Raw genomic sequence first — 56441 nt, 5'->3', positions numbered from 1 at the left:
GATTGACAGGCTTGCGGATCATTTGTGTAGACATCGAATGTGCAGACATAGGACCTCGCTACATCTCGTCCGATCGGCAAACATATCCCTTCGGCCTGTTTCGCAAGAAAACCGGAGACGATCATCGGCGGCTTTTTGCGACAGACTTGCGTCGAACTTGCCGCCACCCGAGGAGCGACAAGGTCTCCGACCGGAGGCCGCCTAACGTGAGACTTTCCTAATAAATTGGCAACAACAATTAAAGAGGGGTAGATTATTAGGGTAGACGCGTAGGGATTTCCACCTAGAGCACGCCGCGATCTTCCAGATTCGCTTGACCCGCTTCAGCTCCCTGTTTCCGCATATCGTTATCGCAAACTGCTGCACACTTTTGCGCGCGACATGCTCTGCGGCCCTGCTTGCGTCAAGCCGGCATCGAGAGGCTTTTGCCCATGGCCATCTCCTTATGGAGACGGCACCCGGGCGGGACGGCCGGTTTCTCCTGCAAGCACGATGAACCCGCGCCGTGCGGGGGGCCGGCGCGGGCCGCGACTATTCGGTGGCTTCGGTCTTCTGTCCTTCGGCCTGCTGGCGCTTCAGCACCGCAGCCTGTTCATTGTGCGCGCCCGTTGCCGGAATTGCGATGCTCGCCGTGGTAACCTCCCTGTCCACCTTCGCGGAGGCCGTCACATTATGGTTGGGGCATTCCGCAAGGGCTGCGGATGACGACAGACCAAGCACTGCGGCGATTACGAGAAATGTCTTCATGTCATTCTCCTTTCGCTGTGGTTGCGAGAGCAGGTTACCCCGCAATGCAATGAACCCGAAATCACGAATTTTCGTCTTCGAGTGCCATTATCCTGCCATTTTCCCTGCTCCGTCGCTCACGCCGGGCCAATTACATCAATTTCGAAAGAGTTTCGCGGTTCACGAATATATTCGTCTTTCCGGCTTCATAAGCCGGATGGCTGAATTCAAACGGTGGCTTTTCGGGCATCTCAAGGGCCTGCCTGATACTGACAAGCCCAACGGGAACAAACTCGTCCCCTTTGCGGACGACCGCCTCGACGATCTTGTGCATTTCCTCCCCTCCTCCAGGGCGGAGTCCATCACAACACGGACCCTGCCCGCATCTTCCATACAGAAGCGGCTTTTTTAAGGTGAGGGAAGTAAAACTCCGAACCTCCACCCGGAAACAACTCCCGGATGCCTCAATGCAGGTCCAGTGGAAGCTGGATACCTTTCGGAATATTCGGTTTACGCTGGCTGGCGACCTGAATCTTCTGGAATATCTCGCGCCGACGCTCCGCCTCCGCCTCGCGGATTGCCCGGGATGCCGCAACGGCGGCCATGGCGCGCTCAATCACCTGTTCGGCTCTGGTCATCCTTGATTTCCTTTGCGGCAACTCCTTTGTTCTCTTTTTGTTCTCATAAATCGGAACCGATGTCAAGCTTCTCATGGCTGGAGTGGTGAAAGAACCTTCCTTTACCCCTCCTTAAATCGCCGCATTTAGAGTCCAGCGAAGGCCCGGGCGATCGGACAATCGAGTAACGGCCTGTTTTGACAGGCGAGTAACGGGGGTACGCCGGCTCATCATGGCAGCCAGAGGCAGATCAGACAGGCGCGTTGAACCGTCCTTCGAGGGCCCGCGGGCGCGTGACGATATCCGTCTCGACGCGGACGAGCGCATGGTGGGCACGGGACGGCCTGTCAGACGTCCGCCGAAAGCGGAAAGAGAAGACGACCGCGCCGAGCGCCCGGAACGTCCTCGCCTCTCCCGCAGGAAGGCGTCTCAACGCCGGGGAGGCGGCGGCTTCTTCGGCCCACTGCGTTCCCTCGTCTACTGGTGCATCGTACTTGCGATCTGGGGCGGCATAGGCGTCGGCGGGCTTGTCCTTTATTATGGGGCACAGATGCCGGCCGCCAGCACATGGTCGATCCCGGACCGTCCACCGAACATGAAGATCACGGCGATCGACGGCTCCGTCATCGCCAACCGCGGTTCGACCGGCGGCGAGGCGCTAGCGCTCGAGGAAATGTCGCCCTACCTGCCGCAGGCGGTAATCGCCATCGAGGACAGGCGCTTTTATTCGCATTTCGGCGTCGATCCGTTCGGCCTTGCGCGCGCGCTTGTCAACAACCTGACGGGCCAGCCGATCCAGGGCGGTTCGACCATCACTCAGCAGCTCGCCAAAAACCTTTTCCTGTCGCCGGAGCGCACTTTCGAGCGCAAGATACAGGAAGTGCTGCTCTCGTTCTGGCTGGAGCACAAGTTCAGCAAGGACCAGATTCTTGCCATGTATCTGAACCGCGTCTTCTTCGGTTCGAATGCCTACGGCGTGGAAGCAGCCTCCCGGCGCTATTTCAACAAATCCGCCCGCGACGTGAATCTCGGCGAAGCCGCGACGCTCGCCGGCCTTCTCAAAGCGCCTTCCCGCCTGTCGCCTGCCCGCGATCCGCAGGCAGCGGAAGCCCGTGCCCAGGTCGTGCTCGGCGCCATGCGCGAAGAAGGGTATATCACCGACAGCGACCTCAAAACCGCCATGTCGCAACCGCCGGCCAAGGCGAAAAGCTACTGGTCCGGCGCGCAGCACTATGCAGCCGACATGGTCGTCGACGAAGTGAAGGGCCTGATCGGTGAACCGAAGGTCGACATTGTCGTGGAGACCACGGTCGACCTCAGGCTTGAAGAAGCCGCCGAGAAGGCATTGAACGATGTCCTGAAGAAGGAAGGCGGCAAGCTCAACGCATCGCAGGCGGCCCTCGTTTCCGTCGATGCGACGGGCGCGATCCGCGCGCTGGTCGGCGGCCGGGATTATGCGGAAAGCCAGTTCAACCGCGCGGTCAAGGCGAAGCGCCAGCCGGGCTCGGCCTTCAAGCCCTTTGTCTATGCCGCGGCACTGGAGGCAGGCGCCCGGCCGGACTCCATCCGCAACGACGCGCCGGTGAAGATCGGCAAATGGACGCCTGAGAACTTCGACGAGAAATATCGCGGTGATGTCACGCTGGCGTCGGCGCTTGCGCAGTCGCTCAATACGATTGCCGCGCAGCTCGTCATGGAAGTCGGACCGGAGAACGTGGTGAGCCTCGCACATCGGCTGGGGATCGATTCCGACCTGCAGGCCAATGCCTCAATCGCGCTCGGCACATCGGAAGTGTCGCTGGTCGAGCTCACCTCGGCTTACGCCTCCTTCATGAACGGCGGCTACAAGGCGACCCCGCATATCGTCAGACGCATTCTCGATACCGACGGAAAGGTTTTGTACGAGGCCGATTACACCAATCCGCCGCGCGTCTTGAGCGAACCCGTGGCGGCAACGATGAACAGCATGATGAATCGCGTCATCAACGAGGGCACCGGCAGAGCAGCGCGGCTGGACGGATGGCAGGCCGCCGCCAAGACCGGCACGACCCAATCGTTCCGTGACGCGCTTTTCGTCGGCTATACCAGCATCATGACGACGGGCGTTTGGTTCGGCAACGATGACGGCGCATACATGAAGAAGGTGACGGGCGGCGGCTTGCCGGCCAGGGCCTGGAAGGAATACATGACGGCGGCGATGAAGGGTTATACGCCGACGCCGCTCTTCGGCACCGGCCGCGGGCTTGTCCTGCCGCCTCCCGCAGCCCAGCCGGCGTCCGAGCCGACGACGATCGGAGACATTATTTCCGGCATCCTTCCCGGATCCGCCCGCCGTGCGCAGGAGGAACTTCCTCCCGATTATCCGCCGGCGCCAAGGCCTCCCGCCCAGGACTCCGCCTCCGTCGAGCGCACCCCCTACAACGACCCCACCTATGGCAATCTCGTGCCGCCTGCCGATGTGCCGGGGCGCGACTACCGTCAGTATCGCGGCCCCTATGACGCGCCCGCTGCCGTTCCACCCGGGGAAGTCGGCGGCGGCCCCGTTCCACCCGGTGAGGTCGGCGCCACAGGCTCCACCGGCCAGCCGCGACAGACGACGCTCTTCGACATCCTCATGGGCCAGTGAAGCGCGCTCGCAAAAGGATGGAGCAAAGTCTTATATTTGCTGAGATACAGGCGATTTCTCGCCTTGCAGTCGGAAAAACCCGTCCTTATATACGCGGCATGACCGCAGCTGGTGCTGCGAAATCTGAAAGACCATCCCAGTCGAGGAACTGTCAAGGGAATGCCTGAACGGGGTTCCGACGGTTCGCTTAAAGGAGAGAGAAGAAATGGCAAAAGTAATTGGCATCGACCTCGGCACCACCAATTCCTGCGTCGCCATCATGGACGGCAAGGATGCGAAGGTGATCGAAAACGCTGAAGGCGCACGCACCACGCCCTCCATGGTCGCATTCACCGATGATGGCGAGCGCCTCGTCGGCCAGCCGGCAAAGCGCCAGGCAGTCACCAACCCGACGAACACGCTTTTCGCTGTCAAGCGCCTGATCGGCCGCCGCTACGAAGACCCGACCGTCGAAAAGGACAAGGGCCTGGTTCCTTATCATATCGTCAAGGGCGACAATGGTGACGCCTGGGTCGAAGCCCAGAGCAAGAAGTATTCTCCGTCGCAGATTTCCGCGATGGTTCTTCAGAAGATGAAGGAAACCGCCGAATCCTATCTCGGCGAGAAGGTCGAAAAGGCCGTCATCACCGTTCCGGCCTACTTCAACGACGCCCAGCGCCAGGCCACCAAGGATGCCGGCAAGATCGCCGGTCTCGACGTTCTGCGCATCATCAACGAGCCGACCGCGGCTGCTCTCGCCTATGGCCTCGACAAGAAGGACGGCAAGACGATCGCCGTCTACGACCTTGGCGGCGGCACCTTCGATATTTCCGTGCTGGAAATCGGCGACGGCGTCTTCGAAGTGAAGTCCACCAACGGCGACACCTTCCTCGGTGGTGAAGACTTCGACATGCGCCTCGTCGAATATCTCGCAGCCGAGTTCAAGAAGGACAACGGCATCGATCTCAAGAACGACAAGCTTGCCCTGCAGCGCCTCAAGGAAGCTGCCGAAAAGGCCAAGATCGAGCTCTCGTCCTCGCAGCAGACCGAAATCAACCTGCCGTTCATCACGGCCGACGCTTCCGGTCCGAAGCACCTGACGATGAAGCTCACCCGCGCCAAGTTCGAAAGCCTGGTCGACGACCTCATCCAGCGGACCGTTGCTCCGTGCAAGGCAGCGCTCAAGGATGCCGGCGTCACCGCCGCCGAGATCGACGAAGTGGTTCTCGTCGGCGGCATGAGCCGCATGCCGAAGGTGCAGGAAGTCGTCAAGCAGCTGTTCGGCAAGGAGCCGCACAAGGGCGTCAACCCGGATGAAGTGGTCGCCATGGGCGCCGCGATCCAGGCCGGCGTTCTGCAGGGCGACGTCAAGGACGTTCTGCTCCTCGACGTGACCCCGCTGTCTCTCGGAATTGAAACGCTTGGAGGCGTCTTCACCCGCCTGATCGATCGCAATACGACGATCCCGACCAAGAAGTCCCAGGTCTTCTCGACCGCCGAGGACAACCAGCAGGCCGTGACGATCCGCGTGTCGCAGGGCGAGCGTGAGATGGCCGCCGACAACAAGCTGCTCGGCCAGTTCGACCTCGTCGGCCTCCCGCCGGCTCCGCGCGGCATGCCGCAGATCGAAGTCACCTTCGACATCGACGCCAACGGCATCGTGCAGGTTTCCGCCAAGGACAAGGGCACCGGGAAGGAGCAGCAGATCCGCATCCAGGCCTCCGGCGGTCTCTCCGACGCCGAGATCGAGAAGATGGTCAAGGACGCCGAAGCGAACGCCGAAGCCGACAAGAAGCGCCGCGCCGCGGTCGAAGCCAAGAATCAGGCCGAGAGCCTGATCCATTCGACCGAAAAGTCGCTTTCGGAATACGGCGACAAGGTTTCCGAGACCGACCGCAAGGCCATCGAGGACGCCATCGCTGCCCTGAAGACTGCCGTCGAGGCTTCCGAGCCGGATGCAGACGACATCCAGGCGAAGACGCAGACCCTGATGGAAGTGTCCATGAAACTTGGTCAGGCCATCTATGAGGCTCAGCAGGCGGAAGGCGCTTCCTCCGAAGGCGGCAAGGACGACGACGTCGTCGATGCCGACTACGAGGAAGTGAAGGACGACAAGAAGTCCGCCTGATAGCCGGTTGCCTGATGGCAAGACCTCGACCATAGTTGACAGTGTATCCGGCTGCCTTCGTGCAGCCGGAATCCTTTCCGGAGCCGGTTACCTCCATGGCAAAAGCAGACTTTTATGAAACGCTGGGTGTCGGCAGAACGGCTGACGAGAAGGAACTGAAGAGCGCCTTCCGTAAGCTTGCCATGAAGTATCACCCGGACAAGAACCCGGATGATGCCGAGGCCGAAAAGAAGTTCAAGGAGATCAACGAGGCCTACGAGACCTTGAAGGATCCCCAGAAGCGCGCGGCCTACGACCGATTCGGCCATGCCGCCTTCGAGCAGGGCGGAATGGGCGGCGGCTTCGGCGGCGGCGGGGCCGGCTTCTCCTCGGCCGGCGGCTTCTCCGATATCTTCGAAGACATCTTCGGCGAGATGATGGGCGGCGGGCGTGCCCGGCGCTCGGCCGGCGGTCGCGAGCGCGGCGCCGACCTTCGCTACAATATGGAAATTTCGCTGGAAGAAGCCTTTACCGGCAAGACGGCGCAGATCAGGGTTCCGACCTCGATCACCTGCGATGTCTGTTCCGGTTCGGGCGCCAAACCCGGCACGCAGCCGAAGACCTGCCCCACCTGCCAGGGCTCGGGCCGCGTGCGTGCAAGCCAGGGCTTCTTCTCGGTCGAACGCACCTGCCCGACCTGCCACGGCCGCGGCCAGACGATTACCGATCCCTGCACCAAGTGCCACGGCCAGGGCCGCGTGACCGAAGAGCGTTCTCTGTCGGTCAACATCCCGGCCGGCATCGAAGACGGCACCCGCATCCGCCTGCAGGGCGAAGGGGAAGCCGGCACGCGCGGCGGTCCCGCGGGGGACCTCTACATCTTCCTGTCGGTGAAGCCGCACCAGTTCTTCCAAAGGGACGGGGCGGACCTTTATTGCGCCGTGCCGATCTCCATGACGACGGCAGCCCTTGGCGGCACGTTCGACGTGGCGACGCTCGACGGAACGAAATCCCGCGTCACGGTGCCGGAAGGCACGCAGCCCGGCAAGCAGTTCCGCCTGAAGGGCAAGGGCATGCCGGTGTTGAGATCCAGCCAGACGGGCGATCTCTACATCCAGATCCAGATCGAGACGCCGCAAAAGCTCACCAAGCGGCAGCGCGAACTCCTGCAGGAATTCGAATCCCTCTCGTCGAAGGAGAACAATCCGGAATCCACCGGCTTCTTTGCCAGGATGAAGGAATTCTTCGACAACTGAGTTCGGGGCCCGAGCCGAAGAAAATACGCCGGTCCCCAAAGGGCCGGCGTTTTCCGTTCATGCCGGCGACTGGATGGACGAACTCGCGAGTACCATCGCGAACAGAAAGAGGCAGGCGGCCGCGCCTTGCCCAGCTGCAGGCATAACCACCGAGCGCCATCAGCGTGCTGGTGGCCCGTTCCAACGCGTTTTCGATCTCCAGATATCCAGGCGCTTCCTCGTTGGCATTGGTCAATCGTTTCGACTTTCACGGTTGCCCCTCCTGCGTCCGGACCAGCGCCCTATCTACCTCGGTTATCCAGCGCAGGGAGCTCGCATGACCGAGAGCGGACAACAATGGCTTCGGCAGGACGACCAGGAAGCCACCAGGGCGAGCTTTCCGGAGCTCTTCTTCGATCTGGTTTTCGTGTTCGCGCTGATCCAGCTCTCCGAGACGCTTGCCGCCGATTTCACGTTCGGCATCGCCGCCGAGACGTTTCTCTTCATCTTCGCGCTATGGTGGGTCTGGATTCACACGACATGGATCACCAACCTCCTGAACACGGAGATCACGCCGGTCCGGCTGCTGCTCTTTGCCATGATGTTCCTCGGCATCGTGCTGGCGATCACGCTTCCCCGCGCCTTTACCGATATGGGCCTTGCCTTCGCGCTCGCCTATTCGGCCATGCAGATCGGCCGCTCGCTGTTCGCGCTCTATGCCTTCCGGCAGGCGGGCGATACCGCCTCGTTCATGACCCTCCTCAGGATCACCGTCTGGCTCTTTCTGTCGAGCGTCCTTTGGATCGCCGGCGGTCTTTCGGAACCGCGCCTGCGCGTCATCCTGTGGATTGCAGCACTTGCCATCGAATATATCGGTCCGGTGCTGCGCTACTGGCTGCCGAGGCTCGGTCCCTCGCCTCAGGAAACGCTTGATATCAGCGGAGAACACCTCGCCGAACGTTGCGCGTTGTTCGTCATCATCGCGCTTGGCGAGACCATCATCACCACCGGCAAGAATGCCTCCGGCCATCTGGAGATCGAAGCCACGTCGCTGGTCCTGCTCTGCGCATTCCTGTCCACAGTGCTCATGTGGTGGATCTATTTCCACGACGGACAGGAGCGGGCCGCCGACAAGGCGGAAGAGACGGCCGAACCGCAGATCATCGCCCAGCAGCTCTTCACCTACGGCCATCTGCCAATCGTCGCAGGGATCATCCTGACGGCGGTCGGCGAGGATTTCAGCCTGTCGCATCCCGAAGAAACGGGATCGTATAGTCATGCTCTTGCACTGCTCGGCGGCCCTATCCTGTTTCTCGGCGGCACGACCTTGATGAAGACCATGGCCTCACGCTACGTCCCCTATTCGCACGTCACCGGCATCATCCTGCTTGCCGCCTGCTTCCTGCTCGTTCCCTTCATCGCGAATTTCCTCACGCAGGTACTCGCGAGCACGATCCTGCTTGTCGTCGCCCTATGGGAATATGTGGCGCTGAAACGGTTCCGCCGCGCGGCCGCCTGACCGCCTCAGTAATGCGGCGGCCTGGTGATCGGCGCCGCTTCCCGCGAGGCTTCCTCCAGCTCCAGGAACCGCTCCATCAACCGGTCGAGCTTGATGCGGGCCTGCTCGAGCGCCTTCCATTGGCCGGCGACCTGGTCGGACAGTTCCTCGATCACCTTGGCCTGATGGGCGGCAAGCTCCTCGAGCTTCACCAGCCTTTCCTCGTCACTCATCGCTGGCTTCCTTCGCCGCCTTCCAGGCGCGCACCGCATCGGGCATGCCGTCATGCCTCCCAAGCGGGCGTACCGGTGCATCATCCCACCAGTCGGAGCGGATCGGCTTCATGTCCAGGTTCTTCGGATAGAAAATACGATTCTCCGGCTTGCTGGCTTCCCCGACCACCAGCAGCCGCACTTCGGCTTCGGTGTTGTTGATGAAAGTATGAGCAACCCCCGTGCCCGCTGGAAAGCCGACGGAGTCGCCGGGTTTCAGCCGATGGATCTCGCCGTCCAGCCAGGCATCCGGCGTGCCCTCGATGACGTAGACGAATTCCTCCTCCAGGCTCTCTGCATGCGGGAAGGAGGAACGGCGGCCGGGCGGCAGGCGCTCGTGATGGATGCCGAGCCGGGTCAGGCCGAAATGCCGGGCAAGTGCCGCACCAAAGCCCATCAGTTCGTCATCGCCCCGATAATGCCCCTCGGTCGGCTTTTCGACTTCGGCCCAATGGGCGATGCAGGAAGGTCGGTCCTTGTCGGTCATGGCGCAATCTCCCCTTGGAAATTGGCCGACACTAACCGACCGGGACCGGGCGGTCCATGTGGATTTCGAAGATCAGGCTCGAAGGCGCGGCCGCTCCACGCGCATGTCCCGGGCGCCCTTCGTCTTGAAACGGGCGACAAGCGAAGCCAGGCGGTTGCTGATGCCGACCAGGCTCTGGGCCGTCGCATTGGTCTCTTCCATCAGCGCGGCATTCTGCTGGGTGATCTGATCCATGCTGCGGATTGCGGAATTGATCTCGTTGATGCCCGACGCCTGCTCCTGCGCCGACTGCGCGATGGAGTTGATATGTTCGTCGATGGACTTTACGCGCCCTCCAAGGCCTACAAGGGCCTGGCCCGTCTGGTTGACGAGATCGACGCCCCGGTGCACGTCGGCCGAGGACTGGTCGATCAGTTCCTTGATCTCCTTGGCGGCGGCTGCCGAGCGCTGGGCAAGCTCGCGCACTTCCTGGGCGACGACCGCAAAACCCTTGCCCTGTTCGCCTGCGCGGGCGGCCTCGACACCCGCATTCAAGGCGAGCAGATTGGTCTGGAAGGCGATTTCGTCGATCACGCCGATGATCTGCGTCATTTTCTGGGAAGATTGTTCGATGTCGCCCATGGCGGCAACGGCCTCTTCCACCACCTCGCCCGAGCGAACGGTCTCCGTTGCCGATTCCCGAACGATCGTCTGGACCTCCCGCGTGCGTTTGGCGGACTGTGTCGCAATCGTAGTGATCTCTTCGAGCGCCGCCGCGGTCTGTTCCAGGGCCGATGCCTGCTGTTCGGTGCGTTTGGCCATGTTATCGGCAGCAGATGAAATGCCGCCCACTTCGGCACGCACCTGCTCGACCGAGGTATTGACCTCCCGCATGGCGGTATCCAGTTCGGCGACGGAAGAGTTGAAATTCTGCCGCAGAGCGGAAAAATGCGGCGCCAGCTCCTGCCAGAGTTCCGCCGTGAGATCGCCGTCGGCAAGGCTCTTCAGCGCCCCGTCCAGCGCGGCCAGCGCTGTGTCCTGTTCGGCCTTCGCCTTTTCGCGCTCAGCCTCCGCCTTTTCACGTTCTTCATTCAGCGCCTGCAGGTAGACGGAGATGCTGTAATCCATGTCGATCAGCGCGGCCTTGATGATGGCCGTGAGGTTTTCGGAAAGGGCCTTTGCCTTCCTGTCCTGGAAAAATCCCTTCATTTCTTCCTTGATCACCGCGCGGACAAGGCCGTCCAGAACCATCGCATAGCCGCCGATATACCAGCGTGGTTCGAGGCCGAGGCGCGCGTGAACGCGGCCGATGGCAGAGACGGCGTTTACGTACTCGCCGTCGTACTTGCCGGACGCGATGACTGCCCAATGATTGGCCTGCCGGCTTTTCGCATGGGCGATGTGGCCATCGTTGGAGAAGAACTTCGCTGTATGAGGATTGGCTTTGACCTTGTGGTAAAAGGCATCAAGCGAACCTCCCACGGCCTGCTTGATGATCGGCTGGAGATTGGCAAGGTGACGTCGCTCTTCCTCACCAAGACCTGCAAATTCCAGGCGGTCTTTCAAGTCGGCGCTAAAGTTTGGATCGGTCATGGGGGCTCCGAGACGGCGAGATAAGGGGTGTTCCAAACAGGGTTGGCTGATTGCTACTTTTCGTCATCGAGTTTTAACGCGCTGTTAGCCATGCCCCCTGAATTTTCAGCATGCATAAATTAGCATTGCTTTTGAAAAGCACTGATTCTCCGGAAAACAGAACCTCTGATCACCGCGCAGGCATGCAGCCAGTCGGCGTACCTGAAATGTGCAAAGCAGGCGCGAAACGCTCCCTCCTCCAATGACATCAATGTCTTGAGCCCCTTCGCTTTCACGCTCTTCCAACCCGTGTCTACAATCTCCTCGCTTCCGTCGCCGGAGTGTTTCGCGAGACGTTCGCGTGCAGGCGGGAGCCGGCGCTTCCATCGGAACCGTAACGTGCGGGAAAGGTGGAAGAGGTGAAAGCCATGGAAGAGAGCGGGCCACAAACCCGATCGCTTCCTATCAAGCCTCCCCCGGGCAGCCATGTCCGGTTCGGTATAGCCGTGCAAGTGGTGAGCCTGTCCCGAAAAGACGAGCGTGAACGAGACCACGCAGCGAGGCGAGATGATCACCTGTAGGGGCCGGAAGCCCCGAAAGAACGCCGAAGGCCACGCGAATGCGGAGCCACTTTATACAATTCCAATGAGGTGCCGCATTCGTGTGGGCTCTCCGATCTTTGAAACCACGGCAGGAGACTGCGCGTGGACGGAAACGTTGGGAGGGCCCCTGGTCGGAGGGGTATCTACAGACGAAGCTTGCCTTCCTCGCTCCAAAACCTTAGCTCCTGTACAACGACACCCAAGATTCCCGATGGCGCAGAAAACCTCTCTTTCCCGGCTCAAGCTCACCGATTTCCGCAACTATGCGGAAGCGACGCTCGTCTTCGACGGGCGCCACGTGGTGCTGGCGGGCGAAAACGGCGCCGGCAAGACCAATCTCCTGGAGGCGGTCTCCTTTTTCTCGCCGGGCCGCGGCTTACGCCGTGCGGTCCTGACCGATGTCGCCCGCGTCGGCGCTGCCGGCAGCTTCACGATCTTCGCCGATGTCGACGGGATGGAAGGCGACGTCTCGATCGGCACAGGCATCGAACCTGCCGATGGCGAGAACGTCACCCGCAAGCTCAGGATCAACGGGACGCCTGCGAAATCAACGGAGGAACTGTCCGACCACCTGAGCGTCCTGTGGCTGACGCCGGCCATGGACGGACTTTTTACCGGCCCCGCCGCCGACCGGCGGCGCTTCCTGGACCGGCTCGTATTGTCTCTCGATCATGCTCATGGCCGCCGCGCCAGCGATTTCGAGCGCGCCATGCGAAGCCGCAACCGCCTGCTCTCCGAAGGCCGTTTCGATCCCGCCTGGCTTTCCGGGATCGAAGCGCAGATGGCGAGCCTCGGCATTGCCATGGCCGCTGCGCGACAGGAGATGCTCGGCCTCCTCAGGACATTGTCGGCCGGTTCGGGCGAGACGCCCTTTCCCACACCGGTGCTGGCGCTCGAAGGCTTCATGGATCACGCCACGGAGCGGCCCGCCGCCGAGCTGGAGGACGAATACCTGGAGATGCTGCGGAACAGCCGCGGGCGCGACGCTGCTGCGGGTCGTACGCTGGAAGGGCCGCATAGATCCGATCTGCTTGTCCGCCATCGCGAAAAGGACATGGAAGCCGAACGCTGCTCGACCGGCGAACAGAAAGCGCTGCTGATCGGCCTTGTGCTTGCCCATGCCCGTCTCACCGCCGACATGACCGGTCATACGCCGATCCTGCTGCTCGACGAGATCGCCGCACATCTCGACGAAGGCCGGCGCGCGGCGCTGTTCGATCTTGTCCACGGGCTCGGCGGCCAGTCCTTCATGACCGGCACGGACAAAAGCATGTTCTCCGCTCTCGCCGACCGGGCGCAGTTTTTTACCGTCGCACATGGCAGCGTCACATCCTGAGTTACACGCCTCGTCTCGCGATGATATGATACCTTCATGGAAACCTTGACACCTGACGAGATCGAACGTTACCGCCGCCACATCCTGCTGCCGGAAATCGGCGGCACCGGTCAGCAGAAGATGAAGGACGCGCGCGTTCTGGTAATCGGCGCCGGGGGGCTCGGCACACCGGTCCTCGAATATCTCGCCGCGGCCGGCATCGGCACGATCGGCATCGTCGACGATGATCTGGTCTCGCTCTCAAACCTGCAGCGGCAGGTGATCCACGATACCGGCACGATCGGCGAGATGAAGACGAGAAGTGCCCGCGAGGCGATCGCGCGGCTCAACCCGCATGTGCGCGTCGTGGATTTCGAGGAGCGCTTTTCGCTCGAATGGGCGTCGCGGAACCTGTCCCGCTTCGACCTCCTCATCGATGGCTCGGATAATTTCGATACACGCTATGCGGCGGCGGACGCGGCGGAACTTGCGAAAATCCCGCTGGTGACGGGCGCCGTCGGGCGTTTCGACGGGTCCCTGACCGTGCTGAAACCCTATGAGACCGGCCCGGACGGTGCGCCTAATCCCACCTATCGCGATCTTTTCCCGGAAAAGCCGCCGGAAGGACTGATCCCCTCCTGCGCCGAGACCGGCATCGTCGGGGCACTGACCGGTGTCATCGGCACGCTGATGGCCATGGAAGCGATCAAGCTTATCGTCGGGATCGGCGAACCGCTGGTCGGCCGGCTGATGCTCTACGATTCGCTTGTCGCCCGCTTCGACATCATCAAATACAAACGCCGCATCGCAAGGGCTGCCGCCGAATGACCGACATCATCCGCATTGGGGAAGACTTCGGCCGCTTCGACGAACTTCTGGCGCTCATCCTCTCCTCCTTCGCCTATATGGACGGCGTCATCGACCCGCCCTCCTCCGCGCATCGGCTGACATTGGCGTCATTGGCCGAAAAGGCGAAAGATGAAATCGCCTTCGCCGCCGTCGAGGATGGCAAGCTCGCGGGCTGCGTCTTCCTGAAACCGGAGCCCGGCTTCCTCTATCTCGGCAAGCTCGCTATCGCGCCGGAATGTCAGGGCAAGGGTCTCGGCCGCCGGCTGCTGGCAATTGCCGAAGATGTCGCCCGAAAAGAGGGACTGCCATCGCTCAGGCTCGAAACCCGCATCGAACTCGCCGGCAACCATGCGACGTTCGCCAGATGGGGCTTTTCGAGAACCGCCGAGAATTCCCATCCGGGCTTTGAGCGCGTCACCTCGATCGAGATGCAGAAGCGGCTTGCATGATCAGTTGCGGCCCGGCAGCACCCGGTTGGGCGGACGGTGGCCGTCGAAGAAGGTACGGATATTGATGATCACCTTGTCGCCCATGTCGATCCGTCCCTCGATCGTCGCCGAGCCCATATGCGGCAAGAGCACGACGCGGCCCTGATGGGCAAGCTTGATGAGCTTCGGGCTCACCGCCGGTTCGTTCTGGTAGACGTCGAGGCCGGCGCCGGCGATCTTGTTGTCGCGCAGAAGCTGGATCATCGCCGCCTCGTCGATGATGTCGCCGCGGGCGGTATTGACGATGATCGAGCTCGGCTGCATCAGCGCCAGCCGGCGAGCCGAAAGCAGGTGGAAGGTCGCCGGTGTCGAGGGGCAGTTGACCGAGACGACGTCGACGCGGGCAAGCATCTGGTCGAGGCTGTCCCAATAGGTCGCCTCCAGTTCCTCTTCCGTCGCGGGATTGGCGCGCTTCCTGTTGTGATAGTGGATCGACAGGCCGAAGGCCTTGGCCCGACGCGCGACGGCCGTGCCGATGCGACCCATGCCGACGATGCCGATGCGCTTTCCCCAGATGCGGCGGCCGAGCATCCAGGTGGGGCTCCAGCCCGCCCAGTCGCCCGGATGATCGGTGAGCACGCGCGAACCTTCGACCAGCCGCCGGTTGACCGCGAGAATCAACGCCATGGTCATGTCGGCAGTGTCCTCGGTCAGCACATTCGGCGTATTGGTGACGGTGATGCCCCGCTTTGCGGCCGCATCCACATCGATATGATCGAAGCCGTTGGAGAAGCTGGCGATCAGCTTGAGCTGCGGCCCGGCTTCGGCAATCAGCGCTTCGTCGATCCTGTCCGTGACTGTCGGCACCAGCACGTCCGCAAGCTTCATCGCGGCCGCCAGTTCGTCCCGCGTCCTTGGCGTATCGTCGATATTGAGCTCGGCATCGAACAGCTCTCGCATGCGGGTTTCCACCGCATCCGGCAGCTTGCGGGTGATATAGACCTTGGGTTTTTTCTTTGCGGTCATGAGTTTCGCTATCCGGCGCCCTTTAGGATGTCCTTAACCAAGTCGCGCGATATTCGGTTCATCCAGGGCGTTTTCTACCAGACCCGTCGGCGAAGACAAACAAAACCTCGCAGGGTCCGCGTGGCGCCCCACGGTCTTTCAGCCGGAACCAACCCATGCGCCGCGTTATCCTTCGTTCCTTCATTGCCCTGACTCTCGGTCTTGCCGCCTGCCTGTCCGTTTCCGCGCCAGCTTACGCTCAAGGCGCGAAGGGGCCTAGCGGCCTGCCGCTCCCCCGGTTCGTCAGCCTCAAATCGAAGAAGGTGAATATCCGTATCGGTCCGAGCACGGATTATGCCGTCTCATGGATGTATATGAAATCCGGCACGCCGATGGAGGTCATCCAGGAGTACGAGAACTGGCGGCGCGTCCGCGATGCCGACGGCACCGAGGGCTGGGTGAACCAGGCGCTGCTTTCCGGCGAGCGCACCGCACTCGCGGCACCCTGGATGCGCGGCAAGGGCAAGGACATCTACGTCAACATGCGCCGGGACCCGCAGAACAGCGCCGCCATCGTTGCCAAGCTGGAGCCAGGCGTCGTGCTCAAGATCAACGAATGCAATGGCGACTGGTGCCACGCGGAAGCGAGCGGCACCGAGGGCTGGATCGCACAGGGCGAGGTCTGGGGCGCCTATCCCGGCGAGGCCTTCAAATAAGGCTTTCCCGGCGAGGCCTTAAACAAGGCCTTCGCTTGCCGCCGCTTCCTTGAGCGATTCCATCGGACGCGGGCCTATCTGCTGAATGCAGATGGCGGCTGCCAGGCAACCGAGCTTGCCGCAATCTTCAAGCGAGCGTCCCTGGGTATAGCCGTAGAGGAAGCCGGCGGCGAAAAGGTCGCCTGCACCGGTCGTATCGACCAGTTCCCGGATCGGGTAGGCAGCGACCTTCACGCGCTCGGCGCCGCGGATGATGATCGCGCCCTCCTCGCTGAGCGTGACGGCAGCAAGCTTGCAGTCCTTGCCGATCTTTTCGAGAGCCAGCTCGAAATCATCCGTCTCGTAAAGCGAGAGCGCTTCCTGCCGGTTGGCGAAGACGATGTCGACCGTGCCGGAACGCATCAGGTCGAGGAATTCCGCACGGTAGCGGTCGACGCAGAAGGGGTCGGAGAGCGTCATCGAGACTTCGCGACCGTTCGCATGGGCGATGCGGGCGGATTCGCGGATCGCCTCCTTGGCGCGCGGCGGGTCCCAGAGGTAGCCTTCGAAATAGGTGACTTTGGATTCGGCCACCACATCCGCCTCGACATGCTCCGGACCGAGATCGACACAGGCGCCGAGGTAGGTGTTCATCGAGCGCTCGCCGTCCGGCGTGACGAAGATCATCGAACGGGCGGTCGGCGGATTGGTGCCTTCCGGCCTTGTATGGTAGTGCACGCCCTGGGCACGGATGTCGTGCTGGAAGATCTGGCCGAGCTGGTCTTCGGCGACCTTGCCGAAATAGGCAGCCCTGCCGCCGAAACCGGCAATCCCGGCCGCGGTGTTCCCGGCCGAACCGCCGGAGGCTTCCACCGCCGGCCCCATCTTCGAATAGAGAAGTTCGGCGCGCTCTGCATCGATCAGGTTCATCGCTCCCTTGATGATCGCATTCTCGCTCAGGAAACTGTCCTCACAGCGGGCAAGGATATCCACGATAGCATTACCGATGGTCAGCACGTCGAATTTGGGCATCCGGTCTTAATCCTCTTTAACAGGTTAGTCCGCGAAAACCGGTATTCGGGTTTTGACGTGATTGGAAGCGAAAATAACGACAATGCCCGTAAAACCAGGCCTTCCACCATCCGTCACGTCCCTGTCACGATCTACGTTTATGTGTTTGCCCATCCGGTTGCGTTGCCGACCACGGATGAACTGGCGGCAGACTTCCGGAATCCCGGCTGAGACCGGGAACGAAAGCGGGGATTGCCCCGCTTTTTTGTTTGGCACCCAGGCCGTCTCATTTCCTCCCTCGAAAGGCTCTTCTGCGGTAAACGCATTTGTCCTCACCCGCGACATGCGTTAGACGCATAAAACCTCCCTTTGCCGAAAGCCTCCTTCGTGTCCTCCGTCTTCGTGAATGTCGTGCCCGTCTTCGTCCTGATCCTCATCGGCTGGATGTCGGCGAAAACCGGAATATTGAAGGAGGAGACCGGCGACGCGCTCGGTGAATTCGTCTTCAAGATCGCCGTGCCCATGCTGATCTTCCGGACACTGGCGGACGCGCATTTTGAAGGCGCTTCGCCGTTCCGGCTCTGGACGGCCTATTTCCTGGCCGTCGCCGTCACCTGGACGGTCGGCCATCTCATCGCCACGCGCATCTTCCGGCGTGATGCGAAAGTCGGTGTCATTGCCGGGATGTCCGCCTCGTTCGCCAACAACGTCTTCATCGGCCTGCCGCTCGTCGCCCACATCGTCGGGAAAGATGGGTTGGTGGCGATCTCGATCCTGCTCGCCATTCATCTGCCGCTGATGATGGTGGCCGGCACCATCCTGATGGAGGGTGCCGCCTCGAAGGTCGATGGAGGGGAGAAACGCAGCATTCCAGCCATCCTGGTGCAGATAGGCTCGAATCTTGCCCGCAACCCGCTGGTGATAGGGCTTTTTGTCGGCGTGGCCTTCAATTTGCTCGGCCTGCACCTGCCGCAGGCGGTTGCCGTGGTCGTGGACCAGATTTCCGCAGCGGCAAGTCCTGTCGCACTGATATCGATCGGCATGGCGCTGACGAAATATCCGATCCGCGGCGATATCGGGCTTTCCGGGATGTCGGCCGTCCTGAAGCTCACCTTGCTGCCGGCCGTCGTCTTTCTCATGAGCCACCTTCTGGGTCTTCCACAGGATTGGACCGCAGCACTCGTGCTGACCTCCTCGGTGCCTACCGGTATCAATGCCTGGCTGATTGCCCAGCGCTTCCGTTCCGGCCACAGCCTTGCGGCATCGGTTATCAGCATCACGACGGCCTTCGGCGTGATTACCGTCAGCTTCTGGGCCTGGCTGCTGAGTTGAGCAGCCCCAAATCGGAGACCCTCAACCACAAACGCAAAATGCCCGGGCGAAGCCGGGCATTTTCATTGGAAAACATGCCTGAACCGATCAGTTCGTCGCAGGCGGAGCGGCCGGCGCTGCATTCGGGTCCGGAAGCGGAGCCGGGCTGTCAGATTGTTCGCGCAGATAAGCGAGCAGGTTGGCCCGTTCGGTATCGTTCTTGAGACCCGCAAAGCCCATGGCGGTGCCCTTGATGAAGCTCTTCGGAGCCGTAAGGAAATGGTTGAGGTTGTCGAAGGTCCAATGCTCCGAACCGCCCTTGGAGAAATCCTTCATGGCAGCCGAATAAGCGAAGCCTTCATGCGAAGCAACCGGACGGTCGACAACGCCCCAGAGATCGGGGCCGACCTTGTTCGGACCGCCCTTCTCGATCGAATGACAGCTCTGACACTTCTTGAAAACCGTCGCGCCGGCTGCTGCATCGGCACTTGCAAGAAGCTGTCCAACCGGAACTGCCGCCGGCGCCGCCTCAGCCGCTTCGCCCCCTGCAGGCTCCTCAGCCGCAACAATGGCAAAGCCTTCCTTTTCAGGGGTCGGTGAATGAAAAATGCCTTCCGAGGCAATCGACACCGACATCATGACGAAGACCGTAGCAAGCAGGGCGCCTGCCGCCATGTTTACGTAGGGGTTCATCCGCAACCGCTCCTTGCAACCGCCTGTCCTAAGGCGAGCCATCTTGAAATTGCGCGGAACCTATGTCTTTTGCATCATTGTTGCAACACGATATTCATCCCGCGCGTGAGACTTTTTGACACTTTTCCCGCCGGGACAGAAGGGTCCCCCATGAAGAATTCGGCTTTTGACCGAACGCTGGTGCTGATCCCGGCCCGAATGGCCTCGACGCGCCTGCCAGGAAAACCTCTGGCTGATATTGCCGGATTGCCGATGATCGTCCAGGTAGCAAAACGCGCCCAAGAAGCGGAAGCCGGCCGAATCATCGTCGCGGTCGACCATCAGGACGTCTACGACGCGGTGGCGGCCGCCGGTTTCGACGTGGTGATGACCCGCCAGGATCATCAATCCGGTTCCGACCGCATCTTCGAAGCCGTCCAGAAGGCCGATCCGGACGCGAAGATGGATTTCGTCATCAACGTCCAGGGTGACCTGCCGACGATCGAACCGGAGGCGGTCCGCGCCTCGCTCCGTCCTCTCGAAAATCCCTCGACCGATATCGCAACGCTGACGGTCGAGATCACCGACGAACACGAGAAAACCAATCCGAATGTCGTCAAGATCGTCGGCTCTCCGCTTTCCGCCACGCGGCTGAGGGCGCTTTATTTCACCCGCGCGACGGCCCCATACGGCAACGGCCCGCTCTATCACCATATCGGGCTCTATGCCTATCGCCGCGCCGCGCTCGAAAAATTCGTGTCGCTCGGGCCTTCGGTGCTCGAAAAGCGAGAATCGCTCGAACAGCTCCGGGCGCTCGAAGCGGGCATGCGCATCGACGCCGAAATCGTTGACTCCGTGCCTCTGGGTGTCGATACTCCCGCCGACCTTGAAAAGGCGCGCGCGATCCTTTCCGCCCGCGCTTCCTGACGGATGTTTCCCATGAACGCTCCCACCAATAGCATCGCCTTCCAGGGCGACTTCGGCGCCAATTCCGACATGGCCTGCCGCGACATGTTCCCGACCATGGAACCGCTGCCCTGCGCAACCTTCGAGGATGCCTTCCAGGCGCTCGAAAACGGCGACGCCGATCTGGCGATGATCCCGATCGAGAACACGATCGCGGGCCGCGTCGCCGACATCCACTATCTGCTGCCCGAATCGCGGCTGCATATCGTCGGCGAATATTTCATGCCGATCCGCTTCCAGCTCATGGTGCTGCCGGGTGTGAAACATGAGGAAGTCCGCACCGTCCACAGTCATATCCATGCGCTCGGCCAGTGCCGCAAGATCATCCGCGCCAATGGATGGAAGGCGGTCGTGGCGGGCGATACGGCCGGTGCTGCCAAGCTGATCGCGGAAAAGGGCGACCGCTCCATGGCCGCGCTCGCGCCCCGGCTTGCGGCGGAACTCTACGGCCTCGAAATCATGGCCGAGAATGTCGAGGACACGGAAGACAACATCACCCGTTTCGTGATCCTGTCGCGCGACGAAAAATGGGTGCAGCGCAACGATCCGACCGATGTGATCGTGACGACGTTCGTATTCAACGTCCGCAATATTCCGGCCGCGCTCTACAAGGCGCTCGGCGGGTTCGCGACGAACGGCATCAACATGACCAAGCTCGAAAGCTATCAGCTCGGCGGCAAGTTCGTGGCCACCCAGTTCTATGCGGATATCGAGGGCCATCCGGACGACGCTCCGGTGCGCCGGGCGCTGGAGGAACTCCGGTTCTTCTCTGAAAAGGTCCGCATCCTTGGGACCTACAAGGGCCATCCGATGCGCGGAGCACTGCAGAAGGGATGACGAACGGTCCGGCGTGAACTCGTGCATAACAAAGGACGGATTCCCCCCTTGGCGATGGTTGGAATTTCAAGTTCGGCCGGGACACGTCGGGTGCCTCGATTTAAGTTTTTATAAGTGACACGCGACGTGTCCCGTTCAGTGTTCTTGTGCTGCGCAACTCCGATCCCTCTGCGGCGATATGGTCTTACGTCCTTGCGGATGCCATACCGGGTTGTGTGCGACACACGCACGCCTCGCCTTGAGGCGAGAGGGGGACCATTTTCTGCGCAGCCCCTGACGACCCGCCTGCATCAACGGCAGACCGAAAGGGCACCGGTCCCATCTCGCCGGCGATGCTTGAACCGGTGTAGCCGAAACGGGACGCGAAGATTGTAGGCATGGGTTGAAAGGGCGGGGATGAACGGGAGTGATTTTTCCTGTCGATTTCTCGCAAGGTTTCGATTTGCCTCGCCATACCCCCTCTGCCCTGCCGGGCATCTCCCCCACGGGTAGGGAGATCACAAGTGGCGTGATCCTCGCTTCCAAACTGCCGTTGCAAACGCGGGACGCTCACTCGGGACACTCGATGAAAGGCTGTGAGCAGGCGTCCAGCCAATCTCCCCCCTTGTGGGGGAGATGCCCGGCAGGGCAGAGGGGGGTGCCACGCCCGCCGCTGCCGAGCGCCTTTCGCGCTTACTCCGCGCTCATCGAATAGACCCGCAGGCGATGGCCGTCCGGATCGGTCATGACGAAGGTGTAGCCGAAATCCATCTGCACCGGCGTTTGCAGCACCCGCATGCCGCGTTTCGCCCAATCCGCATAGATTCTGTCGACATCGGCCGCATTTTCGCGCCTGAAGCAGATCTCCATCCCGCCGCTGCCATCTTCGACGAGCGGCTCAGCCGTGTGCCGTGACCAGAGGCCGACCTTGAGGCCGGTCGGCAGGACGAAAAGGGCGAAAGTCGCCGAACGTTCGACGGGATCGACGACGAAGAGAGACTGATAGAATTCCGCGCTTGCGAACGGGTTGTCGACGAAGAGAATAACGAAATCGGGATGAACCATGTCAGTGCTCCTGTGCTTGAGACCGACGCAACGCTATCGCACTCTGCTGTCAGATAATGGCAGCAGCGATCACCGCTCTTCGGGAATCCCCTGCATCTCGCGCCACGCCTTCACCAACACCTGCCGGCGGCGGGGATAGCGCTGTTCCGTCGACGTGACGGAAATCATACGATCGGTGCGGAAATGCCGAAAATCCTGCCTGAGCTCACACCAGGCAACCAGAACCCGGACGCTGTCGAAGAAACCGAGCGCGAAGGGCCAGACTCTCCTCGCCGTCAGCGTTCCCTTGTCGTCTTCGTAAGCGAGTTCGAGAATGCGTTCAGCCCGTATCGCCTTGCGGATCAGGCCAAGATCGGCCCTGCCCTCCTGCCTTTTCGCCGGCCCGACGAGCAGGGTCGAGGTGTCGATCTCCTGTCTGAGGTCGGGCGGCAAGACAGTGGCGATCTTGGCAAGCGCATCGACGGCACCGGCGGCAAGTCGTGGATCGGCCGTCTTCGCCACCCAGCGGGAGCCGAGCACCAGCGCCTCGATCTCCTCTTCGGAAAACATCATCGGCGGCAGCATGAAGCCCGGTTTCAGCACATAGCCAAGCCCCGCCTCCCCCTCGATGAAGGCGCCCTGCGCCTGCAGGCTTGCGATATCCCGATAAAGCGTGCGCAGGCTGACGCCGGTTTCGGCAGCGAGTTTCGCACCGCTGACCGGCTGGCGATAGCGGCGGAGCACCTGAAGGAGAGCAAGCAGACGTTCCGAGCGGGCAATGGTCATGAAGTTGAAACCTCAACGAAGGCAAAGGGCTAGATTGCCACCCCCCTCACCAACAAAATCTAACACTTAGCTAAAGCTAAGATGTTGATTTTGTAACCTCTCCCACCAAGGGAGAGGTAGGCCCGCGGCGGCGCGGCATTTCTATCTCTCCCCCTGTGGGAGAGAAAGCAATTTCAGCACCTTAGCAAAGCTAAGTGCTAGAAATTGCAAGTGAGGGGGTAGAGAGCAGTCAGGCATAGCCTGACGCTCTGCCCTTCGGAATGATTCACCTGATCATTCCGTAGGCTGCGCCTGACCGCTCCAGCCCTTCGCTTGAGCTCAGGGCGTTCCTCGCTGCAATCGATTCACTGGATCGATTGCTCAGGCTGCGCCTGACCGCTCGTCACTCCACTCGATCCAGTCGCGCAGCAGGCGGTGGGCGATCGCGCCCCTCGCCGGCGCAAAATGAGGACTGTCCGGACCGGCATCCAGCATCGCGGCGACCTCCGCGCGCTCGAACCAGCGGACGTCCGCCATTTCCTGCGGATCGATCTTGATCTCGGTGGACGTCGCTTCGGCATAGCAGCCGATCATCAGCGAATGCGGCATCGGCCAGGGCTGGGAGGCGTGGTAACGCACCCTTCCCACCTCAATGCCGGATTCCTCAAAGGTCTCGCGACGTACCGCGTTCTCGATCGTTTCGCCCGGCTCAACGAAACCGGCAAGACAGGAATACATCCCTTCCTGGAAATGGTGACTACGACCGAGCAGGCAACGGTCCCGCTCGATATCCACCGTCAGCATGATCACCACCGGATCGGTACGTGGAAACGTCATATGCTGGCATTGGGTGCAGACGCGCTTGTAGCCGCCGATCTTCGGCTCAGTCGGAGAACCGCATTTGCCACAGAAGCGGTTGGCGCCGTTCCAGTTGAGGAGCGCTACGGCCTGCGCGATCTCGCCCTGCAGTTCGCCCTCGATCAGCGAATCACGGAAGAGCGCCCGCGCCTCCGTGGGTTTGTAATGGCTCGCCAAGCCCTCGACCGGGATCAATACCGGCACGGCAATCCTCGGCTCACCACTCTCCTTGTAGCCGAGCAGAACGGCGTTATCGAAATCAGGTCCGAGTTCAGCGAGTTCGTAAGGCGCGAACAATGGATCGAGGATCTGGCCGTCGTGCTTCAGGATCAGCCGGCTGCCGGTGAAGGCGAAGATATGCATGCCCTCGACCGCGAGCGCTTTCTCCAGGCAGTCGTCGTCACGATATTCGGCCTGCCGGTCCAGCTTGTTGCCGGAAAAGGCGGTGAGTTCGCTCGGTTCCGGATGCGGTGCGTCGGTTTGGAAAAGAGTTGCGGTCATGATCAGAGAGCTTCAATGAGTTTCTTGAGGAAATCCTGCTTCTGCGGTTCGTCATAAGGCACCGCCTGACCGAACCCCCAGACGGGACCGGGCCAATTGGGATCGCCCTCGAACCGAGCTATGACGTGGACATGCAGTTGGCGAACGATATTGCCAAGCGCGCCCACGTTGACCTTCGTCGCGCCGGTTGCCTCTTTCAGCGCCGCAGCCACCGTATTCGTCTCGAAGGCCAAAAGCGCCTGGTCGAGCGGAGTGAGATCGAATATCTCGACCATGCCGTTGCGTTGCGGCACCAGCATCAGCCAGGGCCAGCGGCTGTCTTTCAGGATACGGAGCTGGCAGAGACCCAGCACCGTCACGAGATCCGAATCCCGAGCGAGTCTCCCGTCCAATTCGAAATCGCTCAAGCTCTCCTCCCGTTTGTTTTTCATTCGATAGCAGTTTTTGCCGATCCGGCGGTCCGGTCCCAACATCTGCATATCCTTGGCGCACCTTCGCAAGCAAATGTTGGAATCACAAGGACCACAAGCAAGCATATGATTTCCAGTGGAATTTTCGGATCGATATCTGATCTGAAAAGGGCCGCGAACGAGATTCGAATGTCAAATTCATTCCACCAGCTTGCATTTGTAAGCGTTATTGCCGATATGTGCGACGGGAGGTTGGTGGTGGACGAGCCACTCGCCAACCGGGTCAGGTCCGGAAGGAAGCAGCCCTAACGAGCCCGGCACGGGTCGCCGTGCCAGCCTCCCACCTCAATTCGATACCATCTTGGTCAGCTTCCGGTCCGGTCAAGTGGCTGGAACGGCCCGCGCAGGCTGGCAGGACTTTATGAGCGATACCGGGCCCACACAGACGAGCACCCCCACCGGAAACGGATACCGGGTGCTCGCCCGCAAATACCGTCCCAAGGATTTTTCGGACCTCATGGTCGGCCAGGAGCCGATGGTCCGCACGCTGACCAACGCCTTCGAGACCGGCCGCATTGCGCAGGCCTATATGCTGACCGGCGTACGCGGCGTCGGCAAGACGACGACCGCCCGCATCCTCGCCCGCGCACTGAACTACAAGACCGCGGAAATCGACAAGCCGACGATAGACCTTCGCATTCCCGGCGAGCACTGCCAGGCGATCATGGAAGGCCGGCATGTCGACGTGATCGAGATGGACGCCGCCTCGCATACCGGCATCGACGACATCCGCGAGATCATCGAGCAGGTGCGCTACCGGCCCGTCTCGGCGCGCTACAAGGTCTATATCATCGACGAAGTGCACATGCTCTCGACGCAGGCCTTCAACGGCCTGTTGAAGACGCTCGAAGAGCCGCCGGAGCATGTGAAATTCATCTTCGCGACGACGGAAATCCGCAAGGTTCCGATCACGGTGCTTTCGCGCTGCCAGCGATTCGATCTTCGCCGCATCAGCGCCGCCGATCTCGTCGGCCTGTTTTCGACCATCCTGGAAAAGGAAGGCATCCCCGCCGAACCGGAAGCGCTCGCCATGGTCGCCCGTGCGGCGGAGGGCTCGGCGCGCGACGGGCTGTCGCTGCTCGACCAGGCGATCGCCCATGGCGGCGGCAGCGTGCAGGCCGAAACAGTGCGCGGCATGCTGGGCCTTGCGGACCGCGCCCGCATCGTCGATCTCTTCGAGCATATCGTGCGCGGTGACGTGACGGCGGCACTTTCCGAGTTCGGCGCGCAATACGAAGCCGGCGCCAATCCGGTGGTGGTGCTGACCGATCTCGCCGACTTCACCCATCTCGTCACCCGCTTCAAGTATATTCCCGATGCGGCAAACGACCCGTCGCTCAGCGAAATCGAGCGCGTACGCGGCCGGGAATTCGCCGACAGCATCGCGGTGAGCACGCTGTCGCGGATCTGGCAGATGCTGCTCAAAGGCATTCCGGAAGCGGAAAACTCTTCGCGTCCCGCCGGTGCGGCCGAAATGGTGCTGATCCGGCTTACTCATGCCGCCCATCTGCCTTCGCCGGAAGAGGCCGCACGCCGGCTGGGGGATTTCTCCGGCAGCGGTGAAGGCCAACGCCCTGCCCCATCCCCGAACGGCAATGGCGCCAATGGGGGCGGAAGCCGGCCAGTTTCGCCGCAGCACGCATCGGTCAATGCCCGCGGCACGGAGATGTCGGCGCCACGCGTGCCGGCCGAAGTCTCAGGACGTGGGCCTACCGCCATGCTGCAATCGGTTCCGACGCCGGAGCGGCAGGAAATGCCGGTCGGCCGGATCGAGGAACAGCCCGCGGAGAAACCGCAGCCGAAAGTGCCGGTCAATTCGCTGCAGGACATCGTCGAGCTTTGCACCCAGAACCGCGATCCGAAGCTGAAGGCGCTGGTGCGCAATTTCGTGCGGTTGGTGAAGCTGGAGCCGGGGCGGCTCGATATGCGGTTGGCCGATGGCGGTCCGAATACGCTGCCCGGCGAGCTTGGCGTCAAGCTCAAGGAATGGACCGGCATTCACTGGGTCGTCAGCATCAGCAAGGAGGAGGGCGCGCCGACGCTGGTCGAGGCGGATAACAATGCCCGCGAAGCCCGCCTTACGGATGCCCGCGCCGACCCGGACGTGGCGGCGATCCTCGCCCAGTTTCCGGGGGCCAAGATCACCGACGTGCGTATCCGCGCCGCAGAAGAAGAGAACGAAACCGAGGAAGCGCCGGCACCGGCGACCGCGGAATCCGAAGAGGGCGACATCCTGCCCGGCGACGACATCGAGCTATAGAAGAAGAGGACAGAGAGATGCGCGACATCATGGGCATGATGGGCAAGGTCAAGGAAATGCAGGTCAAGATGGAGAAGATGCAGGCGGAGATCGCCGCTCTCGACGTCGAAGGCACATCCGGCGGCGGCCTCGTCACCGTCAGGCTCAACGGCAAGGGCGAAATGCTCGGCCTCAAGATCGACCCGTCGCTCTTCAAGGAAGACGATGTCGAAATCCTCGAAGACCTGATCGTCGCAGCCCACAAGGCCGCCAAGGAACGCGCCGAGCAGCTTGCCGCCGAAAAGACCAAGGAACTGACTGCCGGCCTGCCGATCCCGCCCGGCATGAAACTGCCGTTCTGATCATTCCATCTGAAGGATAGGAGGCTCCAGTGACACTGACATCGCTTCTGGTCTTCGCGGCGGCGCTGTTCGTCGCCGCGGGTTCGCCAGGCCCGAGCATTGCTGCGCTCGTCGCCCGCGTGCTTTCCAAGGGCTACCGCGACGTGCTGCCCTTCCTGGCGGCAATGTGGGTGGGCGAAGCCGTGTGGCTCTCCTTCGCGGTGGCCGGCCTTGCTGCGATTGCCGAAAGCTTCCACGTCGTCTTCGTGGCGATCAAGTGGATCGGCGTCTGTTACCTGCTCTATCTTGCCTGGAAAATGTGGTTTGCCGAACCTGCCGCCCCCGGTGAGGACCTCCCCGAAAGCCGCTCGGCGCTGAAGATGTTCTTTGCCGGGCTGACCGTGACGCTCGGCAATCCGAAGATCATGATGTTTTACGTGGCGCTCCTGCCTTCGATCATCGACCTCGGCGGCGTGACGCTGACCGGCTGGCTGGAACTGGTTGCCGCGATGTTCATCGTCCTGGTCGTCGTCGATCTCGCCTGGGTGCTGCTCGCCGCCAAGGCTCGGCAGTTCCTGAAAAGCCCGCGCGCCGTCAGGATCGCCAACCGTTTCTCGGCCGGAACGATGGCGGGTGCGGCAGCGGCCATCGCGGCGCGCTGAAATACAGCTTCCGGTTCGGTCACAGGTTTTATGGAACGCCGGTTCCTGCGCGATTCCGTTTTACCGGCATTTGAGGTACAAGCGCCGCATGGCAAAGCGAGTCACCGGCCCCGAAATCGAAAAACTCATCCAGCTTCTGGCGAAGGTCCCGGGCCTCGGGCCCCGCTCCGCACGCCGGGCGGCGCTGCATCTCATCAAGAAGAAGGAGCAGCTTCTCGGCCCCCTGTCGCATGCCATGGGCGAGGCCTATGACAAGGTGAAAATCTGCTCGCGCTGCGGCAATGTCGATACCGTCGATCCCTGTAGCGTGTGCACCGACGAGCGGCGCGACCAGTCGGTCCTGATCGTCGTGGAGGACGTGTCCGACCTCTGGGCGCTGGAACGCGCCGGCGCGATGAACGCCGCCTATCACGTGCTCGGCGGCACGCTTTCGCCGCTCGACGGCATCGGCCCGGACGATCTCAACATCCGCGGGCTGATCGACCGGGTGAACGAGGGCAACATCCGTGAGGTCATCATCGCCGTCAACGCGACCGTCGAGGGGCAGACGACGGCGCATTACATCACCGACCAGCTTTCCGGCATCGACGTGAAGATCACACGGCTTGCGCATGGCGTGCCGGTCGGCGGCGAGCTCGACTATCTCGACGAGGGCACGCTGACGGCGGCGCTCAGGGCACGGACGGCAATATAGAGTTTCGGAAGGAGACCGATGAGCAAGCTCGCCCCCCTCTGGCCTGCCGGCCATCTCCCCCACAGGTGGGGAGATCAGCAAGATGCTCCCACACCGCTCCAATCGCGAGGTTTGAGGTGGGCGAGACGTAGCACCAAATCGATCTCCCCCCTTGAGGGGGAGATGGCCGGCAGGCCAGAGGGGGGTGTTTTCAGACGCATGGCCGCGTTGCTTTTCGCGGCAATGGCGATGCTTTTTCCCCTCCCCTCCCTCGCGCAGAACCGGCCGGACATCGAAAAGCAATTCCAGCGGTGGATTGTCAGCGACCTTGGTCCTGACGCGAAGAGGGCGGGGATTTCCGAGAGGACGCTGAAGGCCGCATTCCGGGGCATCGCTCTGAACTGGACCCTGCCCGATCTCCTGCCGCCAGGCACGAAGCCTCCGAAACAGCAGGACCAGAGCCAGGCGGAGTTCTCATCGCCGGGTGCCTATTTTTCGGAGAAGCGGCTGCAGGGTCTGACGGCGACCGGGCGCGGGCTTTTTTCCACCCATGCAGCAACGCTGAAGAAGATCGAGGCGGCTTATGGCGTGCCGGGCGAGATCGTCGTGGCCATCTGGGGCCGCGAGTCAGGCTTCGGGCGCGCAAAACTGCCCTATTCCGCCGTGCAGGTGCTCGCAACCAAAGCCTTCATGTCAACTCGCAAGCAGATGTTCCGCGAGGAACTGATCGCCGCGCTGACGATGATCGAACGCGGCGATGTCGATGCGGCGACCATGAAAGGATCGTGGGCGGGCGCGCTCGGCCAGCCGCAGTTCATGCCGTCGAGCTACCTGAAATATGCCGTCGACTTCGATCGCGACGGGCATGCCGATATCTGGAATTCGGTGCCGGACGCGCTCGCCTCGATTGCCCATTACCTGCAGAAGGAAGGCTGGCAACGCGGCCGCGACTGGGGGTTCGAGGTCACCATTCCGGCCAATGTCTCATGTGCGCAGGAAGGGCCTGACCTTGCAAAGCCGGTCTCGACCTGGGTGGCGGCCGGCATCACCCGCATTTCCGGGAAGGCATTCCCTTCCGCCGATCTCAAGGCTGCCGGAATGATGCTGGTTCCCGCCGGGCGGCACGGGCCGGAATTCATCGTCACACCGAATTTCTATGTGCTCAAGCAATACAACAATTCCGACCTCTACGCGCTCTTCATCGGCAACCTGGCCGACCGCATCGCCAATGGTGGCGGACCGTTCCGGGCAAGCTGGGGCGATGTCGGAAAAATGCTGCGTTCGGACGTGCTCGCCATGCAGAAGGCGCTGGTCGCCAGGGGATATGATGTCGGCAATGTCGACGGTCTGCCAGGCTACAAGACCCGTCGCTCGCTCGGCGACTGGCAGGCGAAGAACGGGCTTCAGCCCACCTGCTTCCCCGACCCTTCCCTCAAAGGAAAGATCAGGTAGTCAGAGGCTGCGTTTCAGCCCTTCATGGCTCGCCGTGAAACCGAGCTTTTCATAAAACCGGATAGCGTCGGGCCGCGCCTTGTCGGAGGTCAGCTGCACCAGCTTGCAGCGGCGCTCCGCCGCCTGTTGTACCGCCCATTCGATGAACTGCGATCCAAGCCCGCTGCCACGCTGATTAGCTGCGATACGCACGCTCTCGATCTGACCCCGCCACATGCCGGAGCGCGAGAGGCCGGGAATGAAGGAGAGCTGCAGGCAGCCGACCACCCTGTCCCCATCATCCACCGCAACGGCGAGAAGCTGGTTTTCATCCATTTCGATCGCCGCGAAAGCCTGTTCATAACAGGGATCGACCGGATCGGAGACAATTTCGCGCGACCGGCCGAGAGGATCGTCAGCCAGAAGGCCAACGATGGAGGACAGATCGGAATGGCTCGCTTTTCGAAAGGAAAACATACGCCCGTGCCTCAGTGATGCAGATCAGGTGGTGATTTGTGGAACACGTCATTTCGCGGCGGGATGGTCTGGCGTTCGATCATGCGGTGGGCGCGCGGGCCCCCCTCGCCGCGATGGAGACGGCGGATCGCATCCCATACCTCGGCATCCGCCTGGGTCCTGCGCTGGTTATGCCTGACGTAATCGGCCCAGGTCGCCGTGTGATACGTTTCGGTCCAGATCTCCGGATGTTCGAGATCCCGCATCAGCGCCCATTGCCGCGCGCCATCACGAATGCGAATGCGCCGCCGACGCGACATGAGGGTCAGGAATTCCGGCACGTCCTCGTCGGCGATGGTGTAGTCCACCAATGATACGATCGGCCCGCTGCGCATCTGCAGATCGAGCCTCAGCGATGGGGCGCTGAACCGGTTCACCGGATCGAGGTTGAGATCAACGAACTGCGGCAGAGCAAGACGAAGCCCGATCACCACCCCCACCAGCATGGCAAGGCTGGACAGTGTCAATGCGATCGAAACTCCTAATGTCTCGGACAGGACACCCCATAGCCAGCTCCCCCCGGCAATACCTCCGAAGGCCGCGGTTTGATAAAACGAGAGCGCCCGTCCGACCACCCAGCGCGGCGTGGAAAGCTGCACGGTCGTATTGAAAAGCGAGAGCGCCAGGACCCAGCAAGCCCCCGGAACGAGAAGGGCAAGCGTGGTGATCCAGGCGCTCGAGCTCAGGCCGATGACGGCGGCGCTCGCCGCGAAGCCGAGGAAGGACAGCCGGACGATCATTTCGCTCGACATCTTCTCGCGCAGGCGTGAATTGGCCATGGCGCCGGCGATCGCGCCGACCCCGAAAGCGCCGAGCATGATGCCGTAGGTGAGCGGGCCGCCGGAGACGAGGTCGCGTGCGACGATCGGCAAAAGCGCTAGGATGGCGCTTGCCGAGATGCCGAAGACCAAGGCGCGAAACAGAACGTTCAGGATGTTCGGCGACATAACCACATAGCCGAAACCGGCCGAAAGCGCGCGTAAAAGCGTTTCCCGCGGCAGCACGTCGTCGCGCTTTTCAGGTTTCCACCGTAAAAGCGCATAGATCAGTGTGAAATAGCTGCAGGAGTTGACGGCAAATGCCGCAGCAGCCCCCCCTGCAGCGACGATCGCACCGCCGATCGCCGGGCCGAGGCTGCGGGTGATGTTGAAGCCGACGCTGTTGATCGTCACCGCGGCCGGAAGGACTTCGCGCGGCACCATATCGCCGACGGATGCCTGCCAGGAAGGATTGTTGAGCGCTACGCCACAGCCGAGCAAGAAAGTGAAGGCAAGCAACAGCCAGGGGGTGAGCAGGTCGAGATAGGCGAAGACCGTGAGCGTTATCGAAACGACGAGCATGAAGACCTGCGCCGTCAACATCAGGCTGCGCCGGTTGAAATTGTCGGCGAGCGCGCCGGCGATCATCGAGAAGAGCATGATCGGCAAGGCGGTCGAGGCCTGGACCAGCGCAACCATGTCTTGCGATTCGGATATGGACGTCATCATCCAGGCGGCGCCGACGGCCTGGATGAGGCTGCCGAAATTGGATGCGAGGCTGGCGATCCAGATCGTCCTGAATGTTTGGTGCCGGAAGGGAGCGAGAGTCGATATCCGATCGGGCACTTTGCATCCTCGTTCTTTCGTGCGTCGTTACAAACGGTTATAGACCGAGCTTATGCAAATTCCAGCGGTTCGGACCAACGAAAGAGGCAACTCTTGCAATCCGGGGCCTGAGAGCGTATATGCAAGCCATATTCTTGATCGTCCGATGAAGAGTGGGCCCGGCCGGACCCGCTCTTTTTTGTTAGGCGATCGCTCCAACCTCGGCCGGAACGCTGGACGAGGGCAATGAACCGGAGAGCTTATGCCACAAACCGAAACCGAGCCGCGTCTCATCATCGAGACCGGGCTCGACCTCAGGATCGCCGAAATCATCGAGCCGGTGCTGACCGCCATGGATTACCGGCTGGTTCGCGTGCGTATGCTGAACCAGAACGGCCTGACGCTGCAGATCATGGCCGAGCGCAACGACGGAACCATGGATGTCGAGGGTTGCGAAGCCGTATCCACGGCCATTTCGCCCGTTCTGGATGTGGAAGATCCGATCGATAAGGCGTATCATCTCGAAGTATCCTCGCCGGGCATCGATCGCCCGATGGTCCGCAAGTCGGATTTCACCCGCTGGAAGGGCCATCTCGTCAAATGCGAAACGTCGATCATGATCGACAATCGCAAGCGGTTCCGCGGCAGGATCACGGAAACGGATGCGGAAGGTTTCACACTCGAGCGGGACCAGGTCGCCTATGGTGAGGAACCACGAGTGACAATCCCCTTTTCGGCGCTGGCCGAGGCAAAGCTCATTCTGACCGACGATCTGATCCGCGAAGCGCTGCGAGCCGACAAGCTCGCCAAGACGCAGGCCGCGAACCAGAACGACGAAGACGACGAATAACCGAACAAGACACAATGGCCCTTCAAGAAGAGGCCATAACAAGCGACCTACGGAGACCAACGACAATGGCAGTGAGTGCGAACCGGCTTGAACTTCTGCAGATCGCGGATGCAGTGGCGCGCGAAAAGGTCATCGACCGCGAAATCGTGCTGGCCGCGATGGCCGACGCCATCCAGAAGGCTGCCCGCTCCCGCTACGGTTCGGAAACCAATATCCGTGCCGACATCAATTCCAAGACCGGCGAAATCCGACTGCAGCGCCTCCTGGAAGTGGTGGACCACGCCGAGGACTATTCGACCCAGATTCCGCTGGCGCTTGCCCGCGACCGCAACCCCGACGCCAAGATCGGCGACTTCATCGCCGATCCGCTGCCGCCGATGGATTTCGGCCGCATCGCCGCGCAGTCTGCCAAACAGGTGATCGTACAGAAGGTCCGGGAAGCCGAGCGTGACCGTCAGTTCGACGAGTTCAAGGACCGTGTCGGCGAGATCGTCAACGGTACCGTCAAGCGCGTCGAATACGGCAACGTCATCGTCGACCTCGGACGTGGCGAAGGCATCATTCGCCGCGACGAGATGATCCCGCGCGAGAACATGCGCTACGGCGACCGTGTGCGTGCTTATGTCTACGACGTCCGCCGTGAGCAGCGCGGCCCGCAGATCTTCCTGTCGCGCACGCATCCGCAGTTCATGGTCAAGCTCTTCACCATGGAAGTGCCGGAAATCTACGACGGTATCATCCAGATCAAGTCGGTCGCTCGCGATCCGGGCTCGCGCGCCAAGATCGCCGTCATCTCGAACGATAGCTCGATCGATCCGGTCGGTGCCTGCGTCGGTATGCGCGGCTCCAGAGTCCAGGCCGTCGTCGGCGAACTGCAAGGCGAGAAGATCGACATCATTCCGTGGTCCGCAGATCCGGCGTCCTTCATCGTCAACGCGCTGCAGCCGGCCGAAGTCTCCAAGGTGGTTCTCGACGAAGATGCCGAGCGCATCGAAGTCGTGGTTCCGGACGAACAGCTCTCGCTTGCCATCGGCCGCCGCGGCCAGAACGTCCGTCTTGCCTCCCAGCTTACCGGTTGGGACATCGACATCATGACGGAACAGGAAGAGTCCGAACGTCGCCAGAAGGAATTCAACGAGCGCACCGCCCTCTTCATGGAAGCGCTCGACGTCGACGAGATGATCGGCCAGGTACTGGCCTCGGAAGGCTTTGCGCAGGTCGAGGAACTGGCCTATGTCGATCTCGACGAAATCTCCTCGATCGAAGGTTTCGACGAGGACACGGCGACGGAAATTCAGACGCGCGCCCGCGACTATCTGGAGCGGATCGAGGCGGAAAACGATGCGAAGCGCAAGGAACTCGGTGTGTCCGACGAGCTTCGCCAGATCAACGGCATGACCGCGCAGATGATGGTCGCGCTCGGTGAGGACGGCATCAAGACGATCGAGGACTTTGCCGGCTGTGCGGCCGACGACCTCGTCGGCTGGACCGAACGCAAGGACGGCGAGACGAAGAAATTCGAAGGCCTGTTCTCGAAGTTCGACGTTTCCCGCACCGAGGCCGAGAACATGATCGTGCAGGCCCGTCTGCTCGCGGGCTGGATCACCGAAGAGGATATTGCCCAGCCGGAGCCGGAACCGGAGACCGAGGAGGCGGACGCCGCAGAACAGGAATGATGCCGCTACGGGAGACGCCGGACGCCGACGGCGATGGCGAGCAGGACGAGATCATCGTGAACGACCGGACCTGCATCGTCACACGCGAGACTGCACCGCCGGAAACCCTGATCCGCTTCGTGGCCTCTCCAGACGGGCGCGTCGTGCCCGACCTGAAGCGGCAGCTTCCCGGCCGCGGTTGCTGGATCAAGGCGGAACGGACACTTGTCGACCGGGCGGTGAATAAAAAACTCTTCGCCCGGGCGCTGAAGACCGAGGCGAAGGCCGACGCCGATCTCGGTGCACTCGTCGACCGGCTGCTCGCGGCCGATCTGGTGGGGATGATGAACTTGGCCCGCAAGGCCGGTCAGTTCATCTCGGGCGCCACGAAAGTGGATGCCGCCGTGCGTTCGGGCGCGGCAATCGCCGTTTTCCATGCCGCCGATGCGGCACCGGACGGCGTCAGAAAAATAGACCAGGCCCGCAAGGCCTGGAAGCTCGGCTCCGATGCCGAGGAGGACATTCCGTCCTTTTCGTTCTTTACCGGAGCCGAATTGGACGAAGTGATGGGCCAGAATGCTTTTATCCATGCTTGCGCGCTTGCAGGGCAGGCGGGTGAGGGTGTAGTGAAGCGCGCAACCATGCTCGAAAAGTACCGCGATGTCGGTCAATCCGGAGCAAATGGCGGCGCTGGCCGGCGAGAACAATGACGCGGTCACCGGCGAAGGCCGGCCGCCATTTTGGAATGTACGGATTAAACGACAGGTTCTGATGGCTTCCATCCGTTCCTGTCCGAAGGAACAGGAACGGAATGACCGATAATAAAGACGACAAGACACTCGGCGTAAAGAAGACCCTCACCCTGAAGCCATCGGGGATGAGCCAGGGTACCGTGCGCCAGGACATGGGTCGCGGTCGCACGAAGGCGGTCGTCGTCGAGACGGTGAAGCGGCGGCCAACCCGGCCGATGGACGAAAAGCCAGCCTTTACTGCGCCCGCCCCCGCCCAGCAGCGTCCGGCCGAGACCGCGCAGCCGGTGCAGCAACGCCCTCAGGCGGCCGCGCCGCAACCCCGGATCCACCAGCCGGCGCCACAGAGCCAGCGCCCGCTTCCGCAGCAGGGCCAGCGCCCGTCCGGCGGTCCGTCCGGTCAGCCGCAGCGCCAGCAGCCCCAACGCCCACAGGTCCTGCACGATCTCTCCGCCGGAGAGATGGAGGCACGCCGTCGCGCACTGATGGAAGCCCAGGCCCGCGAGGTCGAAGAAGCCAAGCGTCGCGCCGAGGAAGAAGCGCTCCGCAAGGTGGAGGAAGAACGCCGCAAGGCGGAAGAAGCGGAAGAAGCCGCCCGTCGTGCGGAAGAGGCCAAGCTGCAGCCGCCGGCCGCCGAAGAACCCGCCCCGGCCGGAGCCCCTGCTCTGGCACCTGCGGCTGCCGAGAGGCCGGCCGAACGTGCTGCCGCTCCGGCTGCCCGGCCCCAGGAAGCCCGCCCGCAGGCCCCGCGTCCCGCAGGTGCTCCGGCGCCCGCGGGCGTTCAGCCGGCCGCCGGTCGTGGTCGCCGTGCCAATGAGGAGGAGGAGGAGGATCGCGGTCCGCCGCGGGGCGTCCCCAATCGTGGCCGCGTGGCGGCTCCGGCACCTGCCAAGGTTCCGGCACGACCGAAGACAGAGGAAGAGCGCCGCCGCGGCAAGCTCACCATCACCACGGTGAGCGGTGAAGACGACGAGGGCAGCTCGCGCGGCCGTTCGCTCGCCGCCATCCGTCGCCGGCAGGAGAAATTCCGCCGCAGCCAGATGCAGGAGCCGCGTGAAAAGGTCGTCCGTGAGGTCATCCTTCCGGAGACCATCACCATTCAGGAACTGTCGCAACGCATGTCCGAGCGCGCCGTTGACGTCATCAAGTTCCTGATGAAGGAAGGCCAGATGATGAAGCCGGGCGACGTCATCGACGCCGACCTTGCCGAACTCATCGCCGGCGAATTCGGCCATACCGTGAAGCGCGTCTCCGAATCGGACGTCGAAGAAGGCATCTTCGACGTTGCCGACAACGAAGGCGAACTGGTATCGCGTCCGCCGGTCGTCACCATCATGGGCCATGTCGATCACGGCAAGACCTCGCTGCTCGACGCGATCCGCCATGCCAACGTCGTCGCCGGCGAAGCAGGCGGCATCACCCAGCATATCGGCGCCTATCAGGTGGAGCAGAACGGCCAGAAGATCACCTTCATCGATACGCCCGGCCACGCCGCTTTCACGGCGATGCGCGCCCGTGGTGCCCAGGCGACGGACATCGCCATCCTGGTGGTCGCGGCTGACGACAGCGTGATGCCGCAGACGATCGAATCGATCAACCACGCCAAGGCGGCGGGTGTTCCAATCATCGTTGCGATCAACAAGATCGACAAGCCGAGCGCCAATGCGCAGAAGGTCCGCACGGAACTGCTGCAGCACGAAGTCTTCGTGGAAAGCATGGGCGGCGAGACCCTGGATGTCGAGGTTTCGGCCAAAAACGGAACCAATCTCGACAAACTGCTCGAAGCGATCCTGCTGCAGGCGGAAATTCTCGACCTCAAGGCCAATCCGAACCGGACGGCCGAAGGCACGGTGATCGAAGCCCAGCTCGACCGTGGTCGTGGCTCGGTCGCAACCATGCTGGTGCAGAAGGGGACCCTGAGGCCTGGCCAGATCATCGTGGCCGGTGATCAGTGGGGCCGCGTGCGCGCGCTCGTCGACGACAAGGGCGAGCATGTCAAGGAAGCGGGGCCCGCCACGCCGGTCGAAGTGCTCGGTCTTTCCGGCACGCCTCAGGCAGGTGACAAGTTCGCCGTTGTCGAGAACGAAGGCCGCGCCCGCGAGATCTCCGAATACCGCCAGCGGCTCGCCCGCGACAAGGCGGCGGCTCGTCAGTCGGGTTCACGCGGTTCGCTGGAACAGATGATGACCCAGCTCCAGACTTCCGGCGTGAAGGAGTTTCCGCTGGTCATCAAGGGCGACGTGCAGGGCTCGATCGAAGCGATTGCCGGTGCGCTCGAAAAGCTCGGCACCGACGAAGTCCGCGCCCGCATCGTCCATTCGGGCGCAGGCGGCATCACCGAGTCGGATATCTCGCTTGCCGAGGCCTCCGATGCGGCGATCATCGGCTTCAACGTGCGTGCCAATGCCCAGGCACGCGCCTTCGCCGAGCGTCAAGGTATCGAGATCCGCTACTACAACATCATCTACGACCTCGTGGATGACGTGAAGGCGGCAATGTCGGGCCTGCTCTCGCCGGAACGGCGCGAGACCTTCCTCGGCAATGCCGAAATCCTGGAGGTGTTCAACATCACCAAGGTCGGCAAGGTTGCGGGTTGCCGCGTCACGGAAGGCAAGGTCGAGCGTGGTGCGGGCGTCCGCCTCATCCGCGACAACGTCGTCATCCACGAAGGCAAGCTCAAGACGCTCAAGCGCTTCAAGGACGAAGTCTCGGAAGTGCCGGTCGGCCAGGAATGCGGCATGGCCTTCGAGAACTACGAAGACATCCGCGCCGGCGACATCATCGAGTGCTTCCGCGTCGAACACGTCACGCGCACGCTTTAAGCACTGGCTCGATAATGCTACGAACCGCCGGGGAGAAATTCCCGGCGTTTTTTTTATCTTGGTGGAGGAAGACAGGATATGGCTATTTCATTCGACCTGACCGGCAAGACGGCAATTGTCACCGGCGCCAATACAGGTCTTGGCCAGGCGATCGCAGTGGCGCTGGCCGGAGCCGGAGCGGATGTAACCTTGGTCGGCCGATCCTCCATGGCCGAGACGGAAGCGGCGATCAGCGCCGCAGGCGGGCGGGCCAAATCGATCCAGGCGGACCTTGCCACGATCGAGCCGGTCGACCGGGTAATCAGGGAAACGCTCGACTGGACGGGCCGAGCCGATATCCTCGTCAACAATGCCGGTATCATCCGCCGCGCCGATGCGATCGATTTCACCGAAGCCGACTGGGACGCGGTCATGGACGTGAACCTGAAGACGGTCTTCTTCCTCTCCCAGGCCTTCGCGCGTCATCTGATTGCAGAGGGCAAGGGCGGTAAGATCATCAACATCGCCTCTCTCCTGTCCTTCCAGGGCGGCATCCGCATCCCCTCCTACACGGCTTCCAAGAGCGGGCTTGCCGGCCTCACCCGGCTGCTTGCCTGCGAATGGGCGAGCAAGGGCATCAATGTGAACGCCATCGCCCCCGGTTACTTCTCGACCAACAATACCGAAGCGCTGCGGAACGATCCGGACCGTAACGCGGCGATCCTCGGTCGCATTCCGGCCGGCCATTGGGGCCAGCCCGAGGAGCTCGGAGGCGCTGCCGTCTTCCTCGCCGCACCGGCTTCGGATTATATCCACGGCATCGTTCTGCCGGTCGACGGCGGCTGGCTGGCACGATAATCCCGTCTGTTTTATGGCATACCGAGAACGATCCCCGTGCCGGCGGCATAACTGCCGCCGTGTAAGGTGAATTTGATCGGCATTCTCAAGATTTATTAGTTGCCATTCCCACTCATGTTTATTATCGGGTAGCAGCAACATCGCGAATGCATCGGCTGTGGCCGGCGGCGTTCCGATGCCTTCGTTTCCGTCAATGCCGATCCGCGCCCATGCGCGGTCTGCCTTGCTGAATAGTCCGGAGTATCGCCTGTTATGTCCGTTATCCTGAAGCCCGCTTTTTCCATGCGCCAGCCGATCAGGAGCCGGCTCCCGATGACGCTCACGATACTGGCTGCCACGCTGCTGGCCGTCCCGACGGCGATGGCTCAAGCGCCCGCCCCGGATGCCACGATGCAGCCGGCAGCGCCGCCGCGGGCAACGGCGCCGACGCAATCGGCTGCCCCGCAAGCAACCGAGCCCGCTCAATCCGTCGCTCCTGCTCCTTCTGCCCCGTCCGTCGCTACGACCGAAACGCAGACTGCACCTGCACCATCCCGCACAGCACCGAACGAAGTTCGACAGGCAACGACACCCTTGCAGCCAGAAACCTCAGCGCCTGCTTCTTCGACCGTGCAGCGCGACACAGACAACGGTGCGCAGCCGACGGCCGACGAACAGGAAGAACAGCCGGTTGCGCGAGAGCCCGCCGATGTGTTCACACAGTTCCTCGAACCGGAACGCCGCTCCGACCTGCCGCATGATCTTTCACCGTGGGGCATGTTCATGGCGGCCGACTGGGTGGTCAAGGGCGTGATGCTGGGACTTGCCTTCGCCTCGCTCGTCACCTGGACCGTCTGGCTTGCCAAGACGCTTGAGCTTGCCGGCGCCCGCGCCCGCGCAGGCCGGACTTTGAAGACCATCCGCACATCCCGCACACTTTCGGAAGCGGTCAATGCAGCCGGCAGCCGCGGCGGGCCTGCCGCACTGATGCTACGCGCCGCCGCCGAGGAGATGCAGCTATCCGAAGCCGCGCTCGACCATGCTCACGGCGACGGCATCAAGGAGCGCGTCGGCTCGGTTCTTTCCCGCATCGAGGCCTATGCCGGCCGGCGTATGTCGCGCGGCACCGGTGTGCTTGCGACGATCGGCTCCACGGCGCCCTTCGTCGGCCTGTTCGGCACGGTCTGGGGCATCATGAATTCCTTCATCGGCATCTCCCAGTCCAACACGACCAATCTGGCCGTCGTCGCACCGGGCATTGCGGAAGCCTTGCTCGCGACCGCAATCGGTCTCGTCGCCGCCATTCCGGCCGTCGTCATCTACAACGTCTTCGCCCGCTCCATCACCGGTTACCGGCAGCTTCTGGCGGACGCGGCCGCCGGCGTCGAACGGCTGGTCAGCCGCGACCTCGATTTCCGCAAGATCCCGCCGGGAGCCCGCAAGACGCCGGTCTCGCTGGTGGCAGGAGGCTGATCGACCATGGCCGGCGGCATTCGCGAACATCATGGCGACGACCTTTCGGAGAACCACGAGATCAACGTGACGCCGTTCATCGATGTCATGCTGGTGCTCTTGATCATCTTCATGGTGGCCGCGCCGCTTGCGACCGTCGACGTCAATGTCGATCTCCCTGCCTCGACCGCCAAGCCGGCCGAACGGCCGGACGAGCCCCTCTACCTGACCGTGAAGGAGGATCTGAGCCTCAACATCGGCAATGATGCCGTGGCCCGCGACCACCTGGCGGCAGCGCTCGGTGCTGTGACAGAGGGCAACAAGGATACGCGGATCTTCCTGCGTGCCGACAAGGCCGTCGACTACGGGCAGTTCATGGAGGTCATGAACCTCCTGCGGGACGCCGGTTATTTGAAGATCGCGCTGGTGGGGCTCGAAACCGTCCCGGTACAGCCCACACCAGCTGCCGGCGCCATCGAAGCGCCATCTCCGCAGCCGCAGGCTCCACCGGCCACGCCCTCCCCGGGAGCTGCGCCATGAGCCTTGTCGTCTCGCAGGCAGGCCCGAGCGGGCGCGCCGGCGAACTGGCGCTCTGGAGCGTCGCCGGGCTGCTGATGCTTTCGGTGCATATCGGTGCTGCAGCACTTCTCATGCAGGAAACGCCGGATGCGCCGGCCGACAATTCGCCGCCGGCCGCGATCATGATCGAGCTTGCTCCGGAACCCGAGGCCGTCAATACCGAAGAGGACCAGATTTCCCCCGACCAGCAGGATCAGGAGGAGGTCAAGAGCGAGCAGACGGAGCCGGCCGAGGAACCGCAACCCGAACCCGCACCAGAGCCGACGCCGGAACCGGTCGAGCCGCCGCAGCAGCAGATCGCGGAGCCGGTGGAGCCAACGCCGGCCGAACCCGTGATCGAACAACCGCCTCGGGAAATGCCGGAGCCGGAACCCCAGATCACCCGGACCATTCCAGAGCCGCCACCGGAGCCTGTCGAAGAGATCGACCCGATCGAGGAGCAGATGACGGCTGCGCTGGAAAATGTCGAGGTGCCGTTGCCGATGATGCGGCCTGAGCCGCCAAAACCGGATGAAGCGAAGAAACCCGAGCCCAGGAAGGAACAGGCCAAGAGGACCCAGAAGCCGAAGCAGCAACAACAGCAGGCTCGCCAGGATATGGCCGAGGCGAAAGTTCAGGCCAGGCAATCGGACCGCACCGCCGCCAGCCAGAACTCGGCAGGCTTCTTCTCGCAATCGATTTCGCCGGCCAAGTGGAAATCCCGTGTGCAGGCGAAGCTCGCCAGAACAGCGCGCAGATGCCCGGGCGATGGCACAGGGACGGCGGCAGTACGCTTCAGCTTCGATGGCCGCGGCAACGTCACCAGCGTCTCGCTCTCTCGCTCCTCCGGCGATTCCGCGATCGACAGCTATATCATCTCGGCCGTGCGGCGCGCCTCCCCGATCCCCGCGCCGCCTTCGGGTGTGGCAAGTTATCTCGATCAGGCACTAACCTGCCTGTGATTATCGGGCTATATGCAGGATAACCATCCGTAACCAGCCTGGATATCCTTTCATGCACATGACCCTCGAAGAAACCGAAGCGCTCGTGAAGAGCGTTTTCGAAGCCAATGGCGTCCTCACCGAGACCGCCCGTTCCGTCGCACGCGCGCTCGTGCATGCGGAGGCCGCCGGGCAATACGGTCATGGGCTCAGGCGCATTCCGGCCTATATAGGCCAGGCGCGCAGCGGCAAGGTGGACGGAAAGGCAAGGCCGGTCGCCACGCGACCCCGGCCGGCGGTGCTTTCTGTCGACGCTGCGCTCGGTTACGCCTATCCGGCCTTTGACCTTGCCGTCGCGGAATTGCCGGCAATCGCCCGCAAGCAGGGCGTCGCGCTTGGCCTCGTCCATCGCTCGCACCATGCCGGCGTCATGGCGCTGACAGTCGAGAGGTTTGCCGAACTGGATCTCGTGGCGCTGATGTTCGCCAATGCGCCGGCCTCCATGGCCGCTTGGGGCGGGAGGAAACGCCTGTTCGGCACCAACCCGATTGCGTTTGCCGCGCCGGTAGCAGGCGAGGACCCGCTGGTCATCGATCTGGCGCTCTCCACCGTGGCGGCCGGCAAGATCATGGCCGCCAAGCAGAAGGGCGTGGACATTCCGGAAGGCTGGGCCTTCGACCGGGAGGGCAGGCCGACGACCGACCCTAACGAAGCGTTGAAGGGCCTCATGGCGCCTTCCGGCGGAGCCAAAGGCGCGGCGCTGGCGCTGATGGTGGAAATACTTGCGGCGGGCCTGACGGGATCGAATTTCTCCTACGAGGCCAGTTCGTTCATGGAGGAGAAAGGCACGCCGCCTTCCGTCGGGCAAATGCTGATCGTTATCGATCCTTCTGCCGGGGCCGGATCGGCCGCCGAACGGATCGCCGAACTGGCGCGAGAGATGACAGCCGAAGAGGGTGTTCGCCTGCCCGGCCGGCGCGGCCAGACCTCCCGCCGAACGGCGATCGAACAGGGCCTCGATATCGACGACGAGCTGATCGCATCGATCAGGGCATTGACTTAAGCACGAAGGGCGGTTGCCGGCGACTGGCGATAGGCCAGGATTGCCGGTACGGCCGACAGCACGGCCGAGACGCCGAGGAGGACAAGCGCGAGCTGCAGATCCTCATAGGTGAATTCGACCGGCAACACGATGCCGCTCTCGGCCGTGAAGAGGCCGGCAATCACCTCGGCGGCAACCAGACCTGCCAGGAAGCCCAGGCCAATGCCGAGGGCGACCAGGAAAAAGAGTTCCAGCCAGACGATCGCGAAGACCGAAAGCCGTGGCGCTCCGAAAGCCCGAAGCGCGCCGATCTGGCGTCGCCGCTGGCCGATATGCGTGACGGTGACGAGAACCAGCGCCGCCGCCACGAGGCCCTGCGAACCCGCCGCCACGGCGCTCAAGACCAGTTTGGCATCACCGAGCGTGGCATAGAGGCCGGTCAGCACTTCGCCTGGAAAAACGGCCAGCGTATTGCCACTGCGATATTCCTGCCGCAGCTTGTAGGCGTCCACGATCGTCTTCGGCTTCACCAGCACCGCAGGGAGGCCTGGAGTGTCGGCGGAAAAATCTTCAACGATCGGGGCATCTCCGTCGATGGCATGGTCGTCGTGGTCCTCATCATGCTCTTCGGCGGCTGCCACCTCGTTCTCGTGATCGTGTTCCTGCGCGGCTTCCAGAGGGCTATGGCCGTGCTCACCGGTGGCTGCGGCAGCGGGCGTCACTTCAGGCGCGTCGCCATCGTGATGTTCTTCCTCTTCGTGTCCATGCTCGTGACCGAGTCCATGGACATGCCAGACGGCCTGGATCGGCACCAGAATGGCGCGGTCCCACGGCGTGCCCGTTGGCCGCAGTTTACCCGCGACATGATAGACGACGCCCGCATGGGTCTCTCCGCCCGTCGCAGCCGTGCCGTGCATCGGCTTGATTTCTGCACCGACCGGCAGCTTGACGGCCGCACCCAGCACGGCTTCGCCTTCCTGCTCGAACATGCGGCCTTCCGCAAAACCGGAGACGGTGCTGGAAATCAAGGCGCGCGTCGTGCCAACCAGCGGATAGCCGGCGAAGGAGTCCCCGAAGCCCACGGGCGCTGCCCAGGCGACCCGCGAATCCTTCGAGAGCTTCGCCAGGACTTCGCCCGGCATCAGCGGCAAGGGAGCGGGCTGGAGGAAAACGGAGGACAGGACAAGCTGGGTTTCGCTCCCCGCCGCGCCGATGACGAGGTCGAACTTGTCCGCCGCCCGGGCACTGCCCAGACGCAAAGCCCGCTCTTGCAGCGTGACGGTGACGCCCAGCGCCGTCGCAAGCGCCACGAGGAGTATCACGACGGCGGCACCGGCCCAGAGACGGCGCAGATCGGACAGGATGAAGCGAATCATGCCGCCACCCCTTCACGCATGCTATCGGCGACGATACGTCCGGCACGGAGGGTGAGGCGACGATCCAGCCGATCGGTCAGGCGTTGGTCGTGTGAAACGACGATCAGCGTACTCTTCGTCTCCGCTGCCATGTCGAGCAGCAGCCGGCCGACGGTCTCGCCCGCCTCCACATCCAGACTTGCAGTCGGTTCATCGGCAACGATCACGCCCGGCTTGCGCAGAAGCGCGCGGGCGATCGCCACGCGCTGCATCTCGCCGCGCGACATCGTCTCGATCTTCTGATCCGGCCGGGAAAGGCCAACGGTCTTCAACAATTCATGGGCCCGGGTGACCATCGCCGCATCGGCGACGCGCGCAAGCCGCGCCGGCAGAAGCACGTTCTCAACGGCGGAAAGGCCCGGGAACAAGTGGAAATCCTGCATGACGAGGCCGACATGCTCAGCCCGCCAGCGATCGCGCGATGTTTCCGAGAGCCGAGCGATATCTCGCCCGTTCCAGACGACCTTGCCGGTCGTAACCCGTTCCAAACCGGTAACGACATTGATGAATGTGCTCTTGCCGGAACCGGAGCCGCCGGTCACGGCAACTCGATCTCCGGGAGAGAATGCCAGGGAATCTATCCGAAGGACAGGGCCATCCAGCCCGGGAAACGACTTGATCAGGCCATCAATATGCAACGAAAGCATGTTCAGACCGCCTGGTATGCGGCGTCGCGGATTCTCAGGCGACTGACGAACCCGGTATCGGGATCGGTCCATGAGCCGACCTCAAGCGTGCCGCGCACCTCGATCGTCTCGTTCGGCTGTGTGAAGGTCTGTTTGCGGTTGAGGTAGACGACGACGATATTGTCGGGCCAATCGGAATCGGACGAACAAAAGGGGCAGATGGACATGGGCACTTCGGTCAGCACGAAAAATTGCGCTTCTGCTTTCAGCGGTGGCGCCATGAAGCCGCGCATCGCAACCGGCTTTCCGGCAAGCTCCTTTACCTTTTCGGAGAATTCGAGCCCCAGAACGCTGATCTTGCCGTAGAGCTCATCGAAGGTCAGGTCATCGGAGGCTTCGGCCCTGTCCACCGTCATCAACAATGGCAGACCGGCCAGGAAGCCCAGTGTCCGACGGCGGCTCAATCGCGCCACAAACGACTTTTGCATGTCGCTCTCCCTCATTCCCAAGCCACTTATCTTCCTCTTTCCGAACGGCAAAGCAAGCGGCCAGAGGAAGCGGCAGGCGGCACGCCAAATGGGCATGCCGCCATTGCCATTCTAGTTCGTCTGCTTCACGCCGAGCGCGAAGGCATCGGCGAGGACCTTGTAGACGTCGCTCTGCTCCATGTAGCCCTTGAAGTTCTCCGAAGCGGGACCGGTTGCCTGCAGCACCACGTCATCGACCGTATGGGCGCCCGAGCTCGCATCCTTCGGCAGGTTGCCCTGGACGAAGACCGCGCCGGGAACATCCTTGTACGCTTCGTTCGCGACGTATTCCTTCTTGTCGTTCTGAACAGCCGGGCTGAACGGGCCGTCGAGCTTCGGGCGGAAGGTCTCGTAATGGTCCGGATAGTTGCTGACGAACATGGCAAGACGCTTCGTCACGTCGACGCTGTCCGGATAACCGTCCTTGTTGGCATCGACATAGTTCGGGAAGCCACGCACGCCGACCTTCTCGCGCATTTCGGTTCCTTCAGCCTCATCGTCGATCATGCCCACAATGGTGATGCCATGCGTATGGTCGCCGGTCACGACGAGCAAGGTATCCGGGTTCCTGGCGACGAAATCCTTGGCCACACCGACCGCCTGATCGAATTCGATCGTGTCAACGACCGCACGTTCATTGTCGAGCGGATGCGTCATCTTGTCGATGTTGGCGGCCTCGACCATCAGGAAGAAGCCTTCCGGGTTCTTCGAGAGCTGATCGATCGCCGTCTTCGTCATTTCGACGAGGCCCGGCTGATTGGGGAACTTGCCGACGGTGCCCTTCTTGAGGATTTCCCGGTCGAGGGCCACATCCATGTTGCCGGTGTGGAAGAGGCCGAGGATCTTGTCCGCGTTCGTGGCGGCGGCCAGTTCGTTCTTGTCGGTCGCAAGCTTGTAGCCTGCATCCTGGAACATCTTGATATAGTCCTTGTCGTCCTTGCGCTTGGAGCCATTCGTCGCCTGCGGAAGGAAATAAGCGGATCCGCCGCCAAGAATAACGTCCGGCTTCACGTCGAGCATCATGCCGACGATCTCTGCCTTGTCGTCGCGGCGACGGGTATGTGACACGATGGCTGCCGGCGTTGCATCTTCGATTTCCGAGGTGGCGACGATGCCGATCGACTTCTTCGTCTGACGGCGCAGCGCCTCGCCGATGGTCTCGACGCGGGGATCGTCCAGAGTATCCGCGGTGCGATCGGCGTAGACGCCGAGCGAATTGATGGCACCCTTGTGCCCGGTCATGTAGGCCGACATGGTATTGGCGCTGTCGGTGGTGATCGAGTCGGCTGCCGAGGTGCCGATGAAGGCCATGCGATCGAGATCGTCCATATTGAGGCGGCCGTTGGCCTTGCCTTCGGTCATCCCCTTGGACATGAGGCGAGCGGCAGTCCGGTGCGCCACGGAAAGACCGTCGCCAAGCATGAAGATGATGTTCTTCGCCTTCGGGGTCGTACCGGTGTTATAGACGTTCCAGGTAACGCTCTTCGTTTCGGAGCCTGCGGAAACCTCAACCTTGTAGTCGCCTGCATTGGCAATCGTCAGACCGCGCAGGATGACGGCAGAGCCGGCAACCTTGTCCTTCACCTTCTCTTCGGCGACGAACTGGACATCCTTGCCGAGAACGGCCTTGTAGTCCTGGCCATTGACGGTGATCTTGACGTCCTCCGGCTTCACGACGCTGCTGAACTCAACCTTGAAGTCGAAAGGGGAGCCGGAAAGGATCGTCGCACGATCCAGCGGATAGACGGTAGCGGCCTGGGCGCCACCGGCGAGTGCGGTCGAAACGACCAGGGCAGCAAAAAGCTTGCGCATAGTAAACCTCACGAAAAGTTCAAAAGGGAAGGCGAGGATTGCTATATCGGCGGCCCGTGACACGCACGTGACGTTATCGCCATATCGTTCGGCGGACCCGGACGAGTCCGTCCGACGCAACAACGTGTCGATCAAAGGGTATCGGAGGAGAAGGCTGAAAATAGAAAAGCCTGGCGCGGGAGGAGGATGCGCCAGGCTTTAAACTTGATCGACAACTGGGAGGAGGAGGTGTTGTCGATCCGTATCAAGCGACACTGGGAGGAGGAGTGCGTCGCTCAATGACTATTGATATAGGATAATCGATTAAGCGTGCCAATCCATCCTGTTGCAATGCAGCAATGCATTCAGCGCAAAGCTGAGCATTTGCTCAGGCTTGAACTTGTCGCTCGGCAACAGGCTTTTCGGCAGCCCGGGCCTCCCCCTCCCGAAGATGACGGTATCCTTGGCGAAAAACGTGGTCTATAGCGGATGGCCGAACATAGGCGACGGAGACGAACATGGCAGAGATTCGATATCATAAAGGCGATATTCCGGCGGCTGATGCAGCCCGCTACACGGGTGCTATCGCCATCGATACGGAAACACTCGGCCTCGTTCCGCGCCGCGACCGGCTCTGTGTCGTGCAGCTTTCGCCGGGCGATGGCTCCGCCGACGTGATCCGCATCGCCGCAGGCCAAAGAGAAGCGCCGAACCTTGTCGCCATGCTTACCGATCCGTCCCGGCAGAAGATCTTCCACTACGGCCGTTTCGATATCGCCGTTCTCTTTCAAACATTCGGGGTGACCACGGCACCTGCCTTCTGCACCAAGATCGCCTCGCGCCTGACACGTACCTATACCGACCGGCACGGCCTCAAGGACAACCTTAAGGAACTGCTCGATATCGACGTGTCGAAAGCGCAGCAGCAGTCCGATTGGGCTGCGGAGGTACTCTCGCCGGCGCAACTCGAATATGCCGCTTCCGACGTGCTGTACCTGCACGCACTGCGCGACAAGCTGAACGAGCGACTCGTGCGCGACAACCGCCTCGAGTTCGCCCAGGCCTGTTTCGACTTCCTGCCGACCCGGGCAAAACTTGACCTGCTCGGTTGGGAAGAGACGGACATCTTCGCCCACAGCTGATGGAACGGCGTTCCCCAGAACGTCCTCCGGCGCATGAGACGGGGCCTTATCTCGAACCGCTGCGCCTTCTCGTTCGCGGTGTGCTGGCGCCACTTCCCTGGTGGCTTTCCGAGTTCATCCTTTTCGGGCTGAAACAGGCCTGGGCCTGCCTGTTCGCGGCGATCATGCTCACCCTGCTGCTCGTCACCAAGTTCGTCTGGCAGCCGGACTGGGCGCTTTACCGCTACGATTTCCTGTTCATCGCCGCACTGGCAATCCAATTCCTGTTTCTGCGTTTCAGGATGGAAAGCTGGGACGAGGCCAAGGTGATCCTAGTCTATCACGTCACCGGCACCGTCATGGAAATCTTCAAGGTGCATATGGGATCATGGGCCTATCCGGAACCCGCGATCATTCAGATCGCCGGCGTGCCGCTGTTTTCCGGCTTCATGTATGCCTCCGTCGGTTCCTTCATGGCCCGCACGATCCGCATCTTCGACATGCGTTTCACCCGCTATCCGCCGATGTGGCTCACCGGATTGCTGGCGATCGCGATCTACGTCAATTTCTTCAGTCATCACTACCTGCCGGATCTGCGTTATCTTCTGTTCGCAGCAACCGTCGTCGTCTTCCGACGCGTCGATATCCATTTCACGACAGACCGGACGACACTGCGTATGCCGCTGGTCGTGGCAGCGTTCCTCTCATCCGCCTTCCTGTGGGTTGCGGAGAACATCGGCACGCTGACCGGGACCTGGATCTATCCGACGCAGAAGACCTGGCATGTGGTTTCATTCGGCAAGCTCGGATCCTGGTACCTGCTTCTTTACGTCAGTTTTGTGCTGGTCACGCTGGTCCTCAAGCCGCGGTCTCCAATTCTCGTTGGGACAAGCGCTAATCAGCCGGCAATAATTCGTTAACCTTCGAAACCTATCGTCGCCTCCGGCATATCTCTCAATGAGACCGGATAATCGGGCATGTTGCTTCCAACACAGCAGACCTACGGACTTGCGGCAACCAACGTGATGCAATCGATGCTCGACAGCATCGAGGAACAGCGCAAGGAAGAGGAAGCCGAACGGTCCGGCAAGGAACGCGATCCGGTCACGGAGGCGCGAGTCAGCGCCAGCGAGGAGGCCAAGCGCGCCAGGGAGAAGATTACCTCCGCGCTGTTCGGCACCAACCGCACAGATCCCAACGAATTGAAGATCGATCTCATCGACCGTCTGGCCAAGAAGCTCGGCCTCGATACCGATGAGGCCCGCTCGAACTATCGGCTGGGCGAAGCGCTCAAAGATCTGCTCAAGCCGATGGATCTGACCCAGATCAGCAAGTTGGAGGAGGATCTCGGGCTCAAGGATATCGGCATCTCCATCAAGACGCTGCTGGCAGCAATCCAGAATCCCTACGGCGACGACAACCAGCGCCTGATGGACGCCTTCACCAAAAAGGCCAATGGCGGCAAGCTCGGGGCGGAAGTCGACCGCGTGGTCCAGCGGCTTGAGGACGTTGCCGATCCGAAAACTCTCGAAGAATTGAAGCTCGGCCCGCAGGGTTACGATCCCACCCGCGTCGAGGACGAGGAAACCCGCGCCGAGCGCCAGGAAGACATCGAGGCCGCGGAAGCCGGCAAGAAGCTCGAGGACGTTCAGAAAGTCCAAGACGTTATCGAGAAGACGAACAAAAATGACGGAGCGGACGTGGGCGGCGACGGCAAAACCGACGCTGCTTCCGTCGACACGCAGACGCTGCTGAGCGTGTTTGCCGCTGCAGCCGAGCAGGTCGCTCTTTCCGATTCGGCCGAGGCGGGCGGCGACACACCGGCCGTCGACGAGGCAACCTCCGAGGAAGATCAGAACCAGACCAGCAAGATCCTCGTTGCCGGCGAGGCGCCCGCGAGCGAATTCACCGCCGATGCCGTGGAAACGCTGCTCGAAGGCCAGGCAGTCGAGGCAACCACGGTTGGCGGAATCCTGCCGGTTCGCGTGGACGAGATTGGCATTTATGAATTGTTGAAAAAGAAGTTGGCCGCGTGATCCCGCAATAATCCGGACTGTCCGCTTACTGTGCCGTCCAAGATCATTCCTCGCCCGCATGTTAGCGAGACGTTAACCTTTTTGCCGGAGATTGATTGCCAGCTATCGGCATTGGGAACGCCATGAGGCGTTACGGCCGCAACGCCGTTCCGTTGCGAAAACACACAATCGCGTGGCCGAACTGTCCTGTCGTCACAATCAGACATGGAGCGGACAATGCTGCCTCCGGTTCGTGCCACGTTAAGTTCATTCATCGAATACCAGAACCCGTCGCAGCAGCTGGCCCTGCGCCAGCGCATCACTGTCGGCAACAATTCCGTAAATGCCGAGACCATCGCTTCCTCGTCCCTGTCAGGCGGCAGGCTGGACATTCTCTCGCTTTCGGCCCAGATCCAGCTCGCGCAGGGTGCCTCGATCTTCGCGGAGACCATCGGCAAACTGATCAGAGTTCCTCGCCGTGAGGGGGAAGCCCTGCTCGACTATGCCAGGCGTCTTTCGGAAGCGGTCAAAGCGATGAATCCGGCTGAACGTGCTGTGCTCGAGCGTATGCTCAATCAGCTCGTCAAGGGTGTTTCGCTGCGGTTGCTGGCCGAAATTCTCAACAATCCCACAGGGCCGGATGCGGCCCGGCTCGCCTTGCGGATGGAAACCGCTCAATTGCTCGATCGCGATCTCGCCGCCAAAGCGGTCGTCAGTTCCTATCGCCAGAATGCCGGGACTGAGCAGGTACTCAACCCGCCGTCGCGACCTGCCAATACCATCCCGGTCCCGCCCGATCAGACTGTCGGAACGAACTTTTCGTCCGAGGCAGAGTCGGTTGCGGCTTCGGCGCCGCCGTCAGATGACGCCGGCAGCGTTCCAGCCGGTCAACGCGACAATATCGGTACGAAGGCCACCGGCAGCGGCGAGGCGTCAGCACAGCAGGCCGCCGCGGCTTCGATTGAGGCGGACGAGATACTTTCCGCTCCCGAATCGAGCATGCTCTCCACAGATACGGAAATCACGATTTCCGCATTGCACGAGCAAAGTGCGCTGCACGCGGAAAACAATGCTGAAGGCGAGGTCGCCAAAGCAGCTACGGTCGAGCAGCAGGCCGCGGCGGAAGTTGCCGAAGGCGACCGCTCCGATCTCTCTGCGGACCCGGCGGAGGAGACGCCGGAAACTCCACCCACGGCACGGCGTCCCGGGAACGGGGAAGAGAACAACGCACGCCCTGCTTCGATTGAAGGACGCACCTCGTCGGCTATCTATGACGGCCCGGCACTTGCCCGTCTTTCGCAGCGAAACCTTGAACAGACGCATCTTTCAGTCATATCGAACAAGGCGACGCCTGCAGCCATGACCGAGTGGCTTGCCGAGGTCTTCGCGGAAGGCAACAGCGAACTCCTGGAACCGCTGCCACCCGCAGCGAGGCCTTTGCCGGAGCATCAGGAACTGGAGGAACGGGCCGACGGCCAATCCCCTGCAAGACCTGATCCGCTCACCAAAGAAGCCGCAGCCGATCGTTTGCCGAGGCCTGCCGCGCCCCGCCTCTCGGAACCGGACGTTCCGGCTCCGGCGACCCGTCCGGCCCTCCCCCAGGCGAACACAAGCGGCCAGCCCGCCAGTGCGTCGCAGTTCCCGGAACAATTCGCCCTCCCCCTGCCAATACCGCTGCGTGAGGGCATTCCCCTGCCCTTTGTCCCCTATCCGCCCGAAGAGCGGGAAAAGGACCCGGAAGAACGCAAGACGCGGGAAATATCGAAAACCGACGAGGATGGTGAAGAGCAGCATTCGCCCGAGGACCAGGCGTTTCACGAGAACAAGTCGACCGAGGATCAGGACGAGGAAACAGGCGAGGACACGACCGACGAGGATGCCGGCCGGGCCAACGATCTTTACTGGCGTATGGCCGGATGGACCTGATCCTCGGGTCTCAACCCGAGGACGACAGCTGGAAGGGCATGAAAAAACCGCCGGACCTTCGATCCGGCGGTTTCAATTTCTGCAAGACGTCGATTACTCGGCGTTGTTGCGGTTCTTCAGAGCCGCGCCGAGAATGTCGCCGAGCGAAGCGCCCGAGTCGGACGAACCGAACTGAGCGACGGCTTCCTTCTCTTCAGCGATCTCGAGAGCCTTGATCGACAGCATGACCTTGCGATCCTTCTTGGAGAAGTTGGTCACGCGGGCATCGACGACCTGACCGACCGAGAAACGCTCCGGACGCTGTTCGTCACGGTCGCGGGAAAGATCGGCGCGACGGATGAACGACGTGATGTCCTCGTGGTTGACGAGCTTCACTTCGATGCCGCCATCGTTGACGGCGATGACTTCGCAGGAAACGACGGCATTCTTGCGCAGGTCGCCGGAAGCGGCTGCTTCGCCGACCGAGTCACGGCCGAGTTGCTTGATGCCGAGCGAGATGCGTTCCTTCTCGACGTCCACATCGAGAACGACGGCCTTGACGACGTCGCCCTTGTTGTATTCCTCGATGACCTGCTCGCCCGGGCGGTTCCAGTCGAGGTCGGAGAGGTGAACCATGCCGTCGACGTCGCCTTCGAGGCCGATGAACAGGCCGAACTCGGTCTTGTTCTTGACTTCGCCTTCGACTTCGGTGCCGGCCGGGTGGCTGTAGGCAAATGCCTGCCACGGGTTCTCGAGGGTCTGCTTGAGACCGAGGGAGATGCGGCGCTTGGACGGATCGACTTCGAGAACGACTACGTCAACGTCCTGCGTGGTGGACAGGATCTTGCCGGGGTGAACGTTCTTCTTGGTCCAGGACATTTCCGAGATGTGGATCAGGCCTTCGATGCCCGGTTCCAGTTCGACGAATGCACCGTAGTCGGTGATGTTCGTGACGGTACCGGAAATCTTCTTGCCGACCGGATACTTGGCGGCAATGCCATCCCACGGGTCCGACTCGAGCTGCTTCATGCCGAGCGAGATACGATGGGTTTCCTGGTTGATGCGGATGATCTGAACCTTGACCTGCTGGCCAATGGACAGGATTTCCGACGGATGGTTGACGCGACGCCACGCCATGTCGGTAACGTGCAGCAGGCCGTCGATGCCGCCGAGGTCGACGAACGCACCGTAATCGGTGATGTTCTTGACGACGCCTTCGACCACCTGGCCCTCTTCGAGGTTCTGAACGATCTCAGAACGCTGCTCGGCGCGGGACTCTTCGAGAACCGTGCGGCGCGAAACCACGATGTTGCCGCGACGCTTGTCCATCTTGAGGATTTCGAAGGGCTGCGGGTTGTGCATGAGCGGAGTGACGTCGCGGATCGGACGGATGTCGACCTGCGAACGCGGCAGGAAGGCAACGGCGCCGTCGAGATCGACGGTGAAGCCACCCTTGACCTGGTTGAAGATGACGCCTTCAACGCGCTCGCCGGCCTCGAACTTGGCTTCGAGCTTGACCCAGCTTTCTTCGCGGCGCGCCTTCTCGCGCGAGAGAACCGCTTCGCCGAGTGCATTTTCGATGCGCTCGACATAAACTTCGACTTCGTCGCCGACCTTCAGCGATCCGTCCTTGCCCTTGGCGCCGAATTCCTTCAGCGCGATGCGACCTTCGACCTTGAGGCCGACGTCAACAACCGCGACGTCCTTTTCGATCGCCGTCACAATGCCCTTGGCGACATAGCCTTCAGCAAGGTCGGTCTTGGAAAAGGACTCTTCGAGGAGGGCTGCGAAGTCCTCCCGCGTGGGGTTAGATACTGCCATGAAATCTCCTAGAGTGCCTCTAAACAGGCACGTATGCGCCGGTGGTTCGTGTTACACATGCCTGAGCATCAGGTCCGCCTCCTCTGTAGAGGCCAATCCGGCGCGGGGACCGAGCGTCAAGCGGGTTCTCAAAGACGAAGCCGGACGCAAACCGGCTCACATCGTCAAGTCATCTTCAAGGCGGCGTCGATGACAACCTTCGCTGCCTGAAACGCGGCCTCTATACTCATTTCCGACGTATCAAGCAAGTACGCATCCTCGGCAGGCTTCAGAGGGCTATCGGCGCGGCCCATATCCCGTTCGTCACGCTTCTTCACGTCGGCGAAAATCGCCGCATAATCCGCCATGCCGCCCTTGGCGAGAATCTCGTCATAACGACGTCTCGCCCTCACTTCCGGCGAAGCGGTCACGTAAAGCTTCACCTGCGCATTCGGGCAGACGACCGTTCCGATATCCCGGCCATCCAGCACTGTTCCCGGCTCTCTTTGCGAGAAATCACGCTGCGCCTCGACCAATGCCCGGCGGACGGAAGGCATGACGGCAATCTTCGAGGCCGCCTCGCCGATCTCATGGCTGGACAATATATCGCGATCAAGCCCCGCCAATTCAACGCCTTTTGCCACTTTCTCGGCGACCTTTTCATCATCGAGCGGCAGACCGGCATCGATCAACGCCTTTGCGGTGGCACGGTAGGTGAGGCCGGTGTCGAGATGGTGAAAGCCGTATTCTTCTGCGAGGCGGCGGGAAAGCGTGCCCTTGCCGGAGGCGGCGGGTCCGTCGATAGCGATGATCATTCCAGACGTCAATTTCGAAAACTCAAGCTTCGCGCGCTGCGCCATAATGGCGGACGAGCTCCGCCATATCGTCCTGTCCGGGCATTTCATCAAGCCCCGCCGCAACACCTTTGCGATCGGCGACCGGGCGGTTCTGGCTTACCTTCCACTTGCCTTCGATCTCGGCGATCTCAATCTCCACGCCGACGATGCCCTTCAGCTGCGCGCGAATGAAATCTTCCGGCGCATCGCCTATCGACCAAGGCAAGGCGCGCTTGCCCTCATGCTGATTGGTCATGGCATTGATCTGGGCAAGCAGCCAATCGGCATCCTCCATAACCCGGGCGGGCCCTCTTGCCTGGACGATCGCGTAATTCCACGTCGGCACGACTTTGCCGGTCTCGCGCTTGGTCTGATACCATGAGGGCGTAACATAGGAATCCGCACCTTGGAAAACAGCTAGAACCGGCGCTCCGTCTCGGATATCCTTCCACTGGCCGTTCGCGCGGGCAAGATGCAGCCTCAGCGTTCCCTTTGCCGAGGCATCGGCATCCAGATGGAATGGCACCGGATTGGCAATGAGGCCGGAATTGCCGGAGGTAATCAAAAGGCCGAGCGAATGCGCGCGGATCAATGCATGCTGGGTGCCCAGGTCTTCTTCTCGAAAATGCGGCGGTTGATACATGGGCGGCTTCCTTCCATCCTGACGGGGTGACTATCATAAAGCTGCCGGACGGTCACCCGGGACGCGTTGATGCAATCCATGAAAGTTTGTCTTTGACATCACGGGGTACAAGCCTTATGGGGACCGGCTTAGTTTTTCACCCAATAGAGCCGCTTTCCAAGCGGCGCGCCGATCTACTCGGCCATCCCTCATGAGGCTCTGACTGTGGCAAAAGCGGAACTCGGAACCAAACGCACCGATCCGGATACCGGCAAGAAGTTCTACGACCTGAACCGCGACCCGGTGGTCTCCCCCTATACCGGCAAGTCCTGGCCGCTCTCCTTCTTCGAAGAAAACAGCGTAGCTGTGAAGATGGAACAGGCCGAGGAAGAGGACGTCCAGGAAGTCGATACCGAAAATCCGGAAGTCGAACTCGTTTCGCTCGAAGAAGGCGACGAGGCCGCCGGCGGCGATGACCTGCCGGATATCGGCGACGACGATGTCGATCTCGGCGATGACGACGACGATACCTTCCTTCAAACCGATGAAGACGATGAAGACGACGATATGTCGGGCATTATCGGCGTCACCGGCGACGACGACGAAGTCTGATCGGATTCCACGTCAAGGCCCGGCAATTCAATAAAAGTTGCCGGGCCGACAAATTTCGGCTTGCACTCTCCGAAAACCGGAAGTAATAAGCCGCCACTCCGCGAGGCGCAACGCCTAGGAGTTTCCCAGGACCGGACAATGCCGGACCACCCTGATGGGGCTATAGCTCAGCTGGGAGAGCGCTTGCATGGCATGCAAGAGGTCAGCGGTTCGATCCCGCTTAGCTCCACCAAATCTTTCCTCTCAATAAATTCCTTTCAGCGGGAATTGAAGCGCGCGCTTCAAGACAAAAACCGTCACATCGTCAGCACAGAGTGCGAATGATCTGACGGCAGCCGGGGCGTGGGCTTTCGGGAGGTTGCAACGCCACGCGACAGCCGCACCTTGCGCGACCCCTTATCGTCAAACTCGCGCTGTCGGGCGTATGCAAGGTTA

The 56441-nt window shown here is 61.8% G+C and carries 54 protein-coding genes, 1 tRNA gene and 1 other RNA gene (2 of these 56 cut by a window edge); 32 read left to right on the top strand and 24 right to left on the bottom strand.

Annotated features, from left to right (window positions below; genetic code table 11):
• The 4 genes from QEO92_RS25725 to QEO92_RS25710 form a co-directional block, all read right to left on the bottom strand.
• Window positions 1-22 carry the beginning of a hypothetical protein gene (locus QEO92_RS25725; RefSeq protein ID WP_037151578.1) on the bottom strand. Its footprint begins 179 nt before the window's first position, so 22 of the gene's 201 nt are visible here — the first part of the coding sequence; it begins with the start codon at window positions 20-22; the stop codon falls past the left edge of the window.
• Between the two features lie 509 nt (window positions 23-531).
• Window positions 532-747 carry a hypothetical protein gene (locus tag QEO92_RS25720; RefSeq protein WP_227704911.1) on the bottom strand — a complete coding sequence of 72 codons (216 nt, stop codon included), beginning with the start codon at window positions 745-747 and terminating at the stop codon, window positions 532-534.
• A gap of 130 nt (window positions 748-877) precedes the next feature.
• Window positions 878-1060 (bottom strand): hypothetical protein, encoded by a 183-nt coding sequence (locus QEO92_RS25715; protein WP_227704910.1) that lies wholly within the window; start codon window positions 1058-1060, stop codon window positions 878-880.
• Window positions 1061-1190: 130 nt separating this feature from the next.
• Window positions 1191-1364: a hypothetical protein gene (locus QEO92_RS25710; protein ID WP_210050373.1), complete on the bottom strand. Its 174-nt coding sequence runs from the start codon at window positions 1362-1364 to the stop codon at window positions 1191-1193.
• A gap of 211 nt (window positions 1365-1575) precedes the next feature.
• Between QEO92_RS25710 and QEO92_RS25705 the strand changes: the two genes are divergently transcribed.
• The 4 genes from QEO92_RS25705 (at window position 1576) to QEO92_RS25690 (ending at window position 8809) form a co-directional block, all read left to right on the top strand.
• The gene (locus QEO92_RS25705; RefSeq protein WP_227704909.1) at window positions 1576-3969 is read left to right on the top strand and encodes a transglycosylase domain-containing protein; all 2394 of its coding nucleotides are present in this window, start codon (window positions 1576-1578) and stop codon (window positions 3967-3969) included.
• A 205-nt stretch (window positions 3970-4174) separates the two neighbouring features.
• On the top strand, window positions 4175-6076 hold the full coding sequence (dnaK, locus tag QEO92_RS25700) for a molecular chaperone DnaK (protein WP_227704908.1): 1902 nt from the start codon (window positions 4175-4177) through the stop codon (window positions 6074-6076).
• Window positions 6077-6171: 95 nt separating this feature from the next.
• Window positions 6172-7311: a molecular chaperone DnaJ gene (gene dnaJ, locus QEO92_RS25695; RefSeq protein WP_037151876.1), complete on the top strand. Its 1140-nt coding sequence runs from the start codon at window positions 6172-6174 to the stop codon at window positions 7309-7311.
• Between the two features lie 316 nt (window positions 7312-7627).
• A complete protein-coding gene (locus QEO92_RS25690) occupies window positions 7628-8809 on the top strand; it encodes a low temperature requirement protein A (protein WP_037151591.1) in 1182 nt (393 codons plus the stop codon).
• 5 nt (window positions 8810-8814) lie between these two features.
• On the opposite strand, the gene QEO92_RS25685 is transcribed toward QEO92_RS25690, so the two are convergent.
• The 3 genes from QEO92_RS25685 to QEO92_RS25675 all read right to left on the bottom strand — a co-directional run bounded on the left by QEO92_RS25685 (window position 8815) and on the right by QEO92_RS25675 (window position 11119).
• Window positions 8815-9021 (bottom strand): SlyX family protein, encoded by a 207-nt coding sequence (locus QEO92_RS25685; protein ID WP_227704907.1) that lies wholly within the window; start codon window positions 9019-9021, stop codon window positions 8815-8817.
• On the bottom strand, window positions 9014-9547 hold the full coding sequence (locus QEO92_RS25680; protein ID WP_037151596.1) for a cupin domain-containing protein: 534 nt from the start codon (window positions 9545-9547) through the stop codon (window positions 9014-9016). The genes QEO92_RS25685 and QEO92_RS25680 overlap by 8 nt, the downstream gene beginning before the upstream one ends.
• 72 nt (window positions 9548-9619) lie before the next feature.
• Window positions 9620-11119, bottom strand: a complete 1500-nt coding sequence (locus tag QEO92_RS25675) for a globin-coupled sensor protein (RefSeq protein WP_227704906.1) — start codon at window positions 11117-11119, stop codon at window positions 9620-9622.
• 792 nt (window positions 11120-11911) lie between these two features.
• Here QEO92_RS25675 and recF point away from each other — a divergent pair.
• From recF to QEO92_RS25660, 3 genes are read left to right on the top strand one after another with little or no spacing between them, the layout of a single operon-like run.
• Window positions 11912-13036 carry a DNA replication/repair protein RecF gene (recF, locus tag QEO92_RS25670; protein ID WP_227704905.1) on the top strand — a complete coding sequence of 375 codons (1125 nt, stop codon included), beginning with the start codon at window positions 11912-11914 and terminating at the stop codon, window positions 13034-13036.
• Between the two features lie 36 nt (window positions 13037-13072).
• Complete coding sequence (locus QEO92_RS25665) at window positions 13073-13843, top strand: molybdopterin-synthase adenylyltransferase MoeB (protein ID WP_227704904.1); 771 nt, start codon at window positions 13073-13075, stop codon at window positions 13841-13843.
• Window positions 13840-14313: a GNAT family N-acetyltransferase gene (locus QEO92_RS25660; protein WP_227704903.1), complete on the top strand. Its 474-nt coding sequence runs from the start codon at window positions 13840-13842 to the stop codon at window positions 14311-14313. Before QEO92_RS25665 ends, QEO92_RS25660 begins: the two co-directional genes overlap by 4 nt.
• Here the strand turns inward: QEO92_RS25660 and QEO92_RS25655 are convergent, their stop codons facing one another.
• A complete protein-coding gene (locus tag QEO92_RS25655; protein ID WP_037151610.1) occupies window positions 14314-15318 on the bottom strand; it encodes a 2-hydroxyacid dehydrogenase in 1005 nt (334 codons plus the stop codon).
• Between the two features lie 155 nt (window positions 15319-15473).
• Between QEO92_RS25655 and QEO92_RS25650 the strand changes: the two genes are divergently transcribed.
• Window positions 15474-16013: an SH3 domain-containing protein gene (locus QEO92_RS25650; RefSeq protein ID WP_037151613.1), complete on the top strand. Its 540-nt coding sequence runs from the start codon at window positions 15474-15476 to the stop codon at window positions 16011-16013.
• Window positions 16014-16031: 18 nt separating this feature from the next.
• On the opposite strand, the gene QEO92_RS25645 is transcribed toward QEO92_RS25650, so the two are convergent.
• On the bottom strand, window positions 16032-17024 hold the full coding sequence (locus QEO92_RS25645; RefSeq protein WP_227704902.1) for an adenosine kinase: 993 nt from the start codon (window positions 17022-17024) through the stop codon (window positions 16032-16034).
• A gap of 366 nt (window positions 17025-17390) precedes the next feature.
• Here QEO92_RS25645 and QEO92_RS25640 point away from each other — a divergent pair, with 366 nt between their 5' ends.
• Entirely contained in the window at window positions 17391-18335 is a 945-nt protein-coding gene (locus QEO92_RS25640; RefSeq protein WP_227704901.1) for an AEC family transporter, read from the top strand.
• 87 nt (window positions 18336-18422) lie between these two features.
• Here QEO92_RS25640 and QEO92_RS25635 read toward each other — a convergent pair whose 3' ends face one another.
• Entirely contained in the window at window positions 18423-19007 is a 585-nt protein-coding gene (locus tag QEO92_RS25635; RefSeq protein ID WP_037151623.1) for a c-type cytochrome, read from the bottom strand.
• A 150-nt stretch (window positions 19008-19157) separates the two neighbouring features.
• Here QEO92_RS25635 and QEO92_RS25630 point away from each other — a divergent pair, with 150 nt between their 5' ends.
• Together QEO92_RS25630 and QEO92_RS25625 are read left to right on the top strand one after the other, a co-directional pair.
• Window positions 19158-19913 carry a 3-deoxy-manno-octulosonate cytidylyltransferase gene (locus QEO92_RS25630; protein ID WP_227704900.1) on the top strand — a complete coding sequence of 252 codons (756 nt, stop codon included), beginning with the start codon at window positions 19158-19160 and terminating at the stop codon, window positions 19911-19913.
• A gap of 12 nt (window positions 19914-19925) precedes the next feature.
• Complete coding sequence (locus QEO92_RS25625) at window positions 19926-20789, top strand: prephenate dehydratase (RefSeq protein WP_037151629.1); 864 nt, start codon at window positions 19926-19928, stop codon at window positions 20787-20789.
• Window positions 20790-21461: 672 nt separating this feature from the next.
• On the opposite strand, the gene QEO92_RS25620 is transcribed toward QEO92_RS25625, so the two are convergent.
• From QEO92_RS25620 to QEO92_RS25605, 4 genes are all read right to left on the bottom strand, one after another.
• Window positions 21462-21833 carry a VOC family protein gene (locus tag QEO92_RS25620; RefSeq protein ID WP_227704899.1) on the bottom strand — a complete coding sequence of 124 codons (372 nt, stop codon included), beginning with the start codon at window positions 21831-21833 and terminating at the stop codon, window positions 21462-21464.
• A gap of 69 nt (window positions 21834-21902) precedes the next feature.
• Window positions 21903-22598 carry a helix-turn-helix transcriptional regulator gene (locus QEO92_RS25615; protein ID WP_227704898.1) on the bottom strand — a complete coding sequence of 232 codons (696 nt, stop codon included), beginning with the start codon at window positions 22596-22598 and terminating at the stop codon, window positions 21903-21905.
• A gap of 360 nt (window positions 22599-22958) precedes the next feature.
• Window positions 22959-23936 (bottom strand): NAD(+) diphosphatase, encoded by a 978-nt coding sequence (gene nudC, locus QEO92_RS25610; RefSeq protein ID WP_227704897.1) that lies wholly within the window; start codon window positions 23934-23936, stop codon window positions 22959-22961.
• A 2-nt stretch (window positions 23937-23938) separates the two neighbouring features.
• Window positions 23939-24367 carry an HIT family protein gene (locus tag QEO92_RS25605; RefSeq protein WP_037151879.1) on the bottom strand — a complete coding sequence of 143 codons (429 nt, stop codon included), beginning with the start codon at window positions 24365-24367 and terminating at the stop codon, window positions 23939-23941.
• 226 nt (window positions 24368-24593) lie between these two features.
• On the opposite strand from QEO92_RS25605, the gene ffs reads away from it, so the two are divergent.
• The 6 genes from ffs to QEO92_RS25575 all read left to right on the top strand — a co-directional run bounded on the left by ffs (window position 24594) and on the right by QEO92_RS25575 (window position 29773).
• Window positions 24594-24690: signal recognition particle sRNA small type (gene ffs / locus QEO92_RS25600), an RNA gene on the top strand.
• Window positions 24691-24767: 77 nt separating this feature from the next.
• Window positions 24768-26666, top strand: coding sequence for a DNA polymerase III subunit gamma/tau (locus tag QEO92_RS25595; RefSeq protein ID WP_227704896.1), 1899 nt, complete (start codon window positions 24768-24770; stop codon window positions 26664-26666).
• Between the two features lie 17 nt (window positions 26667-26683).
• Window positions 26684-27007, top strand: coding sequence for a YbaB/EbfC family nucleoid-associated protein (locus QEO92_RS25590; RefSeq protein WP_227704895.1), 324 nt, complete (start codon window positions 26684-26686; stop codon window positions 27005-27007).
• A 29-nt stretch (window positions 27008-27036) separates the two neighbouring features.
• Complete coding sequence (locus tag QEO92_RS25585; RefSeq protein WP_227704894.1) at window positions 27037-27648, top strand: LysE family translocator; 612 nt, start codon at window positions 27037-27039, stop codon at window positions 27646-27648.
• Window positions 27649-27736: 88 nt separating this feature from the next.
• Window positions 27737-28342: a recombination mediator RecR gene (gene recR / locus QEO92_RS25580; RefSeq protein ID WP_227704893.1), complete on the top strand. Its 606-nt coding sequence runs from the start codon at window positions 27737-27739 to the stop codon at window positions 28340-28342.
• Between the two features lie 198 nt (window positions 28343-28540).
• Entirely contained in the window at window positions 28541-29773 is a 1233-nt protein-coding gene (locus tag QEO92_RS25575; protein ID WP_227704892.1) for a lytic murein transglycosylase, read from the top strand.
• Here QEO92_RS25575 and QEO92_RS25570 read toward each other — a convergent pair whose 3' ends face one another.
• The gene (locus QEO92_RS25570) at window positions 29774-30229 is read right to left on the bottom strand and encodes a GNAT family N-acetyltransferase (protein ID WP_227704891.1); all 456 of its coding nucleotides are present in this window, start codon (window positions 30227-30229) and stop codon (window positions 29774-29776) included.
• A gap of 11 nt (window positions 30230-30240) precedes the next feature.
• Entirely contained in the window at window positions 30241-31872 is a 1632-nt protein-coding gene (locus QEO92_RS25565) for an MFS transporter (RefSeq protein WP_227704890.1), read from the bottom strand.
• A 241-nt stretch (window positions 31873-32113) separates the two neighbouring features.
• Between QEO92_RS25565 and rimP the strand changes: the two genes are divergently transcribed.
• From rimP to QEO92_RS25520, 9 genes are all read left to right on the top strand, one after another.
• A complete protein-coding gene (rimP, locus tag QEO92_RS25560) occupies window positions 32114-32701 on the top strand; it encodes a ribosome maturation factor RimP (protein ID WP_037151662.1) in 588 nt (195 codons plus the stop codon).
• A gap of 65 nt (window positions 32702-32766) precedes the next feature.
• Window positions 32767-34377: a transcription termination factor NusA gene (gene nusA, locus QEO92_RS25555; protein WP_227704889.1), complete on the top strand. Its 1611-nt coding sequence runs from the start codon at window positions 32767-32769 to the stop codon at window positions 34375-34377.
• Window positions 34374-35066, top strand: coding sequence for an RNA-binding protein (locus QEO92_RS25550; protein ID WP_227704888.1), 693 nt, complete (start codon window positions 34374-34376; stop codon window positions 35064-35066). Before nusA ends, QEO92_RS25550 begins: the two co-directional genes overlap by 4 nt.
• A gap of 101 nt (window positions 35067-35167) precedes the next feature.
• On the top strand, window positions 35168-37927 hold the full coding sequence (gene infB, locus QEO92_RS25545; protein ID WP_227704887.1) for a translation initiation factor IF-2: 2760 nt from the start codon (window positions 35168-35170) through the stop codon (window positions 37925-37927).
• 78 nt (window positions 37928-38005) lie between these two features.
• Window positions 38006-38764: a 2-dehydro-3-deoxy-D-gluconate 5-dehydrogenase KduD gene (gene kduD / locus QEO92_RS25540; protein WP_037151668.1), complete on the top strand. Its 759-nt coding sequence runs from the start codon at window positions 38006-38008 to the stop codon at window positions 38762-38764.
• Window positions 38765-39076: 312 nt separating this feature from the next.
• A complete protein-coding gene (gene exbB / locus QEO92_RS25535; protein ID WP_227704886.1) occupies window positions 39077-40216 on the top strand; it encodes a tonB-system energizer ExbB in 1140 nt (379 codons plus the stop codon).
• Between the two features lie 6 nt (window positions 40217-40222).
• On the top strand, window positions 40223-40735 hold the full coding sequence (gene exbD, locus QEO92_RS25530; protein ID WP_227704885.1) for a TonB system transport protein ExbD: 513 nt from the start codon (window positions 40223-40225) through the stop codon (window positions 40733-40735).
• Window positions 40732-41715, top strand: coding sequence for a cell envelope integrity protein TolA (tolA, locus tag QEO92_RS25525; protein ID WP_227704884.1), 984 nt, complete (start codon window positions 40732-40734; stop codon window positions 41713-41715). The genes exbD and tolA overlap by 4 nt, the downstream gene beginning before the upstream one ends.
• Window positions 41716-41767: 52 nt before the next feature.
• Complete coding sequence (locus QEO92_RS25520) at window positions 41768-42757, top strand: Ldh family oxidoreductase (protein WP_227704883.1); 990 nt, start codon at window positions 41768-41770, stop codon at window positions 42755-42757.
• Here the strand turns inward: QEO92_RS25520 and QEO92_RS25515 are convergent.
• From QEO92_RS25515 to QEO92_RS25500, 4 genes are all read right to left on the bottom strand, one after another.
• The gene (locus QEO92_RS25515) at window positions 42754-44112 is read right to left on the bottom strand and encodes an ABC transporter permease (RefSeq protein ID WP_227704882.1); all 1359 of its coding nucleotides are present in this window, start codon (window positions 44110-44112) and stop codon (window positions 42754-42756) included. The two genes, QEO92_RS25520 and QEO92_RS25515, sit on opposite strands and share 4 nt — an antisense overlap.
• A complete protein-coding gene (locus QEO92_RS25510; protein WP_227704881.1) occupies window positions 44109-44798 on the bottom strand; it encodes an ABC transporter ATP-binding protein in 690 nt (229 codons plus the stop codon). The genes QEO92_RS25515 and QEO92_RS25510 overlap by 4 nt, the downstream gene beginning before the upstream one ends.
• A 2-nt stretch (window positions 44799-44800) precedes the next feature.
• On the bottom strand, window positions 44801-45265 hold the full coding sequence (locus tag QEO92_RS25505) for a hypothetical protein (RefSeq protein WP_227704880.1): 465 nt from the start codon (window positions 45263-45265) through the stop codon (window positions 44801-44803).
• A 111-nt stretch (window positions 45266-45376) separates the two neighbouring features.
• On the bottom strand, window positions 45377-47116 hold the full coding sequence (locus QEO92_RS25500) for an alkaline phosphatase (RefSeq protein WP_227704879.1): 1740 nt from the start codon (window positions 47114-47116) through the stop codon (window positions 45377-45379).
• A 497-nt stretch (window positions 47117-47613) separates the two neighbouring features.
• Between QEO92_RS25500 and QEO92_RS25495 the strand changes: the two genes are divergently transcribed.
• The 4 genes from QEO92_RS25495 (at window position 47614) to QEO92_RS25480 (ending at window position 52157) form a co-directional block, all read left to right on the top strand.
• On the top strand, window positions 47614-48237 hold the full coding sequence (locus tag QEO92_RS25495) for a ribonuclease D (protein ID WP_227704878.1): 624 nt from the start codon (window positions 47614-47616) through the stop codon (window positions 48235-48237).
• Window positions 48237-49136, top strand: coding sequence for a DUF817 domain-containing protein (locus QEO92_RS25490; RefSeq protein ID WP_227704877.1), 900 nt, complete (start codon window positions 48237-48239; stop codon window positions 49134-49136). Before QEO92_RS25495 ends, QEO92_RS25490 begins: the two co-directional genes overlap by 1 nt.
• 57 nt (window positions 49137-49193) lie before the next feature.
• Window positions 49194-50252 (top strand): hypothetical protein, encoded by a 1059-nt coding sequence (locus QEO92_RS25485; RefSeq protein WP_227704876.1) that lies wholly within the window; start codon window positions 49194-49196, stop codon window positions 50250-50252.
• 216 nt (window positions 50253-50468) lie between these two features.
• Window positions 50469-52157, top strand: a complete 1689-nt coding sequence (locus tag QEO92_RS25480) for a hypothetical protein (protein ID WP_227704875.1) — start codon at window positions 50469-50471, stop codon at window positions 52155-52157.
• A gap of 93 nt (window positions 52158-52250) precedes the next feature.
• Here QEO92_RS25480 and rpsA read toward each other — a convergent pair whose 3' ends face one another.
• The 3 genes from rpsA to QEO92_RS25465 form a co-directional block, all read right to left on the bottom strand.
• Complete coding sequence (gene rpsA, locus QEO92_RS25475) at window positions 52251-53957, bottom strand: 30S ribosomal protein S1 (protein ID WP_037151685.1); 1707 nt, start codon at window positions 53955-53957, stop codon at window positions 52251-52253.
• Between the two features lie 164 nt (window positions 53958-54121).
• Entirely contained in the window at window positions 54122-54751 is a 630-nt protein-coding gene (gene cmk / locus QEO92_RS25470; protein WP_152601135.1) for a (d)CMP kinase, read from the bottom strand.
• A gap of 22 nt (window positions 54752-54773) precedes the next feature.
• Window positions 54774-55415 (bottom strand): FMN-binding negative transcriptional regulator, encoded by a 642-nt coding sequence (locus tag QEO92_RS25465; protein ID WP_037151688.1) that lies wholly within the window; start codon window positions 55413-55415, stop codon window positions 54774-54776.
• A gap of 204 nt (window positions 55416-55619) precedes the next feature.
• On the opposite strand from QEO92_RS25465, the gene QEO92_RS25460 reads away from it, so the two are divergent.
• Window positions 55620-56006 carry a TIGR02300 family protein gene (locus tag QEO92_RS25460; protein ID WP_037151690.1) on the top strand — a complete coding sequence of 129 codons (387 nt, stop codon included), beginning with the start codon at window positions 55620-55622 and terminating at the stop codon, window positions 56004-56006.
• A gap of 156 nt (window positions 56007-56162) precedes the next feature.
• Window positions 56163-56238 (top strand) — tRNA-Ala (locus tag QEO92_RS25455).
• Between the two features lie 64 nt (window positions 56239-56302).
• Here QEO92_RS25455 and QEO92_RS25450 read toward each other — a convergent pair.
• Window positions 56303-56441 carry the 3' portion of a hypothetical protein gene (locus QEO92_RS25450; protein WP_227704874.1) on the bottom strand. 119 nt of this gene lie beyond the right edge of the window, so 139 of the gene's 258 nt are visible here — the last part of the coding sequence; the start codon falls outside the window, past its right edge; the stop codon is at window positions 56303-56305.

The sequence above is a fragment of the Neorhizobium petrolearium genome (genome assembly GCF_029854435.1).
Classification (GTDB): Bacteria; Pseudomonadota; Alphaproteobacteria; order Rhizobiales; family Rhizobiaceae; genus Neorhizobium; species Neorhizobium petrolearium.
This window is presented reverse-complemented; position numbering and strand designations above follow the sequence as displayed.

Coding starts and splice junctions, on each gene's coding strand:
- QEO92_RS25480 (WP_227704875.1), top strand. CDS start 50,469: ATGCTGCCTCCGGTTCGTGCCACGTTAAGTTCATTCATCGAATACCAG.
- QEO92_RS25675 (WP_227704906.1), bottom strand. CDS start 11,119: ATGACCGATCCAAACTTTAGCGCCGACTTGAAAGACCGCCTGGAATTT.
- QEO92_RS25550 (WP_227704888.1), top strand. CDS start 34,374: ATGATGCCGCTACGGGAGACGCCGGACGCCGACGGCGATGGCGAGCAG.
- QEO92_RS25465 (WP_037151688.1), bottom strand. CDS start 55,415: ATGTATCAACCGCCGCATTTTCGAGAAGAAGACCTGGGCACCCAGCAT.
- QEO92_RS25605 (WP_037151879.1), bottom strand. CDS start 24,367: ATGAAAAACAAACGGGAGGAGAGCTTGAGCGATTTCGAATTGGACGGG.
- QEO92_RS25680 (WP_037151596.1), bottom strand. CDS start 9,547: ATGACCGACAAGGACCGACCTTCCTGCATCGCCCATTGGGCCGAAGTC.
- QEO92_RS25620 (WP_227704899.1), bottom strand. CDS start 21,833: ATGGTTCATCCCGATTTCGTTATTCTCTTCGTCGACAACCCGTTCGCA.
- QEO92_RS25720 (WP_227704911.1), bottom strand. CDS start 747: ATGAAGACATTTCTCGTAATCGCCGCAGTGCTTGGTCTGTCGTCATCC.
- QEO92_RS25690 (WP_037151591.1), top strand. CDS start 7,628: ATGACCGAGAGCGGACAACAATGGCTTCGGCAGGACGACCAGGAAGCC.
- rpsA (WP_037151685.1), bottom strand. CDS start 53,957: ATGGCAGTATCTAACCCCACGCGGGAGGACTTCGCAGCCCTCCTCGAA.
- dnaK (WP_227704908.1), top strand. CDS start 4,175: ATGGCAAAAGTAATTGGCATCGACCTCGGCACCACCAATTCCTGCGTC.
- QEO92_RS25520 (WP_227704883.1), top strand. CDS start 41,768: ATGCACATGACCCTCGAAGAAACCGAAGCGCTCGTGAAGAGCGTTTTC.
- recF (WP_227704905.1), top strand. CDS start 11,912: ATGGCGCAGAAAACCTCTCTTTCCCGGCTCAAGCTCACCGATTTCCGC.
- QEO92_RS25510 (WP_227704881.1), bottom strand. CDS start 44,798: ATGCTTTCGTTGCATATTGATGGCCTGATCAAGTCGTTTCCCGGGCTG.
- QEO92_RS25685 (WP_227704907.1), bottom strand. CDS start 9,021: ATGAGTGACGAGGAAAGGCTGGTGAAGCTCGAGGAGCTTGCCGCCCAT.
- QEO92_RS25650 (WP_037151613.1), top strand. CDS start 15,474: ATGCGCCGCGTTATCCTTCGTTCCTTCATTGCCCTGACTCTCGGTCTT.
- QEO92_RS25505 (WP_227704880.1), bottom strand. CDS start 45,265: ATGCAAAAGTCGTTTGTGGCGCGATTGAGCCGCCGTCGGACACTGGGC.
- dnaJ (WP_037151876.1), top strand. CDS start 6,172: ATGGCAAAAGCAGACTTTTATGAAACGCTGGGTGTCGGCAGAACGGCT.
- QEO92_RS25570 (WP_227704891.1), bottom strand. CDS start 30,229: ATGTTTTCCTTTCGAAAAGCGAGCCATTCCGATCTGTCCTCCATCGTT.
- QEO92_RS25665 (WP_227704904.1), top strand. CDS start 13,073: ATGGAAACCTTGACACCTGACGAGATCGAACGTTACCGCCGCCACATC.
- QEO92_RS25715 (WP_227704910.1), bottom strand. CDS start 1,060: ATGCACAAGATCGTCGAGGCGGTCGTCCGCAAAGGGGACGAGTTTGTT.
- QEO92_RS25625 (WP_037151629.1), top strand. CDS start 19,926: ATGAACGCTCCCACCAATAGCATCGCCTTCCAGGGCGACTTCGGCGCC.
- infB (WP_227704887.1), top strand. CDS start 35,168: ATGACCGATAATAAAGACGACAAGACACTCGGCGTAAAGAAGACCCTC.
- QEO92_RS25575 (WP_227704892.1), top strand. CDS start 28,541: ATGGCCGCGTTGCTTTTCGCGGCAATGGCGATGCTTTTTCCCCTCCCC.
- QEO92_RS25490 (WP_227704877.1), top strand. CDS start 48,237: ATGGAACGGCGTTCCCCAGAACGTCCTCCGGCGCATGAGACGGGGCCT.
- QEO92_RS25615 (WP_227704898.1), bottom strand. CDS start 22,598: ATGACCATTGCCCGCTCGGAACGTCTGCTTGCTCTCCTTCAGGTGCTC.
- QEO92_RS25630 (WP_227704900.1), top strand. CDS start 19,158: ATGAAGAATTCGGCTTTTGACCGAACGCTGGTGCTGATCCCGGCCCGA.
- exbD (WP_227704885.1), top strand. CDS start 40,223: ATGGCCGGCGGCATTCGCGAACATCATGGCGACGACCTTTCGGAGAAC.
- tolA (WP_227704884.1), top strand. CDS start 40,732: ATGAGCCTTGTCGTCTCGCAGGCAGGCCCGAGCGGGCGCGCCGGCGAA.
- QEO92_RS25710 (WP_210050373.1), bottom strand. CDS start 1,364: ATGACCAGAGCCGAACAGGTGATTGAGCGCGCCATGGCCGCCGTTGCG.
- QEO92_RS25485 (WP_227704876.1), top strand. CDS start 49,194: ATGTTGCTTCCAACACAGCAGACCTACGGACTTGCGGCAACCAACGTG.
- recR (WP_227704893.1), top strand. CDS start 27,737: ATGGCAAAGCGAGTCACCGGCCCCGAAATCGAAAAACTCATCCAGCTT.
- QEO92_RS25705 (WP_227704909.1), top strand. CDS start 1,576: ATGGCAGCCAGAGGCAGATCAGACAGGCGCGTTGAACCGTCCTTCGAG.
- QEO92_RS25655 (WP_037151610.1), bottom strand. CDS start 15,318: ATGACCGCAAAGAAAAAACCCAAGGTCTATATCACCCGCAAGCTGCCG.
- QEO92_RS25645 (WP_227704902.1), bottom strand. CDS start 17,024: ATGCCCAAATTCGACGTGCTGACCATCGGTAATGCTATCGTGGATATC.
- QEO92_RS25495 (WP_227704878.1), top strand. CDS start 47,614: ATGGCAGAGATTCGATATCATAAAGGCGATATTCCGGCGGCTGATGCA.
- QEO92_RS25660 (WP_227704903.1), top strand. CDS start 13,840: ATGACCGACATCATCCGCATTGGGGAAGACTTCGGCCGCTTCGACGAA.
- exbB (WP_227704886.1), top strand. CDS start 39,077: ATGACGCTCACGATACTGGCTGCCACGCTGCTGGCCGTCCCGACGGCG.
- nudC (WP_227704897.1), bottom strand. CDS start 23,936: ATGACCGCAACTCTTTTCCAAACCGACGCACCGCATCCGGAACCGAGC.
- rimP (WP_037151662.1), top strand. CDS start 32,114: ATGCCACAAACCGAAACCGAGCCGCGTCTCATCATCGAGACCGGGCTC.
- QEO92_RS25515 (WP_227704882.1), bottom strand. CDS start 44,112: ATGATTCGCTTCATCCTGTCCGATCTGCGCCGTCTCTGGGCCGGTGCC.
- kduD (WP_037151668.1), top strand. CDS start 38,006: ATGGCTATTTCATTCGACCTGACCGGCAAGACGGCAATTGTCACCGGC.
- QEO92_RS25590 (WP_227704895.1), top strand. CDS start 26,684: ATGCGCGACATCATGGGCATGATGGGCAAGGTCAAGGAAATGCAGGTC.
- QEO92_RS25500 (WP_227704879.1), bottom strand. CDS start 47,116: ATGCGCAAGCTTTTTGCTGCCCTGGTCGTTTCGACCGCACTCGCCGGT.
- QEO92_RS25635 (WP_037151623.1), bottom strand. CDS start 19,007: ATGAACCCCTACGTAAACATGGCGGCAGGCGCCCTGCTTGCTACGGTC.
- nusA (WP_227704889.1), top strand. CDS start 32,767: ATGGCAGTGAGTGCGAACCGGCTTGAACTTCTGCAGATCGCGGATGCA.
- cmk (WP_152601135.1), bottom strand. CDS start 54,751: ATGATCATCGCTATCGACGGACCCGCCGCCTCCGGCAAGGGCACGCTT.
- QEO92_RS25595 (WP_227704896.1), top strand. CDS start 24,768: ATGAGCGATACCGGGCCCACACAGACGAGCACCCCCACCGGAAACGGA.